54 protein-coding genes, 1 tRNA gene and 1 pseudogene are annotated in these 56914 nt (G+C 59.9%); 21 read left to right on the forward strand and 35 right to left on the reverse strand.

The window, feature by feature from the left end:
* Positions 1-124: 124 nt before the first annotated feature.
* The 3 genes from nadA to HX824_RS13870 all read right to left on the reverse strand — a co-directional run bounded on the left by nadA (position 125) and on the right by HX824_RS13870 (position 4389).
* Positions 125-1183, reverse strand: coding sequence for a quinolinate synthase NadA (gene nadA, locus HX824_RS13860; RefSeq protein WP_003209852.1), 1059 nt, complete (start codon positions 1181-1183; stop codon positions 125-127).
* 219 nt (positions 1184-1402) lie between these two features.
* Positions 1403-2974, reverse strand: coding sequence for a lactate dehydrogenase (locus HX824_RS13865; protein WP_218180478.1), 1572 nt, complete (start codon positions 2972-2974; stop codon positions 1403-1405).
* Positions 2975-3102: 128 nt separating this feature from the next.
* Positions 3103-4389: an OmpP1/FadL family transporter gene (locus HX824_RS13870; RefSeq protein WP_003209847.1), complete on the reverse strand. Its 1287-nt coding sequence runs from the start codon at positions 4387-4389 to the stop codon at positions 3103-3105.
* A gap of 359 nt (positions 4390-4748) precedes the next feature.
* Between HX824_RS13870 and HX824_RS13875 the strand changes: the two genes are divergently transcribed.
* Positions 4749-6707, forward strand: a complete 1959-nt coding sequence (locus HX824_RS13875) for a PAS domain-containing sensor histidine kinase (RefSeq protein ID WP_134327230.1) — start codon at positions 4749-4751, stop codon at positions 6705-6707.
* Here the strand turns inward: HX824_RS13875 and HX824_RS13880 are convergent.
* Positions 6704-7609, reverse strand: a complete 906-nt coding sequence (locus HX824_RS13880; protein ID WP_003209844.1) for a LysR family transcriptional regulator — start codon at positions 7607-7609, stop codon at positions 6704-6706. The two genes, HX824_RS13875 and HX824_RS13880, sit on opposite strands and share 4 nt — an antisense overlap.
* A gap of 107 nt (positions 7610-7716) precedes the next feature.
* Here HX824_RS13880 and lldD point away from each other — a divergent pair, with 107 nt between their 5' ends.
* The 5 genes from lldD (at position 7717) to pstB (ending at position 12755) form a co-directional block, all read left to right on the forward strand.
* Positions 7717-8859 (forward strand): FMN-dependent L-lactate dehydrogenase LldD, encoded by a 1143-nt coding sequence (lldD, locus tag HX824_RS13885; RefSeq protein WP_003209842.1) that lies wholly within the window; start codon positions 7717-7719, stop codon positions 8857-8859.
* A 169-nt stretch (positions 8860-9028) separates the two neighbouring features.
* A complete protein-coding gene (gene pstS / locus HX824_RS13890; RefSeq protein WP_003209841.1) occupies positions 9029-10045 on the forward strand; it encodes a phosphate ABC transporter substrate-binding protein PstS in 1017 nt (338 codons plus the stop codon).
* Between the two features lie 66 nt (positions 10046-10111).
* Positions 10112-11107, forward strand: coding sequence for a phosphate ABC transporter permease subunit PstC (gene pstC, locus HX824_RS13895; RefSeq protein ID WP_087692899.1), 996 nt, complete (start codon positions 10112-10114; stop codon positions 11105-11107).
* On the forward strand, positions 11104-11976 hold the full coding sequence (gene pstA, locus HX824_RS13900; protein WP_003209837.1) for a phosphate ABC transporter permease PstA: 873 nt from the start codon (positions 11104-11106) through the stop codon (positions 11974-11976). The genes pstC and pstA overlap by 4 nt, the downstream gene beginning before the upstream one ends.
* The gene (pstB, locus tag HX824_RS13905; RefSeq protein WP_003209835.1) at positions 11976-12755 is read left to right on the forward strand and encodes a phosphate ABC transporter ATP-binding protein PstB; all 780 of its coding nucleotides are present in this window, start codon (positions 11976-11978) and stop codon (positions 12753-12755) included. Before pstA ends, pstB begins: the two co-directional genes overlap by 1 nt.
* Before the next feature lie 118 nt (positions 12756-12873).
* On the opposite strand, the gene HX824_RS13910 is transcribed toward pstB, so the two are convergent.
* The 18 genes from HX824_RS13910 to HX824_RS13995 all read right to left on the reverse strand — a co-directional run bounded on the left by HX824_RS13910 (position 12874) and on the right by HX824_RS13995 (position 26762).
* Positions 12874-12949 (reverse strand) — tRNA-Lys (locus tag HX824_RS13910).
* 63 nt (positions 12950-13012) lie between these two features.
* On the reverse strand, positions 13013-13690 hold the full coding sequence (queC, locus tag HX824_RS13915; protein WP_134327231.1) for a 7-cyano-7-deazaguanine synthase QueC: 678 nt from the start codon (positions 13688-13690) through the stop codon (positions 13013-13015).
* Between the two features lies 1 nt (position 13691).
* A complete protein-coding gene (gene queE / locus HX824_RS13920; RefSeq protein WP_087692898.1) occupies positions 13692-14339 on the reverse strand; it encodes a 7-carboxy-7-deazaguanine synthase QueE in 648 nt (215 codons plus the stop codon).
* A gap of 164 nt (positions 14340-14503) precedes the next feature.
* Positions 14504-15337 (reverse strand): tol-pal system protein YbgF, encoded by an 834-nt coding sequence (gene ybgF, locus HX824_RS13925; protein ID WP_023659229.1) that lies wholly within the window; start codon positions 15335-15337, stop codon positions 14504-14506.
* 6 nt (positions 15338-15343) lie between these two features.
* Complete coding sequence (pal, locus tag HX824_RS13930; protein WP_003209827.1) at positions 15344-15844, reverse strand: peptidoglycan-associated lipoprotein Pal; 501 nt, start codon at positions 15842-15844, stop codon at positions 15344-15346.
* A gap of 55 nt (positions 15845-15899) precedes the next feature.
* Complete coding sequence (gene tolB, locus HX824_RS13935) at positions 15900-17180, reverse strand: Tol-Pal system beta propeller repeat protein TolB (RefSeq protein ID WP_032868196.1); 1281 nt, start codon at positions 17178-17180, stop codon at positions 15900-15902.
* 17 nt (positions 17181-17197) lie between these two features.
* Entirely contained in the window at positions 17198-18271 is a 1074-nt protein-coding gene (gene tolA, locus HX824_RS13940; protein ID WP_003209823.1) for a cell envelope integrity protein TolA, read from the reverse strand.
* A complete protein-coding gene (gene tolR / locus HX824_RS13945; protein WP_161635741.1) occupies positions 18271-18723 on the reverse strand; it encodes a protein TolR in 453 nt (150 codons plus the stop codon). The genes tolA and tolR overlap by 1 nt, the downstream gene beginning before the upstream one ends.
* Positions 18724-18746: 23 nt before the next feature.
* Entirely contained in the window at positions 18747-19442 is a 696-nt protein-coding gene (gene tolQ / locus HX824_RS13950) for a protein TolQ (RefSeq protein ID WP_003209819.1), read from the reverse strand.
* Between the two features lies 1 nt (position 19443).
* A complete protein-coding gene (gene ybgC, locus HX824_RS13955; protein ID WP_177045890.1) occupies positions 19444-19899 on the reverse strand; it encodes a tol-pal system-associated acyl-CoA thioesterase in 456 nt (151 codons plus the stop codon).
* A gap of 138 nt (positions 19900-20037) precedes the next feature.
* The gene (gene ruvB, locus HX824_RS13960) at positions 20038-21096 is read right to left on the reverse strand and encodes a Holliday junction branch migration DNA helicase RuvB (protein WP_003209815.1); all 1059 of its coding nucleotides are present in this window, start codon (positions 21094-21096) and stop codon (positions 20038-20040) included.
* The gene (gene ruvA / locus HX824_RS13965; protein ID WP_003209814.1) at positions 21097-21708 is read right to left on the reverse strand and encodes a Holliday junction branch migration protein RuvA; all 612 of its coding nucleotides are present in this window, start codon (positions 21706-21708) and stop codon (positions 21097-21099) included.
* Between the two features lie 115 nt (positions 21709-21823).
* Entirely contained in the window at positions 21824-22348 is a 525-nt protein-coding gene (ruvC, locus tag HX824_RS13970) for a crossover junction endodeoxyribonuclease RuvC (RefSeq protein WP_003209812.1), read from the reverse strand.
* Positions 22349-22503: 155 nt separating this feature from the next.
* Positions 22504-23250, reverse strand: coding sequence for a YebC/PmpR family DNA-binding transcriptional regulator (locus tag HX824_RS13975; protein ID WP_003209810.1), 747 nt, complete (start codon positions 23248-23250; stop codon positions 22504-22506).
* Between the two features lie 151 nt (positions 23251-23401).
* Entirely contained in the window at positions 23402-25177 is a 1776-nt protein-coding gene (aspS, locus tag HX824_RS13980; RefSeq protein WP_003209808.1) for an aspartate--tRNA ligase, read from the reverse strand.
* 108 nt (positions 25178-25285) lie between these two features.
* Positions 25286-25507 (reverse strand): FmdB family zinc ribbon protein, encoded by a 222-nt coding sequence (locus HX824_RS13985; protein WP_003209804.1) that lies wholly within the window; start codon positions 25505-25507, stop codon positions 25286-25288.
* A gap of 218 nt (positions 25508-25725) precedes the next feature.
* Positions 25726-26079: a ribbon-helix-helix domain-containing protein gene (locus HX824_RS13990; protein WP_043225921.1), complete on the reverse strand. Its 354-nt coding sequence runs from the start codon at positions 26077-26079 to the stop codon at positions 25726-25728.
* Between the two features lie 209 nt (positions 26080-26288).
* Complete coding sequence (locus HX824_RS13995; RefSeq protein WP_003209800.1) at positions 26289-26762, reverse strand: Dps family protein; 474 nt, start codon at positions 26760-26762, stop codon at positions 26289-26291.
* A gap of 428 nt (positions 26763-27190) precedes the next feature.
* Here HX824_RS13995 and HX824_RS32805 point away from each other — a divergent pair, with 428 nt between their 5' ends.
* Positions 27191-27793, forward strand: coding sequence for a cold-shock protein (locus HX824_RS32805; RefSeq protein ID WP_003209798.1), 603 nt, complete (start codon positions 27191-27193; stop codon positions 27791-27793).
* Positions 27794-27878: 85 nt separating this feature from the next.
* Here the strand turns inward: HX824_RS32805 and HX824_RS14005 are convergent, their stop codons facing one another.
* Positions 27879-28085, reverse strand: coding sequence for a SlyX family protein (locus HX824_RS14005; RefSeq protein WP_003209796.1), 207 nt, complete (start codon positions 28083-28085; stop codon positions 27879-27881).
* A 3-nt stretch (positions 28086-28088) separates the two neighbouring features.
* Positions 28089-28514: an HIT domain-containing protein gene (locus HX824_RS14010; protein ID WP_003209794.1), complete on the reverse strand. Its 426-nt coding sequence runs from the start codon at positions 28512-28514 to the stop codon at positions 28089-28091.
* 883 nt (positions 28515-29397) lie between these two features.
* Here HX824_RS14010 and HX824_RS14015 point away from each other — a divergent pair.
* Positions 29398-30669 (forward strand): OprD family porin, encoded by a 1272-nt coding sequence (locus HX824_RS14015; protein WP_003209790.1) that lies wholly within the window; start codon positions 29398-29400, stop codon positions 30667-30669.
* Positions 30670-30860: 191 nt separating this feature from the next.
* On the opposite strand, the gene HX824_RS14020 is transcribed toward HX824_RS14015, so the two are convergent.
* Both HX824_RS14020 and HX824_RS14025 read right to left on the reverse strand, forming a co-directional pair.
* The gene (locus HX824_RS14020; RefSeq protein ID WP_003209787.1) at positions 30861-31703 is read right to left on the reverse strand and encodes a mechanosensitive ion channel family protein; all 843 of its coding nucleotides are present in this window, start codon (positions 31701-31703) and stop codon (positions 30861-30863) included.
* A gap of 134 nt (positions 31704-31837) precedes the next feature.
* Positions 31838-32323 (reverse strand): YajQ family cyclic di-GMP-binding protein, encoded by a 486-nt coding sequence (locus tag HX824_RS14025; protein WP_003209785.1) that lies wholly within the window; start codon positions 32321-32323, stop codon positions 31838-31840.
* Positions 32324-32449: 126 nt separating this feature from the next.
* Between HX824_RS14025 and HX824_RS14030 the strand changes: the two genes are divergently transcribed.
* Genes HX824_RS14030 through HX824_RS14040 form a run of 3 tightly spaced genes read left to right on the forward strand, consistent with a single transcriptional unit; the run spans position 32450 to position 36031 of the window.
* A complete protein-coding gene (locus HX824_RS14030) occupies positions 32450-33367 on the forward strand; it encodes a putative 2-dehydropantoate 2-reductase (protein ID WP_177054686.1) in 918 nt (305 codons plus the stop codon).
* Positions 33368-33413: 46 nt separating this feature from the next.
* A complete protein-coding gene (locus HX824_RS14035; protein ID WP_003209782.1) occupies positions 33414-35450 on the forward strand; it encodes an ATP-binding protein in 2037 nt (678 codons plus the stop codon).
* 2 nt (positions 35451-35452) lie between these two features.
* On the forward strand, positions 35453-36031 hold the full coding sequence (locus HX824_RS14040; RefSeq protein WP_008432363.1) for a cob(I)yrinic acid a,c-diamide adenosyltransferase: 579 nt from the start codon (positions 35453-35455) through the stop codon (positions 36029-36031).
* Positions 36032-36179: 148 nt separating this feature from the next.
* On the opposite strand, the gene HX824_RS14045 is transcribed toward HX824_RS14040, so the two are convergent.
* From HX824_RS14045 to secA, 3 genes are all read right to left on the reverse strand, one after another.
* Entirely contained in the window at positions 36180-37124 is a 945-nt protein-coding gene (locus HX824_RS14045; protein WP_102369787.1) for a Nudix family hydrolase, read from the reverse strand.
* A gap of 41 nt (positions 37125-37165) precedes the next feature.
* The gene (gene argJ, locus HX824_RS14050) at positions 37166-38383 is read right to left on the reverse strand and encodes a bifunctional glutamate N-acetyltransferase/amino-acid acetyltransferase ArgJ (RefSeq protein ID WP_008432361.1); all 1218 of its coding nucleotides are present in this window, start codon (positions 38381-38383) and stop codon (positions 37166-37168) included.
* A gap of 122 nt (positions 38384-38505) precedes the next feature.
* Positions 38506-41241, reverse strand: a complete 2736-nt coding sequence (secA, locus tag HX824_RS14055; protein WP_087693541.1) for a preprotein translocase subunit SecA — start codon at positions 41239-41241, stop codon at positions 38506-38508.
* A gap of 305 nt (positions 41242-41546) precedes the next feature.
* Between secA and HX824_RS14060 the strand changes: the two genes are divergently transcribed.
* Complete coding sequence (locus tag HX824_RS14060) at positions 41547-42002, forward strand: DUF721 domain-containing protein (RefSeq protein ID WP_177054687.1); 456 nt, start codon at positions 41547-41549, stop codon at positions 42000-42002.
* Between the two features lie 121 nt (positions 42003-42123).
* On the opposite strand, the gene HX824_RS14065 is transcribed toward HX824_RS14060, so the two are convergent.
* Positions 42124-43602, reverse strand: a complete 1479-nt coding sequence (locus HX824_RS14065) for a helicase HerA-like domain-containing protein (RefSeq protein WP_008432355.1) — start codon at positions 43600-43602, stop codon at positions 42124-42126.
* A gap of 196 nt (positions 43603-43798) precedes the next feature.
* On the opposite strand from HX824_RS14065, the pseudogene HX824_RS32920 reads away from it, so the two are divergent.
* Both HX824_RS32920 and HX824_RS32925 read left to right on the forward strand, forming a co-directional pair.
* Positions 43799-44830: pseudogene (locus tag HX824_RS32920) on the forward strand (cache domain-containing protein); the annotation flags it as partial.
* A gap of 93 nt (positions 44831-44923) precedes the next feature.
* Positions 44924-45688 carry a methyl-accepting chemotaxis protein gene (locus tag HX824_RS32925; RefSeq protein WP_371132408.1) on the forward strand — a complete coding sequence of 255 codons (765 nt, stop codon included), beginning with the start codon at positions 44924-44926 and terminating at the stop codon, positions 45686-45688.
* 10 nt (positions 45689-45698) lie between these two features.
* On the opposite strand, the gene HX824_RS14075 is transcribed toward HX824_RS32925, so the two are convergent.
* Both HX824_RS14075 and purU read right to left on the reverse strand, forming a co-directional pair.
* Entirely contained in the window at positions 45699-45899 is a 201-nt protein-coding gene (locus tag HX824_RS14075) for a hypothetical protein (protein ID WP_023659227.1), read from the reverse strand.
* Between the two features lie 84 nt (positions 45900-45983).
* Positions 45984-46832 (reverse strand): formyltetrahydrofolate deformylase, encoded by an 849-nt coding sequence (gene purU, locus HX824_RS14080; RefSeq protein WP_003209762.1) that lies wholly within the window; start codon positions 46830-46832, stop codon positions 45984-45986.
* A gap of 349 nt (positions 46833-47181) precedes the next feature.
* Between purU and mvaT the strand changes: the two genes are divergently transcribed.
* Positions 47182-47556, forward strand: a complete 375-nt coding sequence (gene mvaT, locus HX824_RS14085) for a histone-like nucleoid-structuring protein MvaT (RefSeq protein ID WP_003209760.1) — start codon at positions 47182-47184, stop codon at positions 47554-47556.
* A 90-nt stretch (positions 47557-47646) separates the two neighbouring features.
* Here mvaT and sbcB read toward each other — a convergent pair whose 3' ends face one another.
* Positions 47647-49074 (reverse strand): exodeoxyribonuclease I, encoded by a 1428-nt coding sequence (sbcB, locus tag HX824_RS14090; protein ID WP_177009697.1) that lies wholly within the window; start codon positions 49072-49074, stop codon positions 47647-47649.
* Positions 49075-49263: 189 nt separating this feature from the next.
* On the opposite strand from sbcB, the gene HX824_RS14095 reads away from it, so the two are divergent.
* The 6 genes from HX824_RS14095 to HX824_RS14120 are packed head-to-tail and all read left to right on the forward strand — an operon-like array spanning position 49264 to position 55919.
* Positions 49264-49956, forward strand: a complete 693-nt coding sequence (locus HX824_RS14095; protein ID WP_003214165.1) for an RDD family protein — start codon at positions 49264-49266, stop codon at positions 49954-49956.
* Positions 49953-50933 (forward strand): stage II sporulation protein M, encoded by a 981-nt coding sequence (locus HX824_RS14100; RefSeq protein WP_003214164.1) that lies wholly within the window; start codon positions 49953-49955, stop codon positions 50931-50933. Before HX824_RS14095 ends, HX824_RS14100 begins: the two co-directional genes overlap by 4 nt.
* Positions 50920-52449 (forward strand): DUF4129 domain-containing protein, encoded by a 1530-nt coding sequence (locus tag HX824_RS14105; protein WP_177054689.1) that lies wholly within the window; start codon positions 50920-50922, stop codon positions 52447-52449. The genes HX824_RS14100 and HX824_RS14105 overlap by 14 nt, the downstream gene beginning before the upstream one ends.
* A complete protein-coding gene (locus HX824_RS14110; RefSeq protein ID WP_177054690.1) occupies positions 52446-53603 on the forward strand; it encodes a DUF4350 domain-containing protein in 1158 nt (385 codons plus the stop codon). The genes HX824_RS14105 and HX824_RS14110 overlap by 4 nt, the downstream gene beginning before the upstream one ends.
* On the forward strand, positions 53600-54580 hold the full coding sequence (locus HX824_RS14115; protein ID WP_008432346.1) for a MoxR family ATPase: 981 nt from the start codon (positions 53600-53602) through the stop codon (positions 54578-54580). The genes HX824_RS14110 and HX824_RS14115 overlap by 4 nt, the downstream gene beginning before the upstream one ends.
* A 7-nt stretch (positions 54581-54587) precedes the next feature.
* Complete coding sequence (locus tag HX824_RS14120) at positions 54588-55919, forward strand: DUF58 domain-containing protein (protein ID WP_177054691.1); 1332 nt, start codon at positions 54588-54590, stop codon at positions 55917-55919.
* Positions 55920-55935: 16 nt separating this feature from the next.
* Here HX824_RS14120 and HX824_RS14125 read toward each other — a convergent pair whose 3' ends face one another.
* Positions 55936-56295 (reverse strand): PilZ domain-containing protein, encoded by a 360-nt coding sequence (locus tag HX824_RS14125; protein WP_134327238.1) that lies wholly within the window; start codon positions 56293-56295, stop codon positions 55936-55938.
* Between the two features lie 226 nt (positions 56296-56521).
* A complete protein-coding gene (locus HX824_RS14130; RefSeq protein ID WP_003214151.1) occupies positions 56522-56896 on the reverse strand; it encodes a tol-pal system YbgF family protein in 375 nt (124 codons plus the stop codon).
* Positions 56897-56914: the final 18 nt, after the last annotated feature.

A 56914-nucleotide genomic window follows, 5' to 3' on the forward strand; every position in this document is an offset into this window, starting at 1 on the left:
TGGTGGGGCAAAGACCTTTTGGTTACTTTTGGGGCGCTTGCCAAAAGTGACCCGCTGTAAGAGCGGAACCATAGGTGGCCGTTACCGCAGCAACGGATATGTACACAAACCAACCCACCGCAAATCAAGCATTCCCCGCCAACCTCAACCGAGCCGCCTGAGTAAAATCCAACATCCGCTTCAGCGGTCTAACCGCCTGCGGAATCACCGAAGGCTCAACAAAAATCTCATTACTCCCCTCACGCAAACACTGCAGCGTGCGCTCCAGGGTATTCATCGCCATCCACGGGCAATGCGCACAACTGCGACACGCCGCCCCATTCCCCGCCGTCGGCGCCTCGACAAACACCTTGTCCGGGCACAGCTGCTGCATCTTGTAGAAAATGCCGCGGTCGGTGGCCACGATAAACGTCTTGTTCGGCAACCGCTGCGCCGCCGCAATCAACTGGCTGGTAGACCCCACCGCATCCGCCAACTCAATCACCGAAGTGGGCGACTCCGGGTGCACCAGAATCGCCGCGTCCGGGTACAACGCCTTCATGTCCTCCAACTGCTTGGACTTGAACTCCTCGTGAACGATGCACGCACCATCCCACAGCAACATGTCCGCCCCCGTCTGACGCTGGATATAGGTGCCCAGATGCTTGTCCGGCCCCCAGATAATCGTCTCGCCGTTATCCATCAGGCTTTCGACAATCTCCAGCGCACAACTGGAAGTCACCACCCAATCAGCACGGGCTTTCACCGCCGCCGACGTGTTGGCATATACCACCACCGTGCGCTCAGGGTGCTGATCACAGAATGCCGAGAACTCATCCACCGGGCAGCCAAGGTCCAGGGAGCACGTGGCTTCCAGTGTCGGCATCAGGATGCGTTTTTCAGGCGTGAGGATCTTGGCCGTCTCCCCCATGAATCGCACGCCCGCCACCAATACGGTCTTGGCCGGGTGCGCCGCGCCGAAGCGGGCCATTTCCAGGGAGTCGGACACACAACCACCGGTTTCTTCGGCCAGGGCCTGAATCACCGGGTCGCAGTAGAAGTGTGCCACCAGCACCGCGTCCTGAGCCTTGAGCTCGGCGGCGATGGCGGCGCGGTAGCCCGCCTCTTCTTCGGCGCTCAGCACCTTGGGCTGCTTGGCGTCGAGGTGGGCTTGGACCAGAAGGCGTTCGGAAATTTGCGTCATGTTCGCAAGACCTGCAGGCGCAGTTGCGCGAAAGTCGAGTGTACCACCGGCTCTGGAGCCTTTCGGGCGCCGCCGGACGAAGTGATTGTGTTCATCAAGCACGGTGAAGCTGCGCAAGGCTACAGAATATCGAATGGTTTCAAAAGCCTAATCTGGGATTCGGCCAGGCATGAAAAAGGGAAACCCGGCCAGGGGTTTCCCTTTTTTACAACGACCGGTTTAACCGGGCAAAGCGGACGGATCGTCTTGCAGCAACGCCCCCTGATGCATGTTCGCCAGGGCATCCTTCAGGATGGTTTCATCGGCGCCCTTGGCACTCTTGCCTTCCCGCGCCGCATATTCCAGCAGTACCAGGTAGTCGCGATGGCTGGTGGCCTCGTTCGGTACCACGCTGTCGTTAACCAGTCGAGCCATCTCGTATCGCTGGGTGCGGGTGTTCTGGCTGGCGCTTTGGTCCACGGAGGCGTTGGTCAGGAAGCCATCCTTGTAGGTGATGTTCGCCGCACTGCTGGCCTTGTCGTCGACCTGCACATAGAGGTAGTTCTGCGACTCGCGCCTGGTATCGAAAGCCGGCGGCTTCCCGCCATCCAGGCCCTGATGGAAACTGGCCTTGAGGCTTGATCGCTGGACCTGATCGATCGTGCGATTGGAGAGGTCATTGCCGCCGATGCGCGTTTTCTGGGAAATCCCATAGGCAAACGTATCGGTTTCCCCTGGGCGCGCCGGGTTGGGGGAGCTGGCCGCCTGGCTGATGGAGGCCTTGAAATCCGCCAGGCCCGTCAGCAGGCCTTGATCTGCCGCGCTGCGGGTCAGCGGCGCAGGCGCTTTGGCGCCCTGCGGGTAGTTGCTGTTCATGGCGGTAAACGCATCCTTGAACATCGCCATCAGGTCAGCATCTGCCTTGCCCCGCGCCTGGGCCTTGTCGAACTGGGCCAGGTAGCTTTTCAGCGCGATTGCCTGTTGCTTGGCGTTGCCGAGGATGCCGGCGTTCTTCAGGTCGACCGAGAGATTCACTTCCCCCGCCGGGCTACTCATGCGCGTGGTGCGGCCCTGGCTGTCCGCATGGAATGCAAGCGTGAGGTCGTCAGTATTGCTCACTTTCAATTTGCCGCTGAGGTCCACCGAAGCCAATACGCTGGAATCAAACTGCGTCAGCTTGCTCAGCTCGAGCTTCGGCGGCTGGGCGGCCAGGCCGTCGATCGCGTCCTGGAAGGCTTCGCCCAACTTGGCGACTTCCTTGAGTTCGGCGGCGCTGAGGGCGCCACTGTCCACCTTCGCCTGCGCGGCCAAGCCTCCGAACTGGCTGGCCAGGCTGAAGGTGACGGTCTTGCCGCTGGCCGTCTTGACGGTCAGGCTGACCAGGTTGTCGGCCCTGCTGTGCAGCAGCGCCTGTTGAACCTTGAGTTCGGCGGGGCTTTGGGTCCTGGAAGAGCTGGTGCTCAGCGCCGACTGGGAAATGTCGGTACCGCTCTTCGCAAATTGCTCGATCAGGGTGGCGCCCAGGCCGCTGAAGCCTGTGCCTCTGGGCAGTGCAGGGAAATTCGTGCTGATCGCTTTGGTGACCGCATCGTCGCTGTCACTTTCCCAGGCATTGATCGGCCCATGGCCGGGCAATTGGCCGTTGCGGGAATACGTCTCGGCTTGAACGTCCACCGTGACATTGCCAAGGCTGACCACCGAGGAAGGTCGCACGGCAGCGGCGTCCGTTTCTGGCGCCTGCGTAGCTGGCGGGGTAACGGCGGGTCGATTGGTAAGGGCGATGGCCGAGCTGATCGGCGAAAGCGTAGTCATGACGATCCCTGTCTTGAGCTGGATTGCAGCCAATTTAACCAAGACAGGGAAGGTTTGGTAGCGCGACCGATACAATTGCTAGCAAAGAGCCATGTCAGAAAACTGACTCTTTGCCCTCTTCCGGTGCATCAGAAGCGGTAAGTCACCGAACCGCCGAAACCGTTGGCGCTGTTTTCATACTTGGCGTCGTAGGTCAGCGCCAGTTGCGGATTATTGTCGCGGACCTTGATCGGCTCTTCTTTCAGGTAGGAATAAGCGACGTCGAAGGTCAGGTTATCCACTGGCGTCCAGCCGGCGCCCAAGCTGAACACCGTGCGATCGCCCGTAGGAATACGTACGGACCGGTCGGTGTTGTTGGTGGGCGTCTGGTCCACCGAAAAGCCGGTACGCAGCACCAGTTGCTTGTTCAACTGGTACGACAGGCCGATGGCGTGAGACCAGGTGTCATGCCAGTGCTGTTCTTCGGTGATGGAGTTCAGGCCGGCCAGTTCGGTGGCGAGGTCAGAGACGCCACTGTTGTTGATCGTAATCTTCTTCAACTGGCTCCAGCGGGTGTAGGTGCTGCCGACGTACAGGGTCCAGTCATCGTTGAGTTTATGGGTGACCGAGAAGTCCACGGACGACGGCGTGGTGACATCCAGCTTGGCGTCATACCGCTGCGGGCCGCCATCCACCAGGTCGGTGAGCACCCCCGAGGCGTTGGTTTTGCCCGACAGGTGATACACAACCTGCGAGTGGTAGGTCACACCAATGCGCGTGCTTTCAATCGGCTGCACCAGGATACCGGCGTTGAAACCGGTGGCGGTGTCGTCGCCCTTGACCTTTACGTTTTCCGTGCCGAGGCCAAATGCCGGGACCTTGGAGTCCAGTTCGCCACTGATACGGTTGAAGGTCGGACCGAAGCCCACCGAAACCTTGTCGTTGAAGGCATAGCTGACGGTTGGCTGCACGGTGATGACTTGAACCTTGCTTTTGTTGCCAAAGCCATTGCCCTGGAAGCTGTGTTCATAGTCGGTCACGAGGCCGAACGGCGCGTAGATTCCCAGGCCAAACGCCCAGTGTTCATCAATCGGCGTCACCAGGTAGCCCATCGGTACGGCGATGCCGGGGACCATATCGCCTTTGTTGGTGCCGGGGTTGTCCACGCCACCTTGGCTGGAACTGGCGTCCTTGATGTTCGACTTGGCATCCAGGTAGGTCGCCCCGATGCTCACTTCATTCTGCTTGAGGCGAGACATGCCCGCCGGGTTGCCAAACACCGTGCTGGCGTCATCCGCGGAGGAGGAACGCCCGGCGTAACCGGTCCCCATTGAACTGATGCTTTGTTCGTTGAGGGCGAAACCACCGGCAAACAAGGAAGTGGAGGCAAGGGAAATCGACAGCGCCAAAGCGCTCTTGAAGAGTTTTTTATTCATTATTAGAACTCGAATTATTGGGCAGCGAGAGGAAGCTACCAATCTTCGAGCGGGCAAATTATGAAGAGTTTTTCATGCGCAAAATTGTCCGACAATCCTATTTTTTTCAAAGACTTCGACGGTTTTTCCAGCACTTATTCAGACCCCGGAACCTGAATATGACTGACGGGTTTTAATCTCGCCGTCACGCTTGGAGCATGCCGGATTGCCTGCCATCGAATAAGCGTGAAGGCGCTGGTGATATAAGTGTCGCAATGACATGATGACGGCCATTTAACACGCGTGGCAGCACTCAAATGAATAGCACTATCGGGACGGGGCCTGAGACAAACAGCCCACCTGAATCTGGCGAGAGTGATTTGTCCGCCGCGGGCCTCAACCACAGCGAAGCCTTCACCGAACGCGTGCTTGCCAGCATCAACGATTGCATCAAGGTGCTGGACCTCGACGCCCGCCTGACCTTCATGAGCGAAGGCGGCAAGCAGATCATGGAAGTCAGCGACTTCAATGCGATCCGCGGCTGCCCCTGGCCCGACTTCTGGCACGACCAGGGCAATCTCGATGCCAAGGCTGCCGTTGAGGCCGCCAAGGCCGGTCGCAATGCCAGCTTTGTCGGCGCTGCCCACACCCTGGCCGGCAACCTTAAATGGTGGCACGTGAACGTCAGCCCGATCATGGGCAGTGACGGCCTGCCGGAGAAAATCCTCTGCGTGTCCCGGGACATCACGCCCCTGCGCGAAGCCGAAGAGTCCCTGCGCAAACTCAACGAGTCCCTGGAACAGCGGGTGGTCGAACGCACTCGCGATCGCGACCGTATCTGGCGCCTGTCGCCGGACCTGATGCTGGTGGCACAACTCGACGGTGTGATCTCCGCCGTGAACCCGGCCTGGACACGCATGCTCGGCCACGCCGAAAACGACCTGGTGGGCAGCCAGTTGCTGGCCCTGGTCCACCCCGACGACCTGGCCGTCTCATCCTCGGCGGTCAGCCGTTTGGGCGATGGCAAGAACTTCCCCAATTTCAAGAACCGTTACCGCCACCAGGACGGCAGCTACCGCATGATCGCCTGGACGGCCGTGCCCGACAGCGACTACATCCACGCCGTGGGCCGCGATATCCAGGCTGAGGAAGAAGCCAAGGAAGCCCTGCGACTGTCGGAAGACGCCCTGCGTCAGTCACAGAAACTGGAAGCCATCGGCCAGCTCACTGGCGGTGTCGCACATGATTTCAATAACCTGCTGACGGTGATCAAGTCCTGTGCCGACTTGCTCAAGCCACCTGCCCTGAGCGAAGCACGCCGCGTGAAATACGTGGAAGCCATCGCCAGCACGGTCGATCGCGCGGCCCGCCTGACGGCCCAGTTGCTCACATTCGCCCGCCGCCAGGCTTTGCGACCCGAGGTGTTCAACGTCGGCGAAAGTGTAAAGCGGGTGGGCGAGATGATGGACAGCCTGACCGGTTCACGGGTCAAGGTAAGCATCCAGGTGCCTGACGACGCCTGCTTTATCAACGCCGACGAAAGCCAGTTCGATACCGCGCTGGTCAACATGGTGGTGAACGCCAGGGATGCCATGGCCGGCAACGGGCATTTGACCATCACCGTTTCGACGGCAACCTGGCTACCCTCGGTTCGCGCTCACCCGGTACGCATCGCCGATTACGTGACCATCGAACTGGCGGACACCGGCTCGGGTATCCCGCCGGAAAAACTCGACGCGATCTTTGAGCCCTTCTACACCACCAAGGGTATCGGCCAGGGCACCGGCCTGGGCTTGTCCCAGGTGTACGGCTTCGCCAAGCAATCAGGCGGGGAAATCCTGGTACAGAGCGAGTGCGGCAGGGGTAGCCAATTTACGCTGTACCTGCCCAAGGTCGAGCCAAGTGCCATGCCGGTACCTCAAGACACCAGCGCTTCGCCCATCATCTCAGGCTTGTGCGTGCTGATGGTCGAGGACAACGCCGATGTGGGCCTGTACACCTCGCAAACCCTGGAACAGATGGGCTTTCACGTGCTGTGGGTGCCGGATGCGAACAGCGCGCTGGAAGCCCTGGCCCCCAACCCGGAAAGCTTCCAGGTGGTGTTCTCCGATATCTCCATGCCCGGCATGAGTGGCCTGGAGTTGCTGGACGCAATCGAAGCCTTGTACCCATGGCTGCCGGTGGTGCTCACCACCGGCTACAACGACGAATACGCGCGTATCGCCCAGGAAGAAGCCAGCCGTTTTGTCTTGCTGCAAAAGCCGTATTCCACCGAGGTGCTGGCCCTGCTGCTGCAAAAAGTCGTCAAGAGCCGCCTGCCCCTGGTCGCACAAGGCTAGACCGCAGGCCGGGTCGTGTCCGGAACATTCCCCATCTCCAGGGCCAGATCCAGCCAGGCCCGCGCCGCCGGTGGCAAGTGCGCCTGTCGCCGCCAGGCCAGGGCGATGTGCCAATCAGTCTGGGGCTCGTCCAGCTGGATCAGGGCGATGCCGGCGTGCAGGTGTTTGTAAGCCAGCATGCTCGGTAGAAACGCGACACCCAGGCCTGCGGCAACCAGGTCGACGATAAAGTCGATCTGGGCACTGCGGGCGGTGATACGCGGGACTACGCCTCTGCGCTCGCAGGCTGTGAGAATGATCCGGTTAAGCGCAAACCCGGCCTCGAACAGAATAAAGGGCGAGTCAGCCAGGTCGGAAAAATCGACGCTTTTACGCCCGGCCAAAGGATGGTCGATCGGCATCACCACCATCAGTGGCTCGACGCGCACATCCTGATATTCAAATTCTCCCGCCACCGGTACCAGCAACGCGGCCAGGTCCACCTCCCCGGCCTCCAGGCATTCGCCCAACTTCTTGCTGCCATGCTCGATCAGCTCGATCTCGATTTCCGGATAACGCTGTCGATACAAGGCAAACATCGCCGCAAACAGCACCCCACTGCCCACCGGCGGCAAGCCGATGCGCAATACACCGCGCTTAAGCCCCAGCAAGTCGTTGATCTCGGCCACCAGGTCACTGCGCTCCGCCAGCAACACCAGCGCTCGGCGGTAGGCAATTTCGCCGGCGGCCGTGAGCTCGCTCTTGTGGCCGATGCGATTGAACAGCGGCGTGCCCAATTCATCTTCCAGAGTCTTGACCGCCTTGCTGACGGTAGACTGGGTGAGCGAAACCACCTCGGCTGCTTGTGAGAAGCTGCCCTGGCGAACTACTTCGACAAAGGCCAGCAACGTACGAAGGTTCATGAGTATTCCGTTTGCGACTTGATTCAAGTTGGAAAAGTTGTTTTTACCATGAAAGGCCTTTGTCTATCCTCACCCCACCGTTTTCTTCACTCGGGGCATCACTGTTCATGATCATTTCGTCTGCATCGGATTACCGCGAAGCCGCCCGCCGCAAACTGCCGCGTTTCCTGTTCGACTACATCGACGGCGGCGCCTACGCCGAACACACCCTCAGGGCCAACAGCTCCGACCTGTCGGATATCAGCCTGCGCCAGCGCATCCTGCGCAACGTCGAAAGCCTGAGCCTTGAAACCACGTTGTTCGACCAGCCATTGGCGATGCCGGTGGTCCTCAGCCCGGTGGGCCTGACCGGCATGTTTGCCCGGCGTGGTGAAGTCCAGGCGGCGAAGGCGGCAGCGAACAAGGGCATTCCGTTTTGCCTGTCGACCGTTTCCGTGTGCCCGATCGAGGAAGTGGCGTCCCAGAGCCCGCAATCGATCTGGTTTCAGCTGTATGTGCTGAAAGACCGCGGCTTCATGAAAAACGCCCTGGAGCGCGCCCAGGCCGCCGGGGTGAAAAACCTCGTGTTCACGGTCGACATGCCCACCCCCGGCGCGCGTTATCGCGATGCCCATTCGGGTATGTCCGGTGCCTACGGGCCGCAACGCCAAATCCTGCAGGCCATGACCAAACCAGCCTGGGCCTTCGATGTGGGCCTGCTGGGTCGCCCCCACGACCTGGGCAACATCTCCAAGTACCTGGGCAAGCCCACCCAACTGAAGGACTACATCGGCTGGCTGGCCAACAACTTCGACCCTTCCATCAGTTGGAAAGACCTGGAGTGGATCCGCGAATTCTGGAAAGGCCCGATGATCATCAAAGGCATCCTCGACCCACAGGATGCCAAGGACGCGGTGAGCTTTGGTGCCGACGGCATCGTCGTATCCAACCACGGCGGGCGCCAGCTTGATGGCGTGCTGTCCACAGCCAAGGCACTGGCGCCTATCGTACAAGCCGTGGGCAGCGATCTGACGGTGCTGGTGGACTCCGGCGTACGCTCGGGGCTGGACGTGGTGCGCATGCTCGCGCTGGGCGCCAAGGGCGTTCTGCTGGGCCGTGCACAGGCTTACGCACTGGCCGCCGACGGGCAGCGTGGCGTGGAGAACCTGCTGGATATCTTCGCCAAGGAAATGCGCGTGGCCATGACGTTGACCGGAGTCACGTCGATCGCCCAGATCGATGAGTCGATCCTGGTGCGCAGCCAGGGTTGATCAGTGCAGCGACCTCGGAGCATCCCTTCCGGGGTCGCCCACAGATATTTCTAAATGTTTCTTCATAAAGCCAAACCGTCATTAAACAGACACATTTCAGGAATTAAATCGTCACGTCCCAGGCAGGTGGAGTCCTCCACCTGCCCCCTTCCTTTGAGGTGTCGTCGTGATGTTGCTGACCAAAAAGAGTCTGTCAGTGTTGTTCACTGCCCTGTGCCTGAGTGGTGTCGCTCACGCCACTGACGTCACGGGCGCAGGCTCCAGTTTCGTCTACCCGGTGCTGTCCAAGTGGTCCCAGGAATACAGCAAAAGCTCCAGTGACCGGATCAACTACCAGTCCATCGGCTCCGGTGGTGGTATCGCCCAGATCAAGGCGGCTACCGTGGACTTCGGTGCGTCCGACGCGCCGCTGTCGGCGGATGAACTGAAGGCCGGCGGCCTCGGCCAATTCCCAAGCGTGATTGGCGGCATCGTGCCGGTGATGAACGTCGAGGGCGTTGCAGCTGGCCAGCTGAAACTCGATGGTGATGTGCTGGCGAAGATCTTCCTCGGTGACATCAAGGCCTGGAACGACCCGGCGATTGCCGCCCTCAACCCCGGCTTGAAACTGCCGGGCGCGAATATCACCGTGGTCCACCGCTCGGACGGCTCGGGCACCTCGTACAACTTCACCAACTACCTCTCCAAGGTCAGTGATGGCTGGAAAACCAAAATCGGTTTCGGCACCACCGTGCCGTGGCCGGTCGGTGTGGGCGGCAAGGGTAACGAAGGTGTTTCGGCCTACGTGAAGCAGATCAAGAACTCCATCGGCTTTGTTGAATACGCCTACGCCCTGCAAAACAAGATGACCTACGCCTCACTGAAGAACGCGTCCGGCAAATTCGTCGAGCCCAACGCCAAGGCCTTCCAGGCAGCGGCTGATACTGCCGATTGGGCCAACGCCCATGACTTCAACCTGATCATGACCAACGCACCGGGCGAGAACGCGTGGCCGATCACGGCGACCACCTGGATCATCATGTACAAGCAGGCAAAAAACGCCGAGCAAAGCCAGGCCGCTTTCAACTTCTTCAAATGGTCGTTGGAGAAAGGTCAGCAGCAGGCTGCGGCATTGGACTACGTAGCGTTGCCCGATTCCCTCGTGACCCGGATCGAAGGTTACTGGAAGTCTGACTTCGCCCACTGATCCGCCTCTATAGCCCCCTTCCTCAAGCATGTGCATGCTTGATGGAGGCGGGTGAGCACTTCTGATATGAACGACACCGTGCAATCCCTGGTTATGACTACTCACGCAAGCGACGTGTCGGGTGATAGCCGCGCCGCTCGCGATCAGCGCCACGATCTGTGGTTCAAACGCTCGATGTTCGGGGCCGCGATGCTGGTGCTGCTGCTCTTGGCAAGCATCGCCGCCTCCACCCTGTGGGGCGGTGGCCTGGCCTTCAAGACCTTCGGTTTCGGTTTCATCACCAGCACCGAGTGGGATGCGGTCAACAACCACTTTGGCGCCCTGGTACCGATCTACGGCACCTTGGTCACCTCGTTGCTGGCGTTGCTGATTGCGGTGCCGGTGAGTTTCGGCATCGCGATTTTCCTCACCGAAGTGGCGCCGCCCTGGCTGAGAATGCCGGTCGCCTCCGCCGTTGAATTGCTCGCGGGCATTCCCTCGATTATCTATGGCATGTGGGGCCTGTTTGTTTTCGGGCCCTTTATGGCTGAACACTTGTCACCCTGGATCAACGATTACCTGGGTGCGCTTCCGTTTATTGGATCGCTGTTCCAGGGGCCACCGCTGGGCATCGGGATGCTGACCGCCGGCATCGTGCTGGCGATCATGATCACGCCGTTCATCACGTCGGTGATGCATGAGGTTTTCCGCAGTGTGCCGACTCAATTGAAGGAGTCGGCCTACGCACTGGGCAGTACTACCTGGGAAGTGGTGTGGGACATCGTCCTGCCCTACACCCGTTCGGCAGTGGTCGGCGGGATCTTTCTCGGCCTCGGTCGCGCCCTGGGTGAAACCATGGCCGTGACCTTCGTGCTGGGCAACGCGCAACAGTTCTCCGCCTCGTTGCTGATGCCCAGCAGTTCCATCGCGTCCGTCATCGCCAACGAGTTCAGCGAGGCGTACACCGACCTGCATCGTTCGGCGCTGATCGCCCTGGGCTTCCTGCTGTTTATCGTGACATTCGTGGTGCTGGCACTGGCGCGGCTGATGCTCATGCGCCTGTCCCGCAAGGAGGGCCTATGAGCAGCAACGAACGCCTGTACCGCAAGCGTGCCTTGAAGAACCGGGTGGCCATGCTGCTCAGTTGTGGCGCGACAGTCTTTGGCCTGCTGTGGCTGGCGTGGATTCTGCTGACCACCATCATCAACGGCTTTCAGGCGCTCAACCTGCGCCTGTTTACCGAGATGACGCCGCCACCCGGAACAGACGGCGGCCTGGCCAACGCGTTTTATGGCAGCGCCCTGATGTCCGGGATTGCGCTGCTGATTGGCACGCCCATCGGACTGATGGCCGGTATCTGGCTGGCGGAATTCGCACGGCACTCGCGCCTGGGTACCACGGTGCGTTTCATCAACGACATCCTGCTGTCCGCGCCGTCGATCGTGCTGGGCCTGTTCATCTACACCGGGGTGATCCTGCCGCTGAACCTGCTGACCAATCACCAGGTAGGTTTCTCCGCCATTGCCGGTGCCCTGGCGCTGGCCTTGCTGGTGATTCCGGTGGTGGTGCGCACGACCGACGAGATGCTCCAACTGCAACCTTCCACCATGCGCGAGGCGGCCCTGGCCCTGGGCGTACCCCAGTGGAAACTGACGTTGCAGATCGTGTTGAGAGCGGCCAAGGCCGGCGTGGTGACCGGCATCCTGCTGGCGCTGGCGCGGATTACCGGGGAAACCGCGCCGCTGCTGTTCACCGCCTTCGGCAACCAGTTCTGGAGCAGCAACCTGCTCAAGCCGATTGCCAGCGTGCCGGTGGTTATTTTCCAGTACGCCATGAGCCCCTTCGATGACTGGCACTCCCTCGCATGGGCAGGCGCCTTGGTACTGACGATGTTCGTGCTGGTGCTGAGCTTGCTGTCTCGCCTGATTCTTTTGCGCAATAGGTCCCACTGATGCAATCGACCCGCCTTGATCCTGAAAAAACCAAAATCCGTGTCCGTGGGTTGGAGTTTTTCTACAACAACCAGCGTTCGCTGAAATCCATCGACATCGACATTCCGGAAAAACGCATCACCGCGATCATCGGCCCATCGGGCTGCGGCAAGTCGACCTTGCTGCGCGTGTTCAACCGTATCTACTCGATGTACCCGAAGCAGGAAGCCCGCGGTGAAGTGCTGCTCAATGGCGAAAACATCCTCGCCCCCGGCTATTCGATGAACCGCCTGCGCAGCCACGTCGGAATGGTCTTCCAGAAGCCGGTACCGTTCCCGATGTCGATCTACGACAACATCGCCTATGCCGTGCGCCACCACGAAAAGCTGTCGCGCCGGGAAATGGATGATCGAGTCGAGCAAGCCTTGCGCGGCGGCGCGCTGTGGGATGAGGTGAAAGACAAACTCAAGCAGAGCGCCCAGAGTCTCTCAGGCGGGCAGCAGCAACGCCTGTGCATCGCCCGCACCATTGCGCTGCGCCCACAGGTATTGCTGCTGGATGAACCGACCTCGGCGCTCGACCCGATTTCCACCGGGCGCATCGAGCAGTTGATCACCGAGCTGAAAGAGCAATACACGGTGATCATCGTGACCCACAACATGCAGCAGGCCGCCCGGGTGTCGGACAGCACGGCGTTCATGTTCATGGGCGAACTGATTGAGCATGGCAATACGGATGAGATCTTCACCAAGCCGAAGATGAAACAGACCGAGGACTACATCACCGGGCGGTTTGGCTAGCTTTAACAAAAAAGCCGATCACTCTCTGTCGCGAGAGTGATCGGCTTTTTACTGGGCAAAAAAAAACCCGGAAATCCTCACTTGCGTGGGCCTTCCGGATTTTCTAAACCGCCAAAAATGGTGGGTCGTGTGGGATTCGAACCTACGACCAATTGGTTAAAAGCCAACTGCTCTACCAACTGAGCTAACGACCCGCTGTGTGGTGGCGCGTATAATACTGATTTCTAAGGATTATTCAACACCTTATTTAAAATAAATCAGAAATAACGCGTTGGGTCAGTAATTCCGGCCGCTTGGAAGCCCTCTGCACGCAGTCTGCAGCTGTCGCATTTCCCACAAGCGCGACCATCAGTGTCTGCCTGATAGCAGGAAACAGTCAGCGAGTAATCGACGCCAAGTCCTACGCCTGCCTTCACGATATCGGCCTTGCTGCGGTTCTGCAGTGGCGCCAGGATGCGAAAGCCCTGCCCTTCTACACCGGCCTTGGTCGCCAGGTTGGCCATGCGCTCGAACGACTCGATGTACTCGGGGCGGCAGTCCGGGTATCCGGCGTAGTCCAGGGCGTTGACGCCGATGAAGATGTCGCGGGCATTGAGCACCTCGGCCCAGCCGAGGGCCAGGGACAGGAAGACCGTGTTGCGTGCCGGCACGTAGGTCACCGGAATGCCTTCGCTGGGGCCTTGCGGCACGTCGATGGAGCTGTCGGTCAGCGCCGAGCCACCCATGCCGTCGAGATTCAGGCCGATCACCTTGTGCTCCACCGCGCCCAGGTGTCGGGCGACACGGGCGGCAGCGTTCAGTTCGGCACGGTGACGCTGGCCGTAGTCGAAGCTCATGGTGTAGCAGCTATAGCCTTCTGCACGGGCCATGGCGACCACTGTCGCAGAGTCGAGGCCGCCGGACAGCAGGATCACCGCACGTTTTTGATCAGTCATCTCAGCGCCCCGGCTCGTCGTTCCACAGGTACTTGTGCAGCTGCAGTTGCAGACGCACCGGAAGGTTGTCTGCAACAACCCAGTCGGCCAGGTCGCGAGCATTCAGGTCATGATGGCTGGGGGAAAACAGCACTTCGCCGGCGCGGCGGTCCAGGCCATACTGGATCAGCTTGGAGGTCGCCCAGTCGTAGTCTTCACGGGAACAGATGACGAACTTGACCTGGTCGTTGGCCGTCAGCAGCTCGATGTTCTCGTAGCGGTTGCGGTGCACTTCCTTGGAGCCTGGGGTCTTGAGGTCGACGACTCGGCTGACCCGAGGGTCGACTGCAGAGATATCGAGGGCGCCGCTGGTTTCCAGGGACACCTCGTAGCCGGCATCGCACAACTGCCTGAGCAAGGGAATGGCATTGGGCTGTGCCAGTGGCTCGCCACCCGTGACGCAGACATAACGCGGCCGGTAACCGGCCACCTGCTCAAGGATGTCTTCAAGGGTGCGCACGGTGCCGCCGCTGAAGGCGTAGGCGCTGTCGCAGTACTGGCAACGCAGCGGGCAACCGGTGAGGCGCACAAATACAGTGGGCAGCCCGGCAGTGCGCGTTTCACCCTGCAACGAGTAAAAAACTTCGGTGATACGTAATGTGTCTTGCATAGTCGCCACGGGCGTAACAGCTAAACAGGCTGTCCGCCTCCGTCAGGCACTTCGAGGAATTGCGCCAACGCGTAAACCCCAGGAAGCGTGTTTCATAAAAGGGCGTGGATTCTAACGAAAAAACCCGCGCAGGGCGCGGGTTTCTTCTGAACGGGTTGCGACGCTTACATGCGTTGCAGATCCCGCTGAGCCAACTGGGCCGCAGAGGTACCCGGATATTGGGCCACCACCTGCTGCAGAATGCCTTTGACCTTGTCGGTATGACCCAGGCGGCGTTCTACGTCAGCCAGTTTGTACAGCGAATCCGGCACCTTGGCGTGCTTGGGGTACAGCTGGCTGACCTTGGCAAATGCCTGGCCTGCGCCCTGCAGATCACCCTTGGCCAGGTTCACCTCACCCAACCAGTACTGGGCGTTGCCCGCGTACTGGCTGTTCGGGTATTTGCGCAGGAATGCGGTAAAAGCCTGGCTGGCCTTATCGAAATCCTTGGCTTTGATCAGGTCGAAGGCTGCATCGTAATACAGCTTTTCCTTCGCCGGATCACCCGGTTCGCTGCTGGCGGCAGGGGCTTGGCTGGCAGCCGCGGCCCCTGCTGCTGCACCACCGGCGGCGCTTGCGGCGCCACCGGCAGAAGAATTATCAGGAGTAGCGGCTGGTGTAACGCCGGCTCCAATGCGTCGATCAAGATCCTGGTAACGCTCCAGGCCTTCTTGCTTCAGCTGGTTCACTTGATTCTGCAGAACCTCAATCGTGCCTTGTTGCTGCGACAATTGATCCTGCATGCGTTGCAGCTGGTTGAACAGTTCGCCCTGTGCCGAAGGCGCGGCAGTTGCCGCGCCCCCGGCATAGGCGCCGTTCGTGCCATAACCCGCTGGCGGATAACTGCTCCCGCTATTGTTATAGCCAGAGTTGCTATCTTCCACAGGAACCGCAGCCCACACCGCAAGCGGTGCCAGGCTGAGAGCCAATACAGTTAGAGCACGACGGCACGTTCGCATGACGAATTACTTACGCAGTTCGACGCGACGGTTTTGAGCCCAGGACTGCTCGTCGTGGCCAGTAGCAACTGGACGCTCTTTACCGTAGGAAACCAGTTCCAGTTGGCCTGGAGCAACACCTTGCAGAACCAGGTAGCGCTGAACGGCTTTCGCACGACGCTCGCCCAGTGCCATGTTGTACTCACGAGTACCACGTTCGTCGGTGTTACCTTCCAGAACAACGCGAGCGCCGTTAGCTTTCAGGTCCTTCGCGTGAACGTCCAGAGCGCGCATGGCTTCTGGTTTCAGGTCCGAACTGTCGTATTCGAAGTAGAAAGTGGTGATAGCGCGCAGAGCAGCTTCTTCGCTCAGGGAGCCGTCAACTGCACCAGTGTTAGCGCCGTAACCAGCGTTTGGATCAACAGCTGCGCCTTCACCGGCATTGTCGCCGCCTTTAGACGAGCAACCAACGGCTACGGACAGAGCCAGAGCCAGAGCAGCAAACTTACCAAACTTCAGCATTTCCATCGTGAAACTCCTAATGAACCCCAGTGTGTTAAGTACTTCTTTTTGTAGCGCCGCGTCAGTTCAGGTAAGGGGACCAGGACGGTTCTCTGACTTCGCCTTGAGCGGTAGGAAGCGGGAGCCTTACGCGTCCATTAATGGACACGAGCATCAAGACTCCCCGGCCCTGCTGGCGGGTGGCGTAGATTACCATGGTGCCGTTGGGCGCAACAGTAGCTGACTCATCAAGGTTGGTATCTGTAAGGATTTTTACGGTTCCACGCTGCAAATCCTGGGCCGCAACCCGGAAATTAGTGAAACCATCCTGACGGTGAATCATCACCAACGTCTTTTCATCAGCCGAAAGCTTAGGTGCAGCGTTGTAGTTACCAATAAAGGTCACTCGTTCGGCGCCGCCGCCGTTGACGCTGGTTTTGTAGACTTGCGGCTTGCCGCCACGGTCGGAGGTGAAGTAGATGGTCGAGCCATCCTTGCCCCAGAACGGTTCGGTGTTGATGCCCGGGCCGCTGGTAACACGGCTCAGTTGGCGCGAAGCCATGTTCATCACGTAGATGTCCGGGTTGCCATCTTTGGACAGCACGAATGCCAGGCGTGAACCATCCGGCGACCAGGCTGGCGCGCCATTCAGGCCTTCGAAGTTGGTGATCTGCTCACGGCGACCGGTATCGATGTGCTGGACGAAGATCCGTGGACGCTTCTGTTCAAAGGACACGTAGGCGATACGCTTGCCATCTGGCGCGAAACGCGGCGACAGGATCGGCTCACGGGATTGCAGCAACGTCACTGCACGCGCGCCGTCATAGTCGGAACGCTGCAAAGTGTAACGAGTGTTGTCTACCGAAAAACGCTCGGCCGTTACATAGAGCAAGCGCGTGGAGAAGGCACCCTTGATCCCGGTCAGTTTTTCAAACGACTGGTCGGAGATGTAGTGCGCCATGTCCCGCAGCTGATCCGTGGTGCCCGACACGCTGCCGGTCAGCACTTGCTGCTCGGTCGCGACGTTGAACAGGGTGTACTGGATCTGCAGGCGACCGCCGGCGGGCGTGATGCTGCCCACCATCAGGTACTGGGCGTTCAGCGCTTTCCAGTCACGGAAGATGACTTCGCTGGCCTGGGTCGGCTGGCTGATCATGTTGCCTTTGTCGATCGGTGCGTAGTAGCCGGAGTTGCGCAGGTCATCGCTGATGATCTGCGACATGTCGTCCGGCAGCACGCTGCCGCCCTGCCAGCCAAACGGCACAACGGCGATCGGGGTGGCCCGATCGCTACCGCTGGTGACCAGGATGTTCTTTTCATCCGCCGCCGCTATCCCTGCCATGCAGCAAATAACGACAAGCATTCCTCGAAGAAGGTTTCTCACAAGGCTAGATCCTCAGGTGTGAATGTCATCTTGAATGAACGGTAGGGAGCGAAGTCGCTTGGTTTCATTCCCTGCATCTCGGTCAACCGGCCAATGTTCTTGACCGCTGCTACCGCCGAACTGTCGAACGAACCGTCGCCACTGGACTTGGCCACGCTGACCGAAGTCACCGTACCGTCCGGCAACATGCCGATCTGCAGCACTACTGTCATGCCTTTACGTGCCGAAGGAGGACGGGTCCACCCTTCCGCTGCCCGTGAACGAATCAGGTCGTCGAAACTGCCCGCGACTTCATCACCACGTTCATCGGCCAAGGCTTGCTGGCGCTGCGGCGTGTCGGAAAGCAAATCGGCCAAGGCCTGGGCCTTTTTGTCTTCGGTCGATTTACGCGCTGCTTCCTGGGCCTTTTTCTTGGAGGCATCGGCAGCAGCTTTCTTCTTCGCATCGTCGGCGATCTTCTTCTTCGCCTCGTCAGCTTCAGCTTTCTTCTTGGCGTCGTCCGCGGCTTTCTTCTTCGCGTCTTCGACTATCTTTTTCTTCGCGTCTTCAGCGGCCTTTTTCTTGGCCTCTTCTTCGGCAGCCTTCTTGGCTTCTTCTTCAGATTTCTTCTTGGCTATATCAGCCAATTGTTTCTCTTCAGCCTTCTTGGCTTCGGCAGCTTTATCGGCTTTCTTGGCTTCATCAGCCTTTTGCGCCTCTGCAGCTTTCTTCGCCTCGTCAGCCTTTTTCGATTCCTCGGCCTTTTGAGCCGCCTCTTCTTTCTTTTGTTCCGCAGCAGCCTTCACCGCTTCCTGCTCGACCTTCTTCTGTTCCATCTGCTCGACTTCAGTCTGGCGCGCAGCCGACTTCTGGGCCTCACCCGCAATCTTCTGATTGGTCTGGGTGGTGGCCTGGCTTTTCGATTTCAGCTGATACAGGGTCGCCTGCACGATCGGCTTGGCTGGCGGCAGGTCCGGGGTCATGGCAAAGCTGACGAACAGCATGCCAAACACCAGGACGTGCAGGGCAATTGCCCAGACGCTAGGCCAGAAGTAGCTTTCCGAGGCGGACGGCTCTCGCTGTTGGTGCATCAGGGCGCCTCGGTAATCAAGCCAACATTACCGACCCCGGCCTTCTGCAGCCCGCCCATGGCGCCCATGACGGAGCCGTAGTCGACGACCTTGTCGCCGCGAATGAACACCTGGGTGTGCTTGCCACCTTCGTTGCCGGCGCGAATGATCTTGGTCACGGCATCAGTCATCTGCGGCAAGGTCATGGCCTTGTCCTGCTGTTTCTGAGTGTCGACTTCGCTGCCAAGGTTCCAGTAATAGGTCTTGTCAGCCTTGATCGAAATGGTCAGGACCTGGGTGTTGTTGTCCTGCGGCAAGGCTTCGCTGGAAACCTTGGGCAGATCAACCTTCACGCCCTGATTGAGCATCGGCGCGGTCACCATGAAGATAACCAGCAGCACCAGCATCACGTCGATGTAAGGCACTACGTTCATCTCGGCGACCGGCTTGCGCTTTTTGCGAGCTCGAGCGATTAAAGCCATTGGGAATTACCTGCTTATTCTTCGCTGGTGTGCACTTTACGGTGCAGGATCGCCTGGAATTCATCGGCGAAGGTGTAGTAACGGCTGATCAAGGTTTCGCCACGAGCGGCAAAACGGTTGTAGGCGATTACTGCGGGAATAGCTGCGAACAGGCCGATGGCGGTGGCGATCAGCGCTTCGGCGATACCCGGGGCCACGGTGGCCAGGGTCGCTTGCTGGGCCTGGGCCAGGCCGCGGAAGGAGTTCATGATCCCCCATACGGTACCGAACAGGCCGATATACGGGCTGACGGAACCTACGGTGGCGAGGAACGGCAGGCTTTGCTCAAGCTTTTCTTCTTCGCGGGAGATGGCGACGCGCATGGCACGGGCCACACCTTCCATGACCGCTTCCGGGTCAACGCCTGGCTGCTGGCGCAGACGGGAGAATTCCTTGAAGCCGGCGCGGAAGATCTGCTCGACGCCCGAATCCGGGTCCGGGTTGCTGCCCGCCTGGCGGTACAGCTTGGACAGGTCGATACCCGACCAGAAGCGCTCTTCGAAGCTCTCCAGGGCACGTCGACCAGCACGCAGCAGGTTGCTGCGCTGAAAAATCATGACCCAAGAGGTAACCGATGCGGCTACCAGGACCAGCATCACCAGTTGAACCACGACACTGGCATTGCTGACCAGGCTCCACATGGAGGAATGGTCGACGACGGTAGGTTCCACGCTAAATCTCCTGCTCTGAATGTTTACCCGCGCCGCTCACGCCGGCAAAGGCCGCGCGTAGAGTTTCGGGAATGGCCCGGGGTTTCAAACTATTGGTGCGAACACAGGCCACCAGGAACTGCCCCTCACAGAGCAGCGTTGCATCCGTAGCCCGCCTGACCTGCTGTTTAAAGCGCAGGCTGGCACGGTTCAATTCGGTTATTTCTGCGCTGACCAGCAGCTCGTCGTCCAGTCGCGCCGGCGCGTGGTAACGCGCCTCGCTGGAATGCACGACAAACAACAGGTCCTCCCCTGCCAGCTGGGATTGGGCAAAGCCCAGATCCCGTAGCCGCTCGGTTCGAGCCCGCTCCATGAACTTTAGGTAATTGACGTAATAAACGATGCCGCCAGCATCGGTGTCCTCGTAATAAACGCGACAGCGATGTGCGAACGACTGATCCCCGTTTTGCGCGCGCATACTCTAGTGCTTACTCCTCAGGTTGCCAATCCGGCCAGGCAACTGTTTTTCATTCTGTGGCACATTTCTAACGAAAGAATGACGACGCCAGCCACTAGGACAGCACAAACTCCGAATAAATCGAATCGCCAAGCGTTTTTAATCGTCTACTGCATCGAGGAATTCGTCTACTACGGGCATCTCGCCCAATCGTGACGGAATGTTTAACCCAAAGTGCAGATACGCATGCCGGGTGACCACACGCCCCCTTGGCGTGCGCATGATGTAGCCCTGCTGAATCAGATACGGCTCCAGTACATCCTCAATCGTATGCCGCTCTTCGCTGATGGCGGCGGCGAGGCTGTCCACGCCCACCGGGCCGCCATCGAACTTCTCGATCATGGTCAACAGCAGGCGCCGGTCCTGGTGATCAAAGCCATGCTCATCCACATCCAGCAGGTTCAGCGCCAGGTCTGCCACGGGCTTGGTGATATGCCCCTTGGCCCGCACTTCGGCAAAGTCGCGCACCCGGCGCAGCAGACGGTTGGCAATCCGCGGGGTACCACGGGCGCGGCGGGCGATTTCAAAGGCGCCTTCCGGGTCCAGGGGCAAGCCAAGGATGCTCGCCGAACGGCTGACGATGGTGGCCAGATCCGCCGTGCTATAGAACTCTAGACGTTGAACAATCCCGAAACGGTCTCGCAGCGGGTTGGTCAGCATGCCCGCACGGGTGGTCGCACCCACCAGCGTGAACGGTGGCAGGTCGAGCTTGATCGAGCGCGCCGCCGGGCCTTCACCGATCATGATGTCCAGCTGGAAGTCTTCCATGGCCGGGTACAGTACTTCCTCGACGATGGGCGAAAGCCGGTGGATCTCGTCGATAAACAGTACGTCGTGGGGCTCCAGGTTGGTCAGCAGCGCCGCCAGGTCGCCCGGGCGCTCCAGCACGGGGCCGGAGGTGGACTTGATCGACACGCCCATTTCCTGGGCGATGATGTTGGCCAGGGTGGTCTTGCCGAGCCCGGGCGGGCCGAAGATCAACGTGTGGTCCAGGGACTCGCTGCGCCCGCGCGCGGCCTGGATGAACAGCTCCATCTGCTCGCGCACGGTGGGCTGGCCGATGTATTCGGCAAGGCTCAGGGGGCGAATCGCCCGGTCCTGGATTTCTTCACGATCACGAGGCCCGGTGGCCGCGATCAGACGATCAGCTTCAATCACTTAAATCATTCCCTTCAGGGCGCGGCGGATCATGTCTTCGCTGCTCAGGTTCTTGTCCTTGATGGCTGACACGGCCTTGCTCGCCTCTTGCGGCTTGTAGCCCAGGGAGATCAGCGCGCTGACCGCATCGCTTTCAGCGCTGGCCACCGGCACACCCGGCGCATCAGGCTGGTTGGGCACCAGGGCAAACATGCTCGGCACAACCTCCCAGGCCTTGAAGCGGTCTTTGAGCTCCACCAGCAGGCGCTCGGCGGTTTTCTTGCCAACGCCCGGCACCTTGGTCAGCGCGGACGTGTCCTGGGCCGACACACAGCGCACCAATTCATCCACTTCCAGGCTCGACATCAGCGCCAGCGCCAGCTTCGGCCCCACGCCGTTGAGGCGGATCAGCTCACGGAAAAAATCCCGGTCACGCTTGCCAACGAACCCATAGAGCAATTGCGCGTCTTCGCGCACCACCAGGTGAGTGTGCAGGGTCAGCGGTTCACCGACCGACGGTAAGCGGTAGAGGGTGGTCATGGGCACTTCAAGCTCATAACCCAGCCCGTTTACATCCAGAATCAGGTGCGGTGGCTGTTTCTCAGCCAGGGTGCCGCGCAAGCGTCCAATCACGTTCGAATCCTTAAGAATCGGCTCAAATCAAGGCCTGGCCGGTAATAACGCGGGCATGCCGGCCGACAGCACAGGCCGTTCATGCACCCCACGCAGAATGAATGCGCTGATGCTATCAGAGACGCAGCCGGCCGCCACGACTGCGTGCGGTCCCCAAGCCATGGGGCATCAGGCTGGAACGGGTATGGGCATGGCAAATGGCAATGGCCAGGGCGTCGGAGGCATCGATTTGCGGTTTGGCGGTGAGTTTGAGCATGTGCATGACCATCATCATCACCTGCTCTTTATTGGCAGCACCGGTACCGACCACGGCTTGCTTGACCTGGGTCGCGGTGTATTCAGCGATCTCCATGCCCTCCTCGGCTCCGGCCACAATGGCCGCACCGCGGGCCTGGCCGAGCTTCAGGGCGGAGTCGGCGTTTTTCGCCATGAACACTTTTTCGATGCCCATGGTCACCGGCCCATAGGTCTGGATCACTTCACGCACGCCGCGATACACGATCTGCAAGCGCTCGGCCAACTCGCCGGCGCCGGTACGGATACAGCCCGACGCCACGTACACGCAGCCTCGCGGGGTCTGTTGGACCACGCCAAAGCCGGTGATTCGCGAACCGGGGTCGATACCAAGGATTAGAGTCATAACGCCTGCAGTTGGATAAAAAATTCTTGATATAGCCAAGATCAAAATGTGGGAGCGGGCTTGCTCGCGAAGGCGGTGTATCAGTCACCGTATTGACTGACTGACACGCCGCCTTCGCGAGCAAGCCCGCTCCCACATTAGATCTGCATCATCCTTCAGCCTAGCTGTTCGGCCACCGATTCCGGAATATCGGCATTGGAATAGACGTTCTGCACGTCATCCAGGTCTTCAAGCATGTCGAGCATCTTGAGTACCTTCTGCGCCCCGTCCAGGTCCAGCTCGGCGCTGGTGGTCGGCAGCATCACGATTTCCGCGTCGGTGCCTTTGAAACCAGCCGCTTCCAGGGCGTTACGCACCGAATAGAAGCCCGCGAACGAGGTGAACACGTCGATGGAGCCGTCTTCGTTGGTCACCACGTCGTCGGCATCGGCCTCCATTGCCGCCTCAATCAGCGCATCCTCATCCACGCCCGGCGCGAAGGAAATCTGCCCCTTGCGCTCAAACAGGTAGGCCACCGAACCGTCAGTGCCGAGGTTGCCGCCACATTTGCTGAACGCATGGCGCACGGCAGCCGCGGTACGGTTGCGGTTGTCGGTCATGCACTCGACCATCACCGCCACGCCACCCGGGCCGTAGCCTTCGTAGCTCAACTCGACCATGTCGTCTGTATCGGCCGCACCGGCACCACGGGCCACGGCGCGGTCGATGATGTCGCGGCTCATGTTGGCGCCGAGGGCCTTGTCCAGGGCCAGGCGCAGGCGCGGGTTGGAACCCGGGTCACCACCACCCTGGCGCGCGGCAACGGTCAGCTCGCGAATCCACTTGGTGAAGATCTTGCCTTTCTTGGCATCCTGACGCTCTTTGCGGTGCTTGATGTTCGCCCACTTGGAATGGCCAGCCATAACACAACTCCGAAATTCTGTAGAAACCTGTCGATCCCGCCCCAGGCGGGACTTCCCTCTTTAACGTGCAGCCCTTGTAACGCAAAGGCGCATCCGAAGATGCGCCCTTAGCTGACAATGTAAAACCTTATCGCGCTTTCACGCTGCGGCCTTACTCAGCCTTTGGTGTCTCGCGCAGACGGATATGCAGCTCGCGCAGTGCCTTGGCATCCACCACACCCGGCGCTTGCGTCATGACGTCGGCAGCACTTTGGGTTTTCGGGAAGGCAATCACTTCACGGATCGACTGGGCACCGGTCATCAGCATCACCAGACGGTCCAGGCCAAAGGCCAGGCCGCCATGGGGTGGCGCGCCGTATTTCAGGGCGTCAAGCAGGAAGCCGAACTTCTCTTGCTGCTCATCTTCGTTGATGCCCAGCAGGCGGAAGACCGATTGCTGCATTTCCTTGCGGTGGATACGGATCGAACCGCCACCCAGCTCGGTGCCGTTGAGCACCATGTCGTAGGCACGGGACAGAGCGCCAGCCGGGTTGGCTTCCAGCTCTTGCGGCGTGCACTTCGGCGCGGTGAACGGGTGGTGCAGTGCGCTGAAGCTGCCGTCGTCGTTTTCTTCGAACATCGGGAAGTCGACAACCCACATCGGCGCCCACTGGCAGGTCAGCAGGTTCAGGTCGTTGCCGACCTTGATCCGCAGTGCACCCAGCGCTTCGCTGACGATCTTGGACTTGTCGGCACCGAAGAACACGATGTCGCCGTCAACCGCGCCAACACGATCCAGGATCACATTGAGGTTGGCTTCAGGGATGTTCTTGACGATTGGCGACTGCAGGCCTTCGACGCCCTTGGCGCGCTCGTTGACCTTGATGTACGCCAGGCCCTTGGCACCGTAGATGCCGACGAACTTGGTGTAGTCGTCGATCTGCTTGCGCGGCATGCTCGCAGCGCCAGGCACGCGCAGTGCGGCGATACGGCATTTCGGGTCGTTGGCCGGGCCGCTGAACACCTTGAAGTCGACATCTTTCAGTTGGTCTTCAACGTCAACCAGTTCCAGCGGGTTACGCAGGTCTGGCTTGTCGGAACCGTAACGGCGCATGGCTTCTTCGAAGGTCATGTGCGGGAATTCGCCGAACTCCAGGTTCAGCACTTCCTTGAACAGGTTGCGGATCATCTGCTCGGTGATGCCCATGATCTCTTTTTCATCGAGGAAACTGGTCTCGATGTCGATCTGGGTGAATTCAGGCTGGCGGTCGGCCCGCAGGTCTTCGTCACGGAAGCACTTGGCAATCTGGTAGTAACGGTCGAAGCCGGCGACCATCAGCAGTTGCTTGAACAGCTGTGGCGATTGCGGCAGGGCGAAGAAGGAACCGGCGTGGGTCCGGCTCGGCACCAGGTAGTCGCGGGCGCCTTCCGGGGTAGCACGGGTCAGGATCGGCGTCTCGACGTCGAGGAAGCCGTTCTCGTCGAGGAAGCGACGGATGCTGGTGGTCATGCGCGAACGCAGGCGCAGCTTCTCGGCCATTTCCGGGCGACGCAGGTCCAGGAAGCGATAACGCAGGCGGGTTTCTTCGCCAACGTCAGAGAACTCGTTCAGCGGGAACGGCGGGGTTTCCGACTCGTTCAGCACTTCCAGTTCGTAACCCAGCACTTCGATCATGCCCGACGCCATGTTGGCGTTGGTGGCACCGGCCGGACGCAGGCGAACCTTGCCGGTGATCTTCACGACGTACTCGCTGCGCACGCGATCGGCGGCGGCGAAGCTCTCGGCGCGGTCCGGATCGAACACCACCTGGGCCAGACCATCACGATCACGGATATCGAGGAAGATCACCCCGCCGTGGTCGCGGCGACGGTGAACCCATCCGCAAAGGGTGATTTCCTGACCTTCCAGGGTCTCGTTCAGTTGGCCGCAATAGTGGCTGCGCATCATGATAGTGGTTTCGCTTCTCGTAATTCGAAATTCGGTGGAGGCCCGCCTCATCACCGTACAGCTAAGTCAGGTGACGGATAATGCAGGAGCCTGCGCGTAGAGTTCAACTCAGTCTGCTTTGTCGCCGCCGGCCAGATTCTTCTTCGAACCGGTCTTGAAGTCGGTCTCGTACCAACCGTTGCCACTCAGGCGAAAGCCCGGCATGGACAACATCTTCTTGAGCTCCGGTGCCTGGCAGGCAGGGCAATCGACCAGCGGCGCTGCGCTGATCTTTTGAATGGCTTCCAACTGATGACCACAGGAAGCGCATTGATAGTCGTACATGGGCATGGAGATGTCTCGGCGATCAGATCATTACTGCGCCACGCCCTGCCCTGGCTCTATCCTGTGGGAAAGTCCCGGCATGCGCAGCAAAGCCCGGGATTATATCTGGTAAATCGAGGCTGTGCAGCCGTAGCGGCGCGCTGCTCTTTATATAGATGACTGCAGCAGGCTTCTGCCGGGCGCCCGACCCGGGGCAATCCCGGGACGGGCGCCCGGCACAAGGTTCATGCAGGGTCCGGCTGGACACTGGGCGCGACAAGCCGCCCTTTCAATACATGCACCACGCAAACCACCCTGACCAGACCGCTGAAGTTCTTTACACCGCCATAACGCAAGTGCACTTCCCGGTCCACGTAAGACAGCAGCGCACTGACCGAACACGTATTGATCCTGGCGATCTCCGCGAGGATATTCCAATACACCTCTTCGAGCCGCAAACACGTCGAAAAACCATTAAGCCGAACCGATCGGGACAATGGCCTGGCCAAGTTCATATCGAACCCCTTGGCAAAGGGATCTACCTTTATCTTGTGCAATCCGCACGTTTCCATAACTCCATTACCTGCTCCGCGTGACATACACTTGACACTCCATTGCCTGACGGCCACTCATGTTCTCGTTGGCCGTTGAGCTATAAAACATCAAGACGACAAGTGCAGCCAGAAGACAGGGAGCCGATCACCGTAGGACAAGCCAACGCGCGTATCAGGAAGCTCGCGGAATCACGGAAATCGCCGGGAAGCAGGCATGCGAGGGGCGTCAGCTCGACGCCCTCCCGCCACCGGTGTTATTTGTTTTCGAGCAGGGAACGCAACATCCATGCGGTCTTTTCATGCACTTGCATACGCTGGGTCAGCAAGTCCGCCGTCGGTTCATCACTGACTTTATCCAACAACGGGAAGATCCCCCGAGCTGTGCGAGTCACCGCTTCCTGGCCTTCGACCAGTTGCTTGATCATGTCTTCAGCGCTCGGCACACCCTCTTCTTCCTTGATCGAAGAAAGTCGCGCATACACCGAGTAGGCACCCGGTGCGGGAAAGCCCAGGGCACGAATACGCTCTGCGATTGAATCCACCGCCAGCGCCAGTTCGTTGTACTGCTCTTCAAACATCAAGTGCAGTGTACGAAACATGGGCCCCGTTACGTTCCAATGGAAGTTGTGGGTCTTCAGGTAAAGTACATAGGTATCGGAAAGCAGTCGCGAAAGTCCATCAACGATTGATTTACGGTCTTCTTCACTGATACCAATATCGATTGCCATGTGTTTCCCCTTCAATTGATAAAAATTCATTGATCAGGTGCAGGACCACTCTAGCAAGAGTGCCGGCCGTGCGCAGCCTGGCTGACCCTTTCGAGGTGCGGCAAATCGCCCCTTGCAGAGCGGGCTTGCCCGACAGGCAAGGCTTCAACAGCTACCGGAAAAATTACCCAGCACCTGCGAAAAAGCCTGCACCTGTCTAGGACAAGTGTTTGACGCAGAAATGCCGTGCCCCTTGTAACAGCCTGAAATGCTTGATTTGAGTAGGCACAGGCTTTGCTGTTAAATAGGCAGCGTGTCGCCGCCGATATTTTTCGCGGCAAGCGGCATAGGCTGATACCCGTGCACGTGCCCAACGCCTCCCATTGTTCAGAAGCGAACCGTGCCCGTCAGCTCTTCCTTGTGATCCGTCTTAACGTGAGTTAATCAAAATGTTGAAAATCGTCCACCTGCTAACGGGCGCTGCAGCTTTGCTGCTGTCCTTTATCCCCAGCCTGCGATCAGAGACCCTGCCTTACCTGCAGCAACCTGACGCTCTCTACCTGACCTTCTTTGGTCTTCTTAACCTGACACTGGCTCCAGTCATTCCATACTGGAACAAAGGCCCGCGTCATCAACTGCAAAACCTGGTCAGCGCCCTGCTGGTCCTGGCTGTTGTCGTGCAAACCCTCACCCTGCTGGCGCCTATGCCTGAAGTGGGTGGCCACCCGGCCGTCCTGCTCAGCCTGGCAATAGCACTGGTCGCCATCGTTCTTCATCTGGCCATCAGTTTTTACCGCTCCTCCCCGGCCGCTGCGTCGCAAAGCTACGACATGACCAACCGGGATACCGGGACCGTCAAGTGGTTCAACACCTCCAAGGGCTTCGGCTTTATTTCCCGGGATTCGGGCGACGATATCTTCGTCCACTTCCGGGCGATTCGCGGCGAAGGCCATCGCGTACTGGTGGAAGGCCAGCGCGTGGAGTTCTCCGTCATGAACCGTGACAAGGGGCTGCAAGCTGAAGATGTGATCGCCGCATTGCCGCGTCGCTGATTCCAGCACCCCGAAAAAAAGAAACCGCGATGCAGCCTGGCTGCATCGCGGTTTTTTTATGCCCGGGGGGTCAACCCCTGCCTTATTAATAATGAGGCGGCGGCGCCTCTTCCTCGGACGACTCGAACTGGCCGCCCATTTCTTCCTGGCGCTTGAGCAACGCAGTCATCTGCAACTGCAGGCGTTCCACCGCACGCTGCTGGGTGACCAGGATGTCATTCAGGGTCTCGATGGTGTCGTCCTGAAAGGCCAGGCGGCTTTCCAGGTCGGTCACGCGGGCTTGAAGATCCATGGCTCAAGCCTCCAGGAACGTGAAGTCGGCCGGCAGGATCTCGCGCAGGCGCGCACGAATTGCCACCACTTGCTCGTCACTGTAAGGCTTCGCCGGGTGCTTGCCCCAGACCGGCGCAGGCCAGGCCGCGTCGTCGCGCTTGCGTACGATCACATGCACGTGCAGTTGGCTGACCACATTACCCAAGGCACCGATATTCATCTTGTCGGCGCCGAACCCTTCGTTCAGCCACTGTGCCAGCGCCGTGCTTTCCTGCCACACCCGCTGCTGGTCGGCGACATCCAGTTGAAACACTTCGCTGATACCGTCGATGCGCGGCACCAGGATGAACCAGGGGTAATTCGAGTCATTGGAAAGCAGCAGCCGACACAGGGGGAAATCCCCGATAGGCAAGGTGTCTTGTTGAAGGCGTGGATCTAAGGCGAACACAGCAGTCACTCCCGTTCGGCGGGTCAGGTTTCAGGCGCCCAGCATACCTGCGAATGCCGGTCGCTTCACGGCGAATGCGCGTGGCCGAATACGCGCCCAAACAGGACGCCACGAAAAAAAGCGCACCATTTCGAGACAGGCCAATATTTCAGCTACGCTAAATGACCAATGTATCCAATTCTGGTCAAAGTCGGGACGCAGAACATGCTTCAAGACCTTGAGCCAGACGGCTTTCAAAAGGCCAAGGGTGAACGGGAGCAGAAACGCAGTCAGTGAAGCACTGCACCAAAATGACCCATTTGTGCTTCAAAGGGATCCGCCAACTACCCACCGAACGGGGTGAACCGGTAACGTTTTGCTCTCGTACAGGTTTTATTCGCCACCAAACCGGAGTACGGCAGGCGCGTCAAGGCCAAACCAAACGGCGTAAAAAGCCCGTGCTTATGCGGTTTTTACAGGCCGTTGACACTTTTCACGAAAAAATCACATTCGGTTACGGGTTTGTGCACGCTTGTTGCATTCACACCCATATCGTCGACAACGGCACCGGCGGGAAGCAGGTGTTTCGCGACGGAAAATAACAGCGGTTCAATGCCTGACAGGGATGAATTGAAACTTTCAGGGGTGACTTTTCCACCCCGCTTCCAAGGTTTTTAAACAGCATTGAAGTTGTCAGTCCGGTTACAAGTGGACTGTGAATTTGCGACATGGAGCTAGCAATTTACGACAGGCCCGTAAAGAAGCTGAAAGGATAGATGTGCAAGTATCGTCAATAATGTCTGCGTGATATAACTTTGCGCCGACACAAAAAAGAAAGAGCCGCCCAGACAAAAATATAGGTGGGACGGCAGTACTCTTCCTAAAACCAAAGGAGCAAATCACGATGCGCGTGATGAAGTGGAGCATGATCGCCCTGGCTGTTTCAGCAGGCACCTCGCAGTTCGCAATGGCGTCCTCCCAGGACGATTCCAAGGGCTTTGTTGAAGACAGCACTTTCAGCATCAACACTCGCCTCCTGAACTTTAGCCGCGACTTCCGTAACAATGACACCGGCAAGAGCCGCGTCGACGAAACCGGTCTGGGCTTCAACGGCCTGTACCAGTCGGGCTTCACCCAAGGCACCATCGGTGTGGGTGTCGACGTCATCGGTCTGTTGGGCGTCAAACTGGACAGCGGCAAGGGTCGTTCCGGCACTGGCCTGTTTCCAACTGGCTCCGACGGTCGCGCTCAGGATGATTACTCCAAGGGCGGCGGCGCAGTTAAGTTCCGTATCTCCGATACGGTCCTGAAAATCGGCGACCAGTACACCACCGCGCCTGTATTCGCTTCCGATGACAGCCGTCTGCTGCCTGAATTGCCACAGGGTATCTCGCTGACCAGCAACGAGATCAAAGGCCTGAAACTTGAAGGCGGTCACTTCACTTCGAGCGTGGCACAAGCCCAGACCTACCGCGACAGCCTGGGCCTGACAAAAACCGACTTCATCGGTGGTGTCTACGCCCTGACTCCAGAAGTCAGCGCCAGCCTCTACTACGCGAAGACCGAAGACTACTGGAAAAAAACCTACGCCAACCTGAACTGGACCCATGCGCTCAGCAATGAGCAGTCCCTGGCAGTCGACTTCAACATCTACAGCACCAAAAGTGATGGCGCTGGCCTGCAACGGGCTGAGAAAGACGGCACCACCAAACTGGACAACCGTGCCTACAGCTTGCAAGGCGCGTACACCATCCAGGCTCACACCTTTACCCTGGCCTACCAGAAGGTCAGCGGTGACGGTGACTACGGCTACGGCGTAGACGGCGGCGGCACGATCTTCCTTGCCAACTCCATCGCTCGTTCCGACTTCAACGCTGAAGACGAGAAGTCGTTCCAGGCTCGCTACGACCTGAACATGGCGACTTTCGGCGTACCAGGCCTGAGCTTCATGACTCGCTACGTCAAAGGTACCGGCGCCAACACCGCCGACACCTCGAACGGCAAAGAGTGGGAACGTGACATCGAAGCCAAGTACGTGATCCAGAGCGGCCCGGCAAAAGACCTGAGCCTGCGCGTGCGTCAAGCCACTTATCGCTCCAGCGATGGTGTGTACTACGGTTCGGCGTCCATCGACGAACTGCGTCTGATCGCGCAATACCCGCTGAACATCTTGTAATTGGCAGTTTGATTACAACGATGACTTAGGGTTTCGGCCCTAACTAAAAAGCCGCTCACTTGTTCGCAAGTGAGCGGCTTTTTTATTGCAACTTAATCTCAACAACCGGATAACTAGCAAGCTAACTATCTAGTTTAATCCTGCGTAACAAACCTGACACATCGGCCAGGTTTAATCATCCAGTCACACTATTACTTCCCAGCACTTTCCTGCATGACGCGAATAACCCGTTGTGGAAACGGAATATCAATCCCCGCCGCTTTCAAACGGTCACGTGCCAGTTCATTGAACATGAACATCACATCCCAGTAATCCGAAGTCTTGGTCCAGACTCGCAGGGATACCGTGATCGAACTGTCGCCCAAGGTCGAAACTACCGCTGCCGGCGCAGGATCAGCCAATACACGTGGATCCTTGGCCAGTTCCAGCAGCACTTCACGTGCTTTCTGCAGGTCGGCTTCATAGTCGACCCCCACGTCAAACACCACCTTGCGGGTCGGCTGACGGTTGGTGTTGGTGATGAGGCCGTTGGACAGGCTGCCGTTCGGGATGATCACCGTCTTGTTGTCGCCGGTGCGCAACACGGTGTGGAAGATCTGAATGCTGTCGACGGTACCGGAAGTGCCCTGGGCTTCGATCCAGTCACCAATGCGGAACGGACGGAACAACAGAATCAGCACGCCGCCGGCGAAGTTCGCCAGGCTGCCTTGCAAGGCCAGGCCGATGGCCAGGGTGGCGGCGCCGATCGCGGCAACGAACGAGGTGGTTGCGACGCCGATCATCGAGGCCACGTTGACCACCAGCATGACCTTGAGCGCAATGTTCGCAAGGCTGGTAATGAAGTGTTGCAGCGCCAGGTCAGCATTACGCAATGCCAGCAAACGCCCTACCCGGTGGGTCAAGACGTTGATCAGCCACCAACCGATGGCCAGGGTGACCACTGCCAGCAAAAATCGGCTGCCGTATTCCATGATCATCGGTAACCACGACTCCGAGGTCTTGATCAAGTGATCCACTTCAGCGTTCAAGTCCATCTACATTCTCCTGTTTGCCGGATGTGCGGCCTTATCAATCCCCACATAACAAATGAGCCCCGAAGGGCTCAATCGTTTCTGCAGGTTCTGGGCGTGGGACGTCAAAAACGTCCACAGGTTCCCGAGGGGTCCACTCAGTCGCGGAAGTTATTGAACTGCAGCGGCATGTCGAAGGTCTTGGCGCGCAGGGCAGCAATGGCCTCCTGCAAATCGTCACGCTTCTTGCCGGTGATACGCACCTGCTCGCCCTGGATGGCGGCCTGGACCTTGAGCTTGGCGTCCTTGACGTGAGCGACGATTTTCTTCGCCAGCTCCTTGTCGATGCCTTCCTTGAGCACGGCTTCCTGCTTCATCAGCTTGCCGGACGCATAGGCATCCTTGATTTCGAGGCATTGCGCGTCGATCTTGCGCTTGACCAGAGACAGCTTGAGGATCTCAATCATCGCTTCCAGCTGGAAGTCGGCTTCCGCGGTCAGGTTGACGGTCAGCTCTTTTTCCTTGAACTCGAAGCTGCCCTTGCCCTTCAAGTCATAGCGGCGATCCAGCTCCTTGACGGCGTTCTCGACGGCGTTGGTGACTTCATGTTTGTCCAGTTCGGATACCACGTCGAACGACGGCATGTAATTTCTCCAATAAAAAAGGGGCGCGGCTCAGTAGAGATGGAGCACGCCCGGGCTAAAATGCCCGGGCATTATAGCGGTTCTTTCGCCTCGTTCACTGCGGGCAGCCTTACGGAGTAAAAACTGATGTCGACCACCTGGCACGTCCTCGGCGCCGGCAGCCTCGGAACACTGTGGGCCGCCCGCCTGGCCCGCGCCGGGCTGCCCGTGTGCCTGATCCTGCGGGATCACAGGCGGTTGGCGAGTTATCAGACGGCCAATGGCCTGACCCTGGTCGAGCAAGGCGTGGCTCACACCTACCCGGTCGTCGGCGAAACCTCCGACAGCCCTGGGCCAATTCATCGCCTGCTGGTGGCATGCAAGGCCTACGACGCCCAGGAAGCCGTCGCACAGCTGGAACATCGACTGGTGCCGGACGCCGAACTGATCCTGTTGCAAAACGGGCTGGGCAGCCAGGACGCAGTCGCCGCCCAACTGCCCCAGGCACGCTGCATCTTCGCCTCCAGCACCGAAGGCGCGTTTCGCGAGAGTGACTGGCGAGTAGTGTTTGCCGGCCATGGCTACACCTGGCTGGGGGATGCTCGGCACCCTACTCCGCCGCTGTGGCTGGATGACCTGCATGCCGCCGGCATTCCCCATGAGTGGAGCACCGACATCCTCACCCGCCTGTGGCGCAAACTGGCCCTGAACTGCGCCATCAACCCGCTGACCGTGCTTTACCAATGTCGCAATGGCGAGCTGCAAGACCATCAGTGCGAAGTGGCCACCCTGTGCGCCGAACTCGCCGACCTGCTGGAATGCTGCGGCCAACCCGCTGCCGCAGAGGATTTGCACAGCGAAGTGGAACGGGTAATCCAGGCCACGGCGGCCAATTACTCCTCGATGTACCAGGACGTGGCCAGTGCCCGACGCACCGAAATCAGCTATTTGCTGGGCTACGCCTGCCAGGCGGCCGCCCGCCACCAACTGAGCTTGCCGCACCTGCAACAACTCCAGGCGCGCCTGGTACGGCAACTGTCTGCACGCGGATTGCCCAGCGACTGAAGCACGCGCTACCCTGCCTGCTTGTTCCTTTGCAGCGAAAACCTTGATGCCACTGCGCCAGCGTCTCGAAAATCTACCGGTTGGGCAGAAACTGCTGGCGGCCCTGCTGGTTTTGTTGACCACCGTCTTGCTGGTGGCCAACCTGACCTTTATCAGCGCCGCCTACTGGATCTCCCAGGAAAGCATGGCGCCCCAGGCCTTGCAGGCCATCGGTCGGCTGGTGTCCAACCCGTCGCTCGCCGCCGAGTCCCTGGACTCACCGCTCAAGGCGCAAACCCTGCTGGATGAACTGACCAGCTACTCGCCATTGCGGGCCGCGGCCTTATACGACGGAGATGGCACGCGCCTGGCCCAGCTGCAACATGCCAATCGCCTGCACCTGCCAGATAATTTCCGGGACATTGAAACCTGGCGTACCACCGAATTTCGCAGCAACCAGGTGATCACCCTGCCCCGTGCCGGCAAACCGTCCGGGCACTTGCTGTTGGTGGCCAGCAGCGAACTGCCGGTGGCTTTCTATACCGGGACCTTCACCGCCAGCCTGGGTATCCTGATCTTCAGCGTGCTGCTGTGGCTGGTGATCGCCCGGCAGATCAAGCGCCTGATTACCCGGCCGATCCATGAACTGGAAGAATTGTCGCGCCAGGTCACCCGGGAAGAGAACTACGCCCTGCGCGCCGGTCGCGGCAATCATGATGAAATCGGCAGCCTCGCCGAAGCTTTCAACACCATGCTTTCGCGCATTGAAGCCCGTGAGCAGCAACTCAAGCGCGCGCGAGACGATTCCCAGGCCGCCTACGATCAAGCCCAGGGCTTGGCGGAAGAAACCCGCCACACCAATCGCAAGCTGGAACTGGAAGTCCAGGTGCGCAGCAAGATCGAGAAAAAGCTCACCGGCTTCCAGAACTACCTCAACAGCATCATCGACTCGATGCCCTCGGCGCTGATCGCCCTCGACGAACAACTCTACGTCACCCAGTGGAACCAGGAAGCCAGCGCACTTTCCGGGACCCGCCTGGACGAGGCGCTGAACCAGCCGATCTTCCTCGCCTTCCAGCCGCTCAAGCCGTTCCTGCCGCAGATCAAGGCCACGGTAGAGCAACACACCGTAGAGCGGATCGAGCGCGTTACCTGGGTCAAGGATGACGAACCCAAGCACTACGCCCTGACCTTCTACCCGTTGATGGGCGGTGCCGGACGCGGCGTGGTGATCCGGATCGACGACATCACCCAGCGCCTGTCCCTGGAAGAAATGATGGTGCAGTCAGAGAAAATGCTCTCGGTCGGTGGCCTGGCCGCCGGCATGGCGCACGAAATCAACAACCCGTTGGGAGCGATCCTGCATAACGTGCAGAACATTCGCCGCCGGTTGTCCAACGAACTGCCGAAAAACCTCGAGCACGCCGAACAGGCGGGCATCGACCTGGACTCGGTCAACCGCTACCTGCAAAGCCGCGAAGTGCCACAGTTGCTCGACGGCATCCAGCAGGCTGGCGCCCGGGCGGCGAAAATCGTCACTCATATGCTCAGCTTCAGCCGCCGCAGCAACCGGCAGATGGCGCCGTGCGACTTGCCGGCCTTGATCGATCAGGCCGTGGAAATTGCCGGCAACGACTTCGACCTCACCGTCGGCTTCGACTTCAAGGGCCAGGCGATCATCCGCCAGTTCGACCCGCAACTGGGCCCGGTCCCCGGCACCGCCAACGAACTGGAGCAAGTACTGCTCAACCTGCTGAAAAACGCCGCCCAGGCGATTCATCAGCGCGAAGACGGCAGCGAGCCCGGCCGGATCATCCTGCGCACCCGGCTCAACCCGCCGTGGGCAGAAATCCAGGTGGAAGACAACGGCATCGGTATGAGCGAGAACGTGCGCAAACGCACGTTTGAGCCGTTCTTCACCACCAAGGAAATCGGCCAGGGCACCGGGCTTGGGTTGTCGGTTTCGTATTTCATCATCACCAACAATCACAAGGGGCAGATGGAAGTGCATTCGACCCTTGGCCAGGGTACCTGCTTCACCTTGCGCCTGCCCCTGGCGGGCAGCCAATTGCCACCCAACGAACTCACTCAACTGGAGCGCTAACCATGGGCTTTCGCCTGTCGAAAATTTACACCCGTACCGGCGACAAGGGCGAAACCGGCCTGGGCGACGGTCGCCGCGTGCCCAAGGACCATCCACGGGTGGAGGCGATTGGCGAGGTGGATGCGCTGAACAGCCAGTTGGGTTTGTTGCTGGCGGGATTGGAGGAACAAAGCGGGCAGCATCCAGCGTTGAAGGATGTGATCGAGGTGCTGACACCTTGCCAGCATCGTCTGTTTGACCTGGGCGGCGAATTGGCGATGCCGGTGTACAAGGCGCTGAACGCGGCGGAAGTCGACCGGCTTGAGGCAGCGATCGATCGCTGGAATGAAGAGGTCGGGCCGCTGGAGAACTTCATTCTGCCGGGTGGTTCGGCGTTGATTGCCCAGGCCCATGTATGCCGAAGCCTGGCTCGTAGTGCGGAGCGCCGGTGTCAGCACCTGAATGCAGAGGAACCGCTGGAAGGCGTCGGGTTGGCGTACATCAACCGGCTGTCGGACTTGCTCTTTGTGGCAGCCAGGGTGATTGCCAAGCGCCAGGGCGTTGCAGAGATCTTGTGGCAGGCGGCGGCAAAGCCGCACTGACGCTTACTGACCGATTGCAACCTGTGGCGAGGGAGCTTGCTCCCGCTGGGCTGCGTAGCGGCCCCAAAAAAGCGGGAGCGCTGCGCACTCCAGCGGGAGCAAGCTCCCTCGCCACAACAGCTCCCCTGGCCACTCGCCAGGGTTATGCCTAAACCTCAGGCCAGAACGCCCGAATCCCCGCCACACCTTGAGCACCAGCCTCCCAGGCCTTTTCCCGCTCAGCAGGACCCACCCCACCGAGCAAGAACACCGGCTTGCTGAACCCACTGATCAACTGCTGTGCCTGCTCCCAGCCCAACGGCTCGGCATCAGGATGAGTCTGGGTCGGCTGCACCGGCGACAAGGTGACGAAATCCACGTCCATCAACTCCGCCAAGGCTAATTCCTCAGCATTGTGGCAAGACGCCGCCAACCAGCGATCCTTCGGCAAAGGACGTCCCTTGCTGGCGTACTTGCGCAGTTGCGCCGAGGTCATATGCCAGCCGGCCGCGGGAAAATCCCCCAGCCATTCAAACGGCCCCTTGAGCATCAGTTGCGCCTTGCCCGCACACAGGCCCACGGCGTCCACCGCCAGGTCACGGTACTTGGGGTCGTAACCGTTGGGGGCACGCAGCTGAACCAGTTTGATGCCACCAGCGATGGCTTTTTGAATACCGCGCAGCAGGACGGGTGTCTCCAGCTCGCCCGGAGTGATCAAGTAGTCAGCCGGTAAACGCGCCGCCGCAACGATCGGCGCATTGGCTGCCGGAAACTCATAGTTCGGCAGGTCCCGCTGGGCCACCCACTCAAGGGGTTGGCCTTCGGCACCGTGGGGCTCGCCGGTAAAGGCCGAGACTTCCCAGACATCCAGCAACACCTGTTTGTCCGGGTAATCATGCTGCACCTTGATCAACGGGCGAGCCGCCGTGACCTGGATGCCCAGCTCCTCCTGCAATTCACGGGACAGCGCGGTAGCGACCGACTCATCGGCCTCCACCTTGCCACCGGGAAACTCCCAGAGGCCGCCCTGATGCTGGGTATCGGCGCGGCGCGCCAGCAGAATCCTGCCGTCGACACCCCGGATGACCGCTGCTGCTACATGAACTCGTTTCACCGCACTATTTCCTCTGAATCGGTTTGAAGACCTGCCTGGTATCAGGTGCGGTATTCCGCGTTGATCTTCACGTACTCGTGGGACAGGTCAGTGGTCCAGATGGTTTCGCTGCACTCACCGCGACCCAATTCGATACGGATGGTGATTTCTTCCTGCTGCATCACCGCCGAACCCTGGGCTTCGGTGTACGTCTCGGCCCGGGCGCCACGGCTGGCGATGCACACTTCGCCGAGGAACACGTCGATCTTGCTCACGTCCAGATTCGGCACGCCGGCACGGCCCACAGCGGCCAGGATACGGCCCCAGTTCGGGTCGGAGGCAAACAGCGCGGTCTTGATCAGCGGCGAGTGAGCCACGGTGTAACCGACATCCAGGCATTCCTGGTGGTTACCGCCGCCGTTGACTTCAACCGTCACAAACTTGGTGGCGCCTTCGCCGTCGCGCACGATGGCCTGGGCCACGTCCATGCACACTTCGAACACCGCCTGCTTCAACGCGGCGAAATACGCGCCGTTGGACGAGGTGATTTCCGGCAGGTCAGCCTGGCCGGTGGCGATCAACATGCAGCAATCGTTGGTCGAGGTGTCGCCGTCGATGGTGATGCGGTTGAAGGACTTGTTGGCGCCGTCGAGCATCAGGTTTTGCAGCACGTCACGGGAGACTTTGGCGTCGGTGGCGATATAGCCCAGCATGGTCGCCATGTTCGGGCGAATCATGCCGGCGCCTTTGCTGATGCCCGTGACGGTAACGGTCACGCCTTCGTGCACAAACTGACGGCTGGCGCCTTTTGGCAGAGTATCGGTGGTCATGATCCCGGTAGCCGCAGCCGCCCAGTTATCCACCGACAGGTCATCCAGCGCTGCTTGCAGCGCGCCTTCGATTTTCTCTACCGGCAGCGGCTCACCGATCACGCCGGTGGAGTACGGTAGCACCTGGCTGGCCTCCACGCCGGTCAGCTCCGCCAGCTTGGCGCAGGTGCGGGCAGCGGCGGCCAGGCCAGGCTCGCCGGTCCCGGCGTTGGCATTGCCGGTGTTGGTCAAAAGGTAACGCACCGGGCCTTCGACACGCTGCTTGGCCAGAATCACGGGCGCGGCGCAAAACGCGTTCAGGGTGAACACACCCGCGACGGTCGAGCCTTCGGCACAGCGCATCACCACCACATCCTTGCGCCCCGGGCGCTTGATGCCCGCCGAAGCGATACCGAGTTCAAAACCGGCAACCGGGTGCAACGTGGGCAAAGGACCAAGACCAACAGCCATGAATGCGCTCCTAAAAATATTGGGTGTGTACCCCGTCGCTATCGACGGTGACGAAATGGCAAAACGCCGCGACGGCTGATGCCGGTCGCGGCGCGGGGGTGTTGCAGCGTCAGGCGAAAATCTTAGTTGATTTCGCCGTGGCAGTGTTTGAACTTCTTGCCCGAACCGCACCAGCACAGTTCGTTGCGGCCCAGCTTCTGTTCGTTGCGCACCGGGGCCTGGGCCAGGGCCACATCGACCTCTTCGCCCAATACTTCCGGAGCCTCAAGACCAGGCGCTTCGTCGTGCTGGAACTGCATGCGCGCAGCCAGTGCCTCGGCTTCCTGACGCAAGCGAGCTTCTTCCTCGATCGGGTCTTCGCGACGCACCTGAACGTGGGACAGCACACGAATCGAATCGCGCTTGATCGAATCCAGCAGTTCGGAGAACAGCGTGAACGACTCGCGCTTGTACTCCTGCTTCGGGTTCTTCTGGGCGTAGCCACGCAAGTGGATGCCGTGACGCAGGTGGTCCATGGTCGACAGGTGGTCTTTCCACAGGTCGTCCAGCACGCGCAGTACGATTTGCTTCTCGAAGGTGCGCAGTGCTTCGGCACTCGCCTGCTCTTCTTTCTCGTTGTAAGCGGCCAGCAGCTCGGTCATGAGCTTCTCGCGCAGGGTTTCTTCGTACAGGTGGTCGTCTTCGTCGAGCCATTGCTGGACCGGCAAGTCGACACCGAAGTCGCTCTTCAACGCAGCTTCCAGGCCGGCAACATCCCACTGCTCAGGCAGGGACTGTGGCGGGATATGGGCGCTGACGGTGGCGTTGAGCACGTCCTGGCGGAAATCGGCAATGGTCTCGCCGATGTTGGTGGCGGCCAACAAGCTGTTACGCATGTGATAAATCACTTTACGCTGTTCGTTGTTGACGTCATCGAACTCGAGCAGTTGCTTACGAATGTCGAAGTTACGGCCTTCTACCTTGCGCTGGGCTTTCTCGATGGCGTTGGTCACCATGCGGTGTTCAATCGCCTCACCGGACTGCATGCCCAGGGCTTTCATGAAGTTCTTCACCCGATCCGAGGCGAAGATGCGCATCAGGCTGTCTTCCAGGGACAGGTAGAAACGGCTGGAACCGGCGTCACCCTGACGACCGGCACGACCACGCAGCTGGTTGTCGATACGGCGCGATTCGTGACGCTCGGACGCGATCACCTGCAAGCCGCCGGACTCCAGCACTTGCTGGTGGCGCTTCTGCCAGTCGGCCTTGATCTGCGCGATCTGCTCTGGGGTCGGGTTGTCCAGGGACGCAACTTCCACTTCCCAGTTACCGCCCAACAGGATGTCGGTACCACGACCGGCCATGTTGGTGGCGATGGTCAGTGCGCCCGGGCGACCGGCCTGGGCAATGATCTCGGCTTCTTTTTCGTGGAACTTGGCGTTGAGGACCTTGTGCTCGATGCCTTCCTTGGCCAGCAAGCTGGACATGTGCTCGGAAGTTTCGATGGTGGCAGTACCCACCAGCACTGGACGGCCCTGGGCCATGCATTCCTTGATGTCGGCGACGATTGCAGCGTATTTCTCGTCGGCGGTCAGGAACACCAGGTCGTTGAAGTCTTTACGCGCCAGCGGCTTGTTCGGCGGGATAACCATCACCGACAGACCGTAGATCTGGTGGAATTCGAACGCTTCGGTGTCGGCTGTACCGGTCATGCCGGACAGTTTGTTGTACAGACGGAAGTAGTTCTGGAAGGTGGTCGAGGCCAGGGTCTGGCTTTCAGCCTGGATGTTCAGGACTTCCTTGGCTTCGATCGCCTGGTGCAGGCCTTCCGACAAACGGCGACCCGGCATGGTACGACCGGTGTGTTCGTCGACCAGTACGACCTGGCCGTCCTGCACGATGTATTCAACGTTGCGATGGAACAGCTTGTGGGCGCGCAGGCCGGCATACACGTGGGTCAACAGGCCCAGGTTGTGCGCCGAGTACAGGCTCTCGCCTTCGGCCAGCAGGCCGATCTGGGTCAGCATGTCTTCGACGAACTGGTGACCGGCTTCGTTGAGTTCGACCTGGCGGGTCTTCTCGTCGATGGTGAAGTGACCTTCTTTGGTCACCACGCCTTCCACTTCCTCGATGTGTTGCTCAAGGCGCGGGATCAGCTTGTTGATCTCGGTGTACAGGCGCGAGCTGTCCTCGGCCTGACCGGAGATGATCAGCGGGGTACGGGCTTCGTCGATCAGGATGGAGTCGACTTCGTCGATCACGGCAAAATTGAGTTCGCGCTGGAATTTTTCTTCCATGCTGAACGCCATGTTGTCGCGCAGGTAGTCGAAACCGAATTCGTTGTTGGTACCGTAGGTGATGTCGGCAGCGTAGGCGGCGCGCTTCTCTTCCGGCGGCTGGAACGGCGTGACAACGCCGACGGTCAGGCCGAGGAATTCGTACAGCGGACGCATCCAGTTGGCATCCCGGCGGGCGAGGTAGTCGTTCACCGTCACAACGTGCACGCCCTTGCCGGACAATGCGTTGAGGTAAACGCCCAGGGTAGCTACCAGGGTCTTGCCTTCACCGGTACGCATTTCGGCAATCATGCCTTCATGCAAGGTCATGCCGCCGATCAACTGGACGTCGAAGTGGCGCATGCCCATGACACGCTTACCGGCTTCACGGGCGACCGCAAAGGCTTCGGGAAGCAGCTTGTCGAGGGTTTCACCTTTGGCTATGCGGGCCTTGAACTCTTCGGTCTTGGCGCGCAATTGCTCGTCCGAAAGGGCAACCATCTGCTCTTCGAAGGCATTGACCAGCTGCACCGTCTTGAGCATGCGTTTGACTTCGCGCTCATTCTTGCTTCCAAAAAGTTTCTTTAACAAAGGCGCAAACATATCGGCAGGTTCTTCCACACATAGGGATGGAGGGCGCCCCGTGAGTCGCCCGAGCAGCCCTCACGGCCGCATGCGAACGAGCATTCTACCCGGAAACGTGGGTGAGGAAAGTGGCGTTATTCCACGATGCTGGCACGGCGCTCTTGGAGGGCTTGTTTAAAATAAGGGCTTTTTGCTGAACTTCAACCCATTCGGGCAATAAGTTACTCGTTGATTTAATGGATAAACTGCCGGTAATGCAATGGCGGCGGTGTCGCAGACGCTTTCTGCTACCATGGCCTCTCTGTTACTTAAGGTGTCTAGTCATGGCATTTCGCCCTCTTACGGCCCGAGCTCCCGCCGTGTTGCTTCGCGAAACCAAGCCTTTAAAAGCCATCTTCGGCCATGCGCAACGCCTTGGTCATCTGCAACGCCTGGTAGAAAGCCAACTGCAGCCCGCCGCCCGCGAACACTGCCATGTGGCCTCGTGGCGCGAGGGCAATCTGCTGCTGATCGTCACCGACGGCCATTGGGCGACGCGCCTGCGCTACCAGCAGAAACGTTTGCAGCGCCAATTGATGGCCTTCGACGAATTCGCCAGCCTGACGCGCATCCAGTTCAAGGTGCAACCGCCGACCGTGCCGCAAGGTGCGGTGGGGCACACGATGGATTTGTCGGAAATCGCCGCCGAAACCATTCAGGCCACGGCAGACGGGATTACCGATCCGAATTTACGCGCTGCGCTGGAGCGGCTGGCCGCTCACGCCAAACCCAAAACCTGAGACCGGCGTAGAACCAAGTGTGGGAGCGGGCTTGCTCGCGAAGGTGGCGTGTCAGTCACTGGATATATTGACTGATCCACCGCTTTCGCGAGCAAGCCCGCTCCCACATTTGATCCCATCGTTATTTACGTTTGCTGCCGCCTAACAAAGACCCCAGTAACCCGCGCACCAACTGCCGGCCCATCTGATTGGCCGCCTGTTGCATCGCCGATTTCAGTGCCTTGCCTGCCGTAGTACCGAGGAACGCACCGGCCTTGTCGGTAAAGCTTGGCTCTTCAGCGGCGGGCGTCGAATCCTCTTGCGGGCCCAAGTCCTTGCGCGCCATCAGCACTTCGTACGCCGACTCACGGTCAATCGGCTTGTCATAACGCCCCTGCAATGGCGAACTGGCAATCAGTGCTGCCCGCTCAGCTTCGCTCAGTGGCCCGATCCGCGATTGCGGCGGTGCTACCAGTACGCGTTGGACTACTTCAGGCGTCCCCTTTTCCTGCAAGGTTCCCACCAATGCCTCACCTGTACCCAACTCGGTCAGCACCGCCAGCGCATCAAATGCCGGATTGGGCCGGAAACCATCGGCCACCGCCCGCAGGGACTTCTGCTCCTTGGTGGTGAACGCCCGCAGCCCGTGCTGGATGCGCAAGCCGAGTTGCGCCAGCACGGTGTCCGGCAAGTCCCCGGGAGACTGGGTGACGAAATACACACCGACGCCTTTCGAGCGAATCAGCCGCACCACTTGCTCCAGGCGATCCTGCAGGGCCTTGGGGGTGTCGGCAAACAACAGATGCGCCTCATCGAAAAACAGCGCCAGCAGCGGCTTGTCGGCATCGCCACGTTCCGGCAGTTGCTCGAACAGTTCGGCCAACAGCCAAAGCAGGAAGGTCGCGTAGACCTTCGGCGCCTCATGCACCAGCCGGCTGGCGTCCAATAGATGAATACGCCCGCGGCCGTCACTGGCCGGTTGCAGGATGTCTTCGAGTTGCAGCGCCGGCTCGCCGAACAACGCTTCGGCACCCTGCTGCTCCAGCACCGCCAGGCGCCGCAACAGCGCCTGGCTGGAACCGGTGGTCATCAAGGCCGCGTCTTCCCCGAGCAACTCCGGGTGATAGCGCAAATGGTTCAGCAGCGCCTTGAGGTCCTTGAGGTCCAGCAACAACAGGCCTTCACGATCGGCCACCTTGAAGGCTGCGTAGAGGGCCGATTGCTGGCTGTCGGTGAGCTCCAACAGGCTGCCGAGCAACAGCGGGCCCATTTCACTCATGGTGGTGCGCAACGGATGACCGGACTGGCCGTGGATATCCCACAACGTCACCGGATACGCCTTGGGCGTGTAATTAAGGAAAGGCATGCCGGCTATGCGCTCGGCGACCTTGCCCTGAGGGTTGGCCGCAGCGCCCAGGCCACACAGGTCACCCTTGATATCGGCGGCAAATACCGCGACGCCGGCGTCGCTGAAGGCTTCCGCCAGGCGCTGCAAGGTCACGGTCTTGCCGGTGCCGGTGGCGCCTGCGATCAGGCCGTGGCGGTTGGCCAGGCGCATCGACTGGGCAATCGGCTGGCCCTGAAGATCTGCACCAATAATGAGTTGCGAGGAGTCAGGCATTTTGTCACCCATGGTTAATCTTTGGCGCTGAATGGTCGATACAGATAAAGCGAGAGACCCAAAAAGTCTTGGAAAAACAGGCCGGATAATTCCTGCAGGAGCAGATGGAAATATCACACTTTTTTTGACGCAGCCATTCCGCGCGTCCCAGAAGGACGTGCATCGGATATTAAGACCATAGCGGACCCCACAAGCCATGAATAAAAATCTGCGTTTCAGCCATAAAATCCTGCTTGCCGCCGCTCTTGTCGTCATTGCCGCCTTTGCGTTGTTTACCCTCTACAACGACTACTTGCAGCGTAATGCGATTCGCGACGACCTGAACAACTACCTGCATGAAATGGGCGATGTCACTGCCAGCAACATCCAGACCTGGCTTACCGGGCGCATTGTGCTGATAGAAAGCGCCGCACAGAACATCGCCATCAACCCGGATTCAACCAGCGTCGCCAGCCTCCTGGAACAGAAGGCCCTGACGTCCTCGTTCATGGCCACGTACCTTGGCGACAGCAAGGGCGGCTTCGTCATCCGCCCCGATACCAAGATGCCCGACGGCTTCGACCCACGGGTACGCCCCTGGTACAAGGGCGCGCAGGGCAGCAACGGCTCAACCCTGACCGAACCCTACATTGACGCGGCCACCGGCCAGTTGATCATCTCCATCGCCACCCCCAGCACCAAGGCCGGCCAGAGTGTCGGCGTGGTGGGCGGCGACCTGAGCCTGCAAACCCTGGTAGACAACATCGGTGCCCTGAACTTCGGCGGCATGGGTTATGCCTTCCTGGTCAGTGCCGACGGCAAAGTGCTGGTACACCCGGACAAGAGCCTGGTGATGAAAACCCTGGCCGACGTGTATCCGAACAACACCCCCCGAATCAGCAGCGACTTCAGTGAAGTCGAGGTAAACGGCAAGACACGTATCGTCACCTTTACCCCGATCAAGGGCCTGCCCTCGGTGAACTGGTACCTCGGCCTGTCGGTGGATAAAGATAAATCCTTCGCCATGCTCAGCGAATTCCGCACCTCGGCGATCATCGCCACGATCATCGCCGTGGTCATCATCATCGCCCTGCTGGGCATGCTGATTCGCATCCTCCTGCAGCCACTGCACGTCATGACCCGCGCCATGGAAGACATCGCCGACGGTGAAGGCGACCTGACCCGCCGCCTGACCATCCAGAACCACGACGAATTCGGCGTGCTTGGCAGCGCTTTCAATCGCTTCGTGGAGCGGATTCACACCTCGATTCGCGAAGTTTCCTCGGCCACCGAGCAGGTCAATGAAGTGGCCCTGCGGGTGGTCAGCGCCTCCAATTCCTCGATGGTCAATTCCGACGAGCAGGCCAACCGGACCAACAGCGTCGCGGCCGCGATCAACGAGCTGGGGGCCGCCGCCCAGGAAATCGCCCGCAACGCCGCACAGGCCTCCAACCAGGCCAGCGACGCCCGGCACTTGGCCGAAGACGGTCAGCAGGTGGTGGAACGCAATATCAAGGCGATGAACCAGTTGTCGCAGATGATCAGCGCCTCCAGCACCAATATCGAAGCGCTTAACAGCAAGACAGTGAACATCGGGCAGATTCTGGAAGTGATCACCAGCATTTCCCAGCAAACCAACCTGCTGGCCCTCAACGCGGCGATTGAAGCCGCACGGGCCGGGGAAGCCGGGCGCGGCTTTGCGGTGGTGGCCGATGAAGTGCGCAACCTGGCGCACCGCACCCAGGAGTCGGCGCAGCAGGTGCAGAAGATGATCGAGGAGCTGCAAGTCGGCGCCCGGGATTCGGTCAGCACCATGAGCGAAAGCCAGCGGCACAGCCAGGACAGTGTGGAAATCGCCAACCTGGCGGGCGAGCGCCTGAACAGCGTGACCCAGCGCATCGGCGAAATTGACGGGATGAACCAGTCGGTAGCCACCGCTACCGAGGAACAGACCTCGGTGGTGGAGTCAATCAACATGGACATCACCGAGATCAACACCCTCAATCAGGAAGGTGTGGAAAACCTGCAATCAACCTTGCGGGCCTGTTCCGACCTGGAACAGCAAGCGGCGCGCTTGAAACAACTGGTGGGTAGTTTCCGGATTTGATCCCGCCGGGTCAGCGGCTGCCTTGCACAGCCGCTGACGCCTTTTCTTCAGGCAATTCGGATGTGTCCTGCAATTGTTCCCACAACTCGGCGGCGCCTGGAAACTCGGTGCCGTCCTCACTGCTCAGGTCATCCGGGTCATATCGACTCAAACAACCCTCTCCCAGCGTCGCGGGGGCTTTGGAAGTCGCCTTGTCCAGTGGATCGCTCATGCTCCAGTCCTCACCCGCGCTCAAAAAAAGGGCCTGTAGCGATTTAACGCCCAGGCCCTTCATTCTTCAATCAAAACACTTCAATCAGAACACGACAGTCTTGTTGCCGTGCACCAGTACCCGGTCTTCCAGGTGATAGCGCAGGCCGCGAGCCAGCACCATCTTCTCGACGTCACGGCCAAAACGGACCATGTCTTCGATGCTGTCGCTATGGCTGACACGCACCACGTCCTGCTCGATGATGGGACCGGCGTCCAACTCTTCGGTGACGTAGTGGCACGTTGCACCGATCAGCTTCACGCCACGCAGGGATGCCTGGTGATACGGCTTGGCACCCACAAACGATGGCAGGAAGCTGTGGTGAATATTGATCACCTTGCCAGCGTATTCACTGCACAGCTCCGGCGGCAGAATCTGCATGTAGCGCGCCAGTACCACGACGTCCGCATCGTGCTGCTTGACCAGGCGCGAGACCTCGGCAAAGGCCGGCTCCTTGTCCTGCGGGTTGACCGGGACGTGGTAGTACGGAATGCCATGCCACTCGACCATGCTGCGCAGGTCGTCATGGTTGGAAATCACGCAGGAGATCTCGCAGTCCAGTTCATCGCTGTGCCAGCGGTGCAGCAGGTCTGCCAGGCAGTGGGACTCACGACTGGCCATCAGGACCACGCGTTTTTTCTGTTCCGTGTCGGTGATGCGCCAGGTCATCGAGAACTCTTCAGCGATCGGCGCAAATGCCTCGCGAAATGCCTCTAGACCAAAGGGCAGCGTATCGGCACGAATTTCGTGACGCATGAAAAACCAGCCGCTGAGATTGTCCGAGTGATGGCTCGCTTCGGTGATCCAACCGTTGTGGGAAGCCAGAAAGTTACTGACCTTGGCAACGATGCCAACCCGGTCCGGGCAAGCAATCACCAGCCGAAAAGTGCGCATTAGGGGGAAACTCCAGAACTTCGCAAAGGCCGCCATTCTAGCGATTGCGCAGAAAAACTGCAGTATTCCTCAACGCTTATTCTGATCGGCTGCGTCAACCCTGCCCCTTAATAGCGTAAGGTTTTTCCCCACTATGTGTGCAAACGCGTGGACTCCGGCAGTAAGCCAAGACTTAACCAGAGTATCTTTAGGCCATCCCCCTTACTAATTAACTCAATTCCACGCTTTTGCCACAAACAACCAAAGTAAATTACATAAATGCGGCCTTAAATGTTTACTTGGGCAAACTGTCTGACTATTATTGAGCCACTATCCCCTTTCACCCAGCGCCCTGCATAAGGTAGTCCCCATGTCCCTGATCAACGAATATCGCGCCACCGAAGAAGCTATCAAAGAGCTGCAAGCCCGTTTGAAGAACCTGTCCCAAGACGACAAACTGCAAACCGAGCTGGAATTCGAAGGCAAATTGCGCACCCTGATGGGCGAATACTCCAAATCCCTGCGTGACATCATCGCGCTGCTGGATCCGGATTCGAAAGTTAAGGCTCCACGTGGCGCCGTAAAAGCTACCGGCACCAAGCGTGCACGCAAGGTTAAACAATACAAAAACCCGCACAACGGCGAAGTGATTGAAACCAAAGGTGGCAACCACAAGACTCTGAAAGAGTGGAAAGCCAAGTGGGGCGGCGACGTGGTTGAAGGCTGGGCTACCCTGCTGGGCTAAGCCTCGCCAGGACGCTGCGTGATACGCAACGCAATAAAAAACGCCAGCTTGCTGGCGTTTTTTATTGTCCGTATTTTACCGGGAAGCTGATTACAGACTCATTCGAGTCGCTAAGGCATCAACATACTCCTGCCATTCATCAAGCACCTGGCGCTGAAACGGTGTGGCACTAACAGCCAACTCAAGACACGCCTGCTTAAAACCCTCAAGGGTGTTTGGCGCGCCCCATTGAGGGTCTGACAAACGTTGCTGACAGAAAACTCTCCAGCGTTGTTGCTCTTCACTATTCAAGGTGTCTGGAAAGTTGCGTGCACGATAGCGAAATAATAATTCAGGCAAACGTTCATCATCGAAAGGCCATTGCTGGCGCGCTAGTTGCGCCGGCTCGGCGACTCTCACTTGCTCACATAAACGTCGATCACGATCCCCGATAAAACCATCGTATAGCTGCTGCTCGGGATCGGCGCTTGGCGCAAAATCTTCCTCGGCGTAAATCGCCGCCAGTTTATCGCGCCATAGTTCCTGTGCGTCGCTTAGCCGCAGGGCCCGCGCCTCACACTCATCCATATCCAGCTGCAAACGCTCGCGGTCTTGCGGCCGAAGCACGCTCAACGGTGCGACCACCGGGCAACGATTGATGTGCAGCAACTTGAGCGGTACCGGCAATTCACCTTCGGCCAGTTCGTCGCGGCGGGTATATAAGCGCCGGCGCAAGGTATCGGCGTCCTCGTCCAACAGCCCTTGCGGATCGAGCCCCAGGTCGCAGACGATCAATGCATTGCGATTGCGCGGGTGCCACGCCAGCGGCAGCACCACCCCCAGGTAATGACGCTCGGCAGAAAAACGACCGGAAATATGCACCATCGGCTGCAACAACCGCACCTGGTCCATGACCCGTTGTTTGCTGCGCAGTTGAAACAGCCAGTCATAGAGCTTGGGTTGCTTCTCGCGGATCAACCGGGCCAGGGCGATGGTGGCGCGCACATCGGACAAGGCGTCGTGGGCCTGGCCGTGGTCGATGCCGTTGGCGGCCGTCAACCGCTCAAGCTTGAGGGTGACGCGCCCGTCCTGTTCCGGCCAGACGATCCCGTCAGGGCGCAGGGCGTAGGCAGTGCGCACCACGTCGATCAGGTCCCAGCGGCTGTTGCCGCCTTGCCATTCCCGGGCATAGGGATCGAAGAAATTGCGGTACAAGCTGTAGCGCGTCATCTCATCGTCAAAACGCAAGGTGTTGTAGCCCGCCCCGCAAGTGCCCGGGGTGGCCAGCTCGGCGTGCACCCGGGTCATGAAGTCGGCTTCGGCCAGGCCTTTTTCCGCCAGCACGCCGGGAGTGATGCCAGTGATCGCGCACGCTGCCGGATGCGGCAGGATATCGTCGCTGGGGTGGCAGTAGAGATTGACCGGCGGCCCGACCTCGTTAAGCTCGAGGTCGGTGCGAATACCGGCTACCTGCAGCGGGCGGTCGGTACGCGGATTGATGCCGGTGGTTTCATAGTCGTACCAGAAAATGGTGGTCACGGGCTATTCCTGTGCTGAAGACCGGCAAAGTCTAGGCGCTTGCAGGCATCGGGGGCCAGCGCTGTGTTCCCTGTACAAATATTCAGTAAATCGTTGAGTGGTTGCTTCCACCGTCGACACTGCTAGCATCGGTCTTTCCAACCCCGCCGCTGCCGCCCAGGCGCCAGCGCCGCACTGCCAAGGACCGCGATGCCACCTGCGCCACTGGATACCCGCTACCAGATCGAGACCCCGGAGGGTATCGACCTGCCCCTGCGCCCGGCCGGCCTGCTGGTACGCTCACTGGCCTTTGCCTTCGACCTGGGTTTGCGCGGCCTGATTCTCGGCATCCTGTTTATCGCATTGGCCTTTCTCGGCAACCTGGGCATTGGCCTGGGTTCGCTGCTGCTGTTCCTCGTCAGTTGGTGGTACATGGTGCTTTTCGAAGTGCTCAACCAGGGCTGCTCGCCCGGCAAACAGGTCATGGGCCTGCGGGTGGTACAGGACGATGGCACGCCCATCGGCTGGTCCGCCTCGCTGATCCGTAACCTGCTGCGCTTTGTCGACATGCTGCCCTTCGGCTATTTCCTCGGCGCCATCAGTTGCCTGCAACACCCAAACTTCAAGCGCCTGGGCGACCTGGCGGCCGGGACCCTGGTGATCTACCGCGAACAACCGCTTTCCCGCCCGCAAGTGCCCCAGGCCCCGGCGCTGCGCCTGCCGTTCGCCCTTGAGCTGAACGAACAACGGGCGATTCTCAGCTTCGCCGAACGCCAGGGCGAACTGTCGGCCGAACGGGTCAACGAACTGGCCGCTATCCTGGCCACGCCCCTGCAGGTCTCCCCTGCCCGCGCCGTGGCAGAACTCAACGGTGTGGCCCGCGGATTGTTGGGGCCAGCATGAAACAGAGTCTTTTCGAAAGCCGCCATCAGCCACAATGGCAAGCCTTTGCCGAGCAATTGACGCAGTTGGAGAAAGGCAAAGCCAAAGGCGCCGACTTCGTCGACTTCCCTCATCAATACCGGCAGTTGTGCCAGCACCTGGCCCTGGCCCAAGAGCGCGGCTACAGCAGCTACCTGGTGGACCCGTTGCAGCAGCTTGCCTTGCGCGGCCATCAACAGTTGTATCGTCATCGCAGCCGGATGGGGGCAAACGTGCTGAGCTTCCTGCTGGCCGATTTCCCCAGGCTGGTTCGCGCGCAATGGCCATTTGTGCTGGCTGCCGGCCTGCTGTTCTTTGGCAGCCTGCTCGGCATTGCCTTGCTGGTGTACCTGTTTCCGGACTTGATCTACAGCATCGTCAGCCCTCGGCAGGTGGCCGAGATGCAGGCCATGTACAACCCCGATGCCAGCCGCCTGGGCCGGGCAGCCGAACGCGCTTCCAGCGAAGACTGGATGATGTTCGGCTACTACGTGATGCACAACATCGGTATCGCCTTCCAGACCTTTGCCGCCGGGTTGCTGTTCGGCCTGGGCAGCGTATTTTTCCTGTTCTTCAATGGCCTGATCATTGGCGCCGTTGCCGGGCACCTGACGCAAATCGGCTACGGGCAAACGTTCTGGTCATTTGTCATCGGCCATGGCGCCTTCGAGCTCAGCGCAATTGCCCTGGCTGGCGCGGCTGGCCTGCAACTGGGCTGGGCGCTGATTGCACCGGGGCCCCTCACCAGAGGCGAATCCCTGCGCCTGGCCGCGCGCAAAAGTGTGCAAATGATTTGTGGTGTGATGGTGTTCCTGCTGATCGCCGCGTTTATCGAGGCGTACTGGTCGTCCACCAATGCCGTGGCGCCGTGGGTCAAGTACCTGGTCGGCACCGCCCTGTGGTTGCTGATGGCGGCCTACCTGCTGTTTGCCGGACGGAATCGCCATGCGCCTGAGTGATGCCAGCGTCGTGATCCGCCCGCGTACCTCCTGGGAGGCCATGGACCTCGGCATCCTGCTGGCCCGGGAACACCGGCTGCTGTTGATGAGCAGTTGGGCCATCGTGACCTTGCCGGTCTTCGCCCTGTTCAGCGTGCTCCTGTGGAATCACCCCACCACCGCGCTGTTGCTGTTCTGGTGGTTGAAACCGGCATTCGACCGCCTGCCACTGTATATCCTGTCCAAGGCCCTGTTCGGCGAAACACCCAGCCTGAAACAAGCGCTGCGCCAATCGCCGCGGCTGCTCAAGGGCCAACTGCTGGCCAGCCTGACCTGGCGGCGCTTCAGCCTCAGCCGTAGCTTCGAGATGCCGGTGGTCCAGCTCGAAGGGCTGCAAGGCCAGGCGCGCCAACAACGTCTCGGGGTGTTGCAGCAGCGCAACGCAGGCGCCGCGCGCTGGCTGACCCTGATCGGGGTGCACCTGGAAATCGCCCTGTGGTTCGGGTTGATGGCCGTGTTCTATTTCTTCCTGCCGCAAGAGGTCGAACGCGACTGGGATTGGCAGCAACTGGCGCTCACCGCCGGCCACGACTGGCGTTGGCTGGAGCACCTGACCAACATGTTCTACGCCTTGATCCTGGTGTTCTGGGAGCCGATCTATGTCGCCTGTGGCTTCAGCCTTTACCTGAACCGCCGCACGGTGCTGGAAGCCTGGGACCTGGAACTGGTGTTCCGCCGAATGCGCCAGCGCCTGAGCGGTGTGGCGTCGCTGCTGTTGCTGGTGGCCGGGCTGACGCTGATTCCGCCGATCCCATCGGCATGGGCTGATGAACCGGTTCCCCAAACGCCGCTGACTACACAATCGGCCAGTCACTCGATCAAGACGCTGTTGGAGCAGCCACCGTTCAAGAACCCGGAAACGCTCACTCGCTACCGCTTCGGCGAGGATAAAGCAGCCGACAAAAACAAAGCGGCAGGTGATGCCAAGCTGCCAGCCTGGCTGGAAGCATTGCTGAAAAACCTCAACAGTGATTCGTTCAAGCACATCGCCAAGGGCCTTGAAGTACTGTTCTGGGGATTGCTGGCAGGTGGCCTGGCACTGGTGATCTGGCGCTACCGCGACTGGCTGCATGCCTTTGTCAGCCGCCGCAGCCCGCGCAAACCCAAGGCTGCCAAACCCGTGCCTTCGCAGCTGTTCGGCCTTGAACTGGGGGCTGACACCTTGCCCGAAGACATCGCAGGCGCCGCCGAACAGCTGTGGGCAACACAGCCCCGGGAAGCCCTCGGCCTGCTCTACCGTGGGTTGCTCAGCCGCTTGCTGCACGACTTCAACCTGCCGCTGAAAAGTGCCGACACGGAAGGTGAAGTCCTGGAACGTATCCGCCAACTGCAACAACCGCAGCTGCTGGCATTCAGCGGTGACCTGACCCGTTACTGGCAAAACCTTGCCTATGGCCATCGCCTGCCGCCTGCCTTGGTGCAACAACAGCTATGCAGCGATTGGCGAACCCTGTTCGGTTCGGGAGCGGCGCAATGAACCGGCCGTTGCTGTGGGTCGGGCTGCTGGTCGCGGGCTTGCTGGCAGCAGGCGGTTTTTATGCCTGGCACAAGGCGATTCCTTATCAGGAAGTGGTCGATCGCGGCCCTTCACCCGAAGCCCTGGCCAACCCCTACCTGGCAGTTGAACACTTTCTGCGCCAGCAGGGCCTGGTGGTGGAACATGCCAACAGCCTCGAACGGCTGGCCAGCCTTTCGCCCAAGGGCAACAGCCTGCTGTTGCTGGGCGAGCGCAGCAACATGAGCCCGCCCCAGGTTGATCAATTGCTGCAGTGGACCCGGGCTGGCGGCCATCTGCTGCTGGTAGCCGAAGCGCTGTGGGATGAGGACACCGGTGAAAGTGGCGACCTGTTGCTGGATCGTGTGCAGATACACCAATCCTTCAGTGAAGAATTCGACGCTCCGGCACCCGCGCGTAAAAAGAAAACGCCGGACCTGACCAAACTCTATGTGGACAACGAAACAGCGCCGGCCTATTTCAGCTTCGACACCGACTTCAACCTCACCGCCCCCAGGCACCTGGCACAATTCTCGGCCAACAGCGCCCGGTCGACGCACCTGATGCAGGTCAAACTCGGGCAAGGGCGTGTGACCGTGGTCACCGACAGCGACCTGTGGAAAAACCCGGGCATCGGCCTGCACGATAACGCGTGGCTGCTCTGGTACCTGAGCCAGGGCACCCAGGTCACACTGCTGTTCAACACTGATGTCGAGGACCTGTTCAGCCTGTTGTTGCGCTACTTCCCCCAGGCACTGGTGGCACTTGCCGCACTGATCGCCCTGGGCCTCTGGCACGCCAGCCTGCGCCAGGGTCCGATCCGGCAACCGGCGCCCAAGGCACGGCGGCAATTGCAGGAACACTTGAACGCCAGTGCCGACTTCCTGTTGCGCCGCAGCGGGCAAGACAGCTTGCTGCAAGCCTTGCAGCGCGACATCCAGCGCACCGCTCGGCGCCGTCATCCCGGGTTCGAACACCTCGATACAGCCGAACAATTGCGGGTGCTTGAACGCCTGACCCGCCAACCCTCCCTTGTTATCAGCCAGGCCCTTGGCCCACCTGCGACGAAACGGCTCTCCAGCGCCGATTTCAGCCGCCAGGTGGCCTGCCTGCAAACCCTCAGGAATGCCCTATGAGCGAATTTCCCGCCACTGACCCGATTCAGCGCGCCAGCCAACTGGCCCAGGCCTTGCGCGTCGAACTGCGCAAGGCGGTTATCGGTCAGGACCCGGTGATCGATGACGTGCTCACGGCGTTGATCGCGGGCGGCCATGTGTTGCTTGAAGGGGTTCCCGGCCTGGGCAAGACCTTGCTGGTACGCGCGCTGGCACGCTGTTTTGGAGGCGAGTTCGCGCGCATCCAGTTCACCCCGGACCTGATGCCCAGCGACGTGACCGGCCATGCCGTATACGACCTGCATACCGAACAGTTCAAGCTGCGCAAGGGACCGTTGTTCACCAACCTGCTGTTGGCTGACGAGATCAACCGTGCCCCGGCGAAAACCCAGGCAGCGTTGCTGGAAGCCATGCAGGAACGCCAGGTAACCCTTGAAGGCGAGGCGCTGCCCATCGGCCAGCCGTTCATGGTACTGGCCACCCAGAACCCCATCGAGCAGGAAGGTACTTACCCGTTGCCCGAAGCCGAACTGGACCGTTTCATGCTCAAGGTGCGCATGGACTATCCCGAGGCACAGCAGGAACTGGACATGGTGCGCGAAGTCACCCGCTCGTCCCGAGCCGACATGCTCGACGTACAGCCGCTGCGCACGGTGCTGCAAGCCGAAGACGTGCTGCTGTTGCAACAGATTGCCAGCGAGTTGGCGCTGGATGAGCAGGTGCTCGACTACGCCGTGCGCCTGGCCCGCACTACGCGCAGTTGGCCGGGCCTGACCATCGGCGCCGGGCCCCGGGCCTCCATCGCCCTGGTTCGCGGTGCACGGGCTCGGGCCTTGCTGCGCGGGGGCGAGTTCGTGACCCCGGACGACATCAAGGGCTGCGCCCTGGCAGTGTTGCGCCATCGGGTGCGTATTGCCCCGGAGCTGGATATCGACGGGTTGGAAGTCGACCAGGTGCTCCGGCAATTGCTGGACCAAGTCCCGGCGCCACGCCAATGAGACGCCCATGAGACCAACCCGCCTGCTGTTGACCTGGCTCGGTGTACTGCTGGGCCTGAGTATCCTGCTCGGCGCACTGGTGGCGCTACAGGTCAAGGTGCCAGACGCCCTGCACTCAGTGACGTGGGGCCTGCTGCTGGCCCTGTTGCTGCTGGCCTTGCTGGATGCCAGCCGCCTGCGCCGCCGGCCGTCCCCGCGCGTGCGACGGCAGATGCCCGGCAGCCTGGCACTGGGGCGCTGGGGGGAAGTGCGGGTAAGCCTGGAGCACAACTATCCCCAGCCGTTGGCGGTCCAGGTATTCGATCATGTGCCTGACGGCCTGGCGGTGGAGGACCTGCCGCAGTCCATCGAACTGCGGCCCGGCGAGCACAGTGAACTGGGTTATCGGCTAAGGCCCCAAAGGCGCGGGCATTTCAGCTTTACCCGCTGTGAAGTGCATCTGCCCAGCGCCCTGGGGCTATGGTCGGCCCGGCGCCTGATCGACGTCAGCGACGCCACCCGGGTCTACCCGGACTTCGCACGCCTGTATGGCGCGCAGTTGCTGGCGGTGGACAACTGGCTCAACCAGCTGGGCGTACGCCAGCGGCAACGGCGTGGGCTGGGCCTGGAGTTTCACCAGCTGCGTGAGTTTCGCGAAGGTGACAGCCTGCGCCAGATCGACTGGAAAGCCACCGCCCGGCAACGCACGCCCATTGCCAGGGAGTACCAGGACGAGCGCGACCAGCAGATCATGTTCATGCTCGATTGTGGCCGCCGTATGCGCAGCCAGGACGCCGAACTGTCGCACTTCGACCACGCGCTCAACGCCTGCCTGCTGCTCAGTTATGTAGCCTTGCGCCAGGGCGATGCCGTAGGGCTGTGCACATTTGCCTGCGACCAGCCGCGCTACCTGGCGCCGGTCAAGGGCAGTGGCCAGCTCAACCTGTTGCTGAATGCGGTGTATGACCTGGACACGTCCCGGCGTACGGCCGATTACCAGGCGGCCGCCAGCCAACTGCTGGCCCGGCAGAAACGTCGCTCGCTGGTGATCGTAGTGACCAATTTGCGGGATGAGGAAGATGAAGAGTTACTCAGCGCCGTAAAGCGCATCAGCCGCCAGCACCGGGTAATGGTCGCAAGCCTGCGGGAGGAGGTCCTTGACCAGTTACGCCAGGCTCCCGTGCAAACCCTGCCCGAAGCCCTGGCCTACTGCGGCACGATCAACTATCTCAATACCCGGGACGAACTCCACGACCGCTTGAACGCCCACGGGCTGTCGGTACTGGACACACTGCCTTCGGACCTGGGTGCCGCCCTGGTGACCCGCTACCTGGGCTGGAAAAAAGCCGGCGCGCTATGAACGCCGGATGCAGCACCTAGGCAGAGGCCTGCAACGGATCAAAGCTGAAGTAATCCAGCAGCGCGCTGATCACCTCCCCATATTCGGCAGGGGCCTGGGATATGCTGAACCCGGAATCGTAATGCTGGGGGTTTATATCCTCATGACACCACAGGCAGGTGGCCGTGAGGTCTACCGCCTGCACCTCACCCTCAGGCCCGGGGATCTTCAAGCGCAGCTCGAACTCCACATCGACCATCATGGGTAACTGGCTGATCAACATCAGGCCCTGCTCGGAAACATTGCCCAGATAGCCGATTGGCTTGTCCGTCAGGCGATTGAACACTTGAAGGAAGCAAGGTAACTGATGTCGCTCGATCCGTCGGGGAGTAAACATGATGAGGTCGCCATCCAATGGCCATGATTGTGGCCGCTCCAGTGATTCGAAACGAGCCTGAAGGCCCGCTCTCCCCGGATATCGGTGCGACAACCGCAAACGGGTTGCCACTTTTACAGCTGCCAAATCCGGGAACGCCATCCGTTTGAATAGAAACTTATACAAACTGACATTCAAAGATTAGCCCAAGACTGGCAACGAGCCAGCTATGGCATGACAAATATCATCACAACGACGCCGGCCGCGGCTGGGCAACGCTCGCGCCGGGGTAATGCCCCAGTTGCTGCAGGGTATCCAAACGGGCACGGGCACGGAATGCGTACTCGCTCGCCGGGTACTGGCTGATGATGAACTGATAGGTTTGCGCCGCATCGACAAACAGCTTCTCGCGCTCCAGGCACTGCCCGCGCAACATCGAGACTTCCGGTTGCACGTAGCGCCGGGAACGGCTTTCACGGTCGACCTGGGACAACTCAAGGGTGACCCGCTGGCAATCGCCCACACCGTAGGCGCGGTACGCATTGTTCAAATGATGGTCCATCGACCAACGGGTGCAGCCGACAACACTGACGGCCAGGGCAGCAATGATCACGATTCGCATGGGGGTTCTCCTGTCTTG

The organism is Pseudomonas sp. D4002 (assembly GCF_013385665.1).
Classification (GTDB): Bacteria; Pseudomonadota; Gammaproteobacteria; order Pseudomonadales; family Pseudomonadaceae; genus Aquipseudomonas.

Bases quoted from the DNA above. Each gene is read 5' to 3' on its own strand.
- nadA (WP_003209852.1), bottom strand. From the start codon at position 1,183: ATGACGCAAATTTCCGAACGCCTTCTGGTCCAAGCCCACCTCGACGCC.
- HX824_RS13865 (WP_218180478.1), bottom strand. From the start codon at position 2,974: ATGACTACGCTTTCGCCGATCAGCTCGGCCATCGCCCTTACCAATCGA.
- HX824_RS13870 (WP_003209847.1), bottom strand. From the start codon at position 4,389: ATGAATAAAAAACTCTTCAAGAGCGCTTTGGCGCTGTCGATTTCCCTT.
- HX824_RS13880 (WP_003209844.1), bottom strand. From the start codon at position 7,609: ATGAACCTTCGTACGTTGCTGGCCTTTGTCGAAGTAGTTCGCCAGGGC.
- lldD (WP_003209842.1), top strand. From the start codon at position 7,717: ATGATCATTTCGTCTGCATCGGATTACCGCGAAGCCGCCCGCCGCAAA.
- pstS (WP_003209841.1), top strand. From the start codon at position 9,029: ATGTTGCTGACCAAAAAGAGTCTGTCAGTGTTGTTCACTGCCCTGTGC.
- pstC (WP_087692899.1), top strand. From the start codon at position 10,112: ATGAACGACACCGTGCAATCCCTGGTTATGACTACTCACGCAAGCGAC.
- pstA (WP_003209837.1), top strand. From the start codon at position 11,104: ATGAGCAGCAACGAACGCCTGTACCGCAAGCGTGCCTTGAAGAACCGG.
- pstB (WP_003209835.1), top strand. From the start codon at position 11,976: ATGCAATCGACCCGCCTTGATCCTGAAAAAACCAAAATCCGTGTCCGT.
- queC (WP_134327231.1), bottom strand. From the start codon at position 13,690: ATGACTGATCAAAAACGTGCGGTGATCCTGCTGTCCGGCGGCCTCGAC.
- queE (WP_087692898.1), bottom strand. From the start codon at position 14,339: ATGCAAGACACATTACGTATCACCGAAGTTTTTTACTCGTTGCAGGGT.
- ybgF (WP_023659229.1), bottom strand. From the start codon at position 15,337: ATGCGAACGTGCCGTCGTGCTCTAACTGTATTGGCTCTCAGCCTGGCA.
- pal (WP_003209827.1), bottom strand. From the start codon at position 15,844: ATGGAAATGCTGAAGTTTGGTAAGTTTGCTGCTCTGGCTCTGGCTCTG.
- tolB (WP_032868196.1), bottom strand. From the start codon at position 17,180: ATGCTTGTCGTTATTTGCTGCATGGCAGGGATAGCGGCGGCGGATGAA.
- tolA (WP_003209823.1), bottom strand. From the start codon at position 18,271: ATGCACCAACAGCGAGAGCCGTCCGCCTCGGAAAGCTACTTCTGGCCT.
- ybgC (WP_177045890.1), bottom strand. From the start codon at position 19,899: ATGCGCGCGCAAAACGGGGATCAGTCGTTCGCACATCGCTGTCGCGTT.
- ruvC (WP_003209812.1), bottom strand. From the start codon at position 22,348: ATGACTCTAATCCTTGGTATCGACCCCGGTTCGCGAATCACCGGCTTT.
- HX824_RS13975 (WP_003209810.1), bottom strand. From the start codon at position 23,250: ATGGCTGGCCATTCCAAGTGGGCGAACATCAAGCACCGCAAAGAGCGT.
- aspS (WP_003209808.1), bottom strand. From the start codon at position 25,177: ATGATGCGCAGCCACTATTGCGGCCAACTGAACGAGACCCTGGAAGGT.
- HX824_RS13985 (WP_003209804.1), bottom strand. From the start codon at position 25,507: ATGCCCATGTACGACTATCAATGCGCTTCCTGTGGTCATCAGTTGGAA.
- HX824_RS13990 (WP_043225921.1), bottom strand. From the start codon at position 26,079: ATGTCACGCGGAGCAGGTAATGGAGTTATGGAAACGTGCGGATTGCAC.
- HX824_RS13995 (WP_003209800.1), bottom strand. From the start codon at position 26,762: ATGGCAATCGATATTGGTATCAGTGAAGAAGACCGTAAATCAATCGTT.
- HX824_RS32805 (WP_003209798.1), top strand. From the start codon at position 27,191: ATGTTGAAAATCGTCCACCTGCTAACGGGCGCTGCAGCTTTGCTGCTG.
- HX824_RS14005 (WP_003209796.1), bottom strand. From the start codon at position 28,085: ATGGATCTTCAAGCCCGCGTGACCGACCTGGAAAGCCGCCTGGCCTTT.
- HX824_RS14015 (WP_003209790.1), top strand. From the start codon at position 29,398: ATGCGCGTGATGAAGTGGAGCATGATCGCCCTGGCTGTTTCAGCAGGC.
- HX824_RS14020 (WP_003209787.1), bottom strand. From the start codon at position 31,703: ATGGACTTGAACGCTGAAGTGGATCACTTGATCAAGACCTCGGAGTCG.
- HX824_RS14025 (WP_003209785.1), bottom strand. From the start codon at position 32,323: ATGCCGTCGTTCGACGTGGTATCCGAACTGGACAAACATGAAGTCACC.
- HX824_RS14030 (WP_177054686.1), top strand. From the start codon at position 32,450: ATGTCGACCACCTGGCACGTCCTCGGCGCCGGCAGCCTCGGAACACTG.
- HX824_RS14035 (WP_003209782.1), top strand. From the start codon at position 33,414: ATGCCACTGCGCCAGCGTCTCGAAAATCTACCGGTTGGGCAGAAACTG.
- HX824_RS14040 (WP_008432363.1), top strand. From the start codon at position 35,453: ATGGGCTTTCGCCTGTCGAAAATTTACACCCGTACCGGCGACAAGGGC.
- argJ (WP_008432361.1), bottom strand. From the start codon at position 38,383: ATGGCTGTTGGTCTTGGTCCTTTGCCCACGTTGCACCCGGTTGCCGGT.
- secA (WP_087693541.1), bottom strand. From the start codon at position 41,241: ATGTTTGCGCCTTTGTTAAAGAAACTTTTTGGAAGCAAGAATGAGCGC.
- HX824_RS14060 (WP_177054687.1), top strand. From the start codon at position 41,547: ATGGCATTTCGCCCTCTTACGGCCCGAGCTCCCGCCGTGTTGCTTCGC.
- HX824_RS14065 (WP_008432355.1), bottom strand. From the start codon at position 43,602: ATGCCTGACTCCTCGCAACTCATTATTGGTGCAGATCTTCAGGGCCAG.
- HX824_RS32925 (WP_371132408.1), top strand. From the start codon at position 44,924: ATGGTCAATTCCGACGAGCAGGCCAACCGGACCAACAGCGTCGCGGCC.
- HX824_RS14075 (WP_023659227.1), bottom strand. From the start codon at position 45,899: ATGAGCGATCCACTGGACAAGGCGACTTCCAAAGCCCCCGCGACGCTG.
- purU (WP_003209762.1), bottom strand. From the start codon at position 46,832: ATGCGCACTTTTCGGCTGGTGATTGCTTGCCCGGACCGGGTTGGCATC.
- mvaT (WP_003209760.1), top strand. From the start codon at position 47,182: ATGTCCCTGATCAACGAATATCGCGCCACCGAAGAAGCTATCAAAGAG.
- HX824_RS14095 (WP_003214165.1), top strand. From the start codon at position 49,264: ATGCCACCTGCGCCACTGGATACCCGCTACCAGATCGAGACCCCGGAG.
- HX824_RS14100 (WP_003214164.1), top strand. From the start codon at position 49,953: ATGAAACAGAGTCTTTTCGAAAGCCGCCATCAGCCACAATGGCAAGCC.
- HX824_RS14105 (WP_177054689.1), top strand. From the start codon at position 50,920: ATGCGCCTGAGTGATGCCAGCGTCGTGATCCGCCCGCGTACCTCCTGG.
- HX824_RS14110 (WP_177054690.1), top strand. From the start codon at position 52,446: ATGAACCGGCCGTTGCTGTGGGTCGGGCTGCTGGTCGCGGGCTTGCTG.
- HX824_RS14115 (WP_008432346.1), top strand. From the start codon at position 53,600: ATGAGCGAATTTCCCGCCACTGACCCGATTCAGCGCGCCAGCCAACTG.
- HX824_RS14120 (WP_177054691.1), top strand. From the start codon at position 54,588: ATGAGACCAACCCGCCTGCTGTTGACCTGGCTCGGTGTACTGCTGGGC.
- HX824_RS14125 (WP_134327238.1), bottom strand. From the start codon at position 56,295: ATGTTTACTCCCCGACGGATCGAGCGACATCAGTTACCTTGCTTCCTT.
- HX824_RS14130 (WP_003214151.1), bottom strand. From the start codon at position 56,896: ATGCGAATCGTGATCATTGCTGCCCTGGCCGTCAGTGTTGTCGGCTGC.